General features: G+C 57.7%; 56 protein-coding genes (2 of these 56 cut by a window edge). 44 read left to right on the top strand and 12 right to left on the bottom strand.

What is annotated here, in order from left to right; translation table 11 throughout:
* The 5 genes in view from GV764_RS13100 to mlaA are tightly spaced (at most 29 nt apart) and all read left to right on the top strand, a layout consistent with a single transcriptional unit that may run on beyond the window.
* Window positions 1-1,336, top strand: the 3' portion of a protein-coding gene (locus GV764_RS13100; protein ID WP_161660532.1) for a heme lyase CcmF/NrfE family subunit. The gene continues 614 nt to the left of window position 1, outside the view; only the last 1,336 of its 1,950 coding nucleotides appear in the window; its start codon lies beyond the left edge, outside the window; the stop codon is at window positions 1,334-1,336.
* Window positions 1,336-1,896 carry a thiol:disulfide interchange protein DsbE gene (dsbE, locus tag GV764_RS13095; RefSeq protein ID WP_161660531.1) on the top strand — a complete coding sequence of 187 codons (561 nt, stop codon included), beginning with the start codon at window positions 1,336-1,338 and terminating at the stop codon, window positions 1,894-1,896. The genes GV764_RS13100 and dsbE overlap by 1 nt, the downstream gene beginning before the upstream one ends.
* Entirely contained in the window at window positions 1,893-2,351 is a 459-nt protein-coding gene (locus GV764_RS13090; protein WP_161660530.1) for a cytochrome c-type biogenesis protein, read from the top strand. Before dsbE ends, GV764_RS13090 begins: the two co-directional genes overlap by 4 nt.
* Window positions 2,348-3,544, top strand: coding sequence for a c-type cytochrome biogenesis protein CcmI (ccmI, locus tag GV764_RS13085; RefSeq protein WP_161660529.1), 1,197 nt, complete (start codon window positions 2,348-2,350; stop codon window positions 3,542-3,544). The genes GV764_RS13090 and ccmI overlap by 4 nt, the downstream gene beginning before the upstream one ends.
* 29 nt (window positions 3,545-3,573) lie before the next feature.
* Window positions 3,574-4,326, top strand: coding sequence for a phospholipid-binding lipoprotein MlaA (mlaA, locus tag GV764_RS13080; RefSeq protein WP_161660528.1), 753 nt, complete (start codon window positions 3,574-3,576; stop codon window positions 4,324-4,326).
* Window positions 4,327-4,395: 69 nt separating this feature from the next.
* On the opposite strand, the gene fadL is transcribed toward mlaA, so the two are convergent.
* Window positions 4,396-5,763, bottom strand: coding sequence for a long-chain fatty acid transporter FadL (gene fadL, locus GV764_RS13075; protein ID WP_161660527.1), 1,368 nt, complete (start codon window positions 5,761-5,763; stop codon window positions 4,396-4,398).
* Between the two features lie 369 nt (window positions 5,764-6,132).
* On the opposite strand from fadL, the gene GV764_RS13070 reads away from it, so the two are divergent.
* The 4 genes from GV764_RS13070 to sixA all read left to right on the top strand — a co-directional run bounded on the left by GV764_RS13070 (window position 6,133) and on the right by sixA (window position 10,741).
* Complete coding sequence (locus GV764_RS13070; protein ID WP_125291493.1) at window positions 6,133-6,417, top strand: YfcZ/YiiS family protein; 285 nt, start codon at window positions 6,133-6,135, stop codon at window positions 6,415-6,417.
* Between the two features lie 166 nt (window positions 6,418-6,583).
* Entirely contained in the window at window positions 6,584-7,894 is a 1,311-nt protein-coding gene (gene fadI, locus GV764_RS13065; protein WP_161660526.1) for an acetyl-CoA C-acyltransferase FadI, read from the top strand.
* Window positions 7,894-10,056 carry a fatty acid oxidation complex subunit alpha FadJ gene (fadJ, locus tag GV764_RS13060; RefSeq protein WP_161660525.1) on the top strand — a complete coding sequence of 721 codons (2,163 nt, stop codon included), beginning with the start codon at window positions 7,894-7,896 and terminating at the stop codon, window positions 10,054-10,056. Before fadI ends, fadJ begins: the two co-directional genes overlap by 1 nt.
* 190 nt (window positions 10,057-10,246) lie before the next feature.
* Entirely contained in the window at window positions 10,247-10,741 is a 495-nt protein-coding gene (sixA, locus tag GV764_RS13055; protein ID WP_125291496.1) for a phosphohistidine phosphatase SixA, read from the top strand.
* A 36-nt stretch (window positions 10,742-10,777) separates the two neighbouring features.
* Here the strand turns inward: sixA and smrB are convergent, their stop codons facing one another.
* On the bottom strand, window positions 10,778-11,329 hold the full coding sequence (gene smrB, locus GV764_RS13050; RefSeq protein ID WP_161660524.1) for an endonuclease SmrB: 552 nt from the start codon (window positions 11,327-11,329) through the stop codon (window positions 10,778-10,780).
* 163 nt (window positions 11,330-11,492) lie between these two features.
* Between smrB and prmB the strand changes: the two genes are divergently transcribed.
* The 9 genes from prmB to GV764_RS13005 all read left to right on the top strand — a co-directional run bounded on the left by prmB (window position 11,493) and on the right by GV764_RS13005 (window position 19,849).
* Window positions 11,493-12,425, top strand: coding sequence for a 50S ribosomal protein L3 N(5)-glutamine methyltransferase (gene prmB, locus GV764_RS13045; protein WP_161660523.1), 933 nt, complete (start codon window positions 11,493-11,495; stop codon window positions 12,423-12,425).
* Between the two features lie 61 nt (window positions 12,426-12,486).
* The gene (gene aroC / locus GV764_RS13040) at window positions 12,487-13,572 is read left to right on the top strand and encodes a chorismate synthase (protein WP_161660522.1); all 1,086 of its coding nucleotides are present in this window, start codon (window positions 12,487-12,489) and stop codon (window positions 13,570-13,572) included.
* A gap of 5 nt (window positions 13,573-13,577) precedes the next feature.
* Window positions 13,578-14,402 (top strand): penicillin-insensitive murein endopeptidase, encoded by an 825-nt coding sequence (gene mepA, locus GV764_RS13035; protein WP_161660521.1) that lies wholly within the window; start codon window positions 13,578-13,580, stop codon window positions 14,400-14,402.
* Window positions 14,403-14,424: 22 nt separating this feature from the next.
* Window positions 14,425-15,210 (top strand): sulfite exporter TauE/SafE family protein, encoded by a 786-nt coding sequence (locus GV764_RS13030; protein WP_161660600.1) that lies wholly within the window; start codon window positions 14,425-14,427, stop codon window positions 15,208-15,210.
* Window positions 15,210-15,758, top strand: a complete 549-nt coding sequence (locus tag GV764_RS13025; RefSeq protein WP_161660520.1) for an elongation factor P hydroxylase — start codon at window positions 15,210-15,212, stop codon at window positions 15,756-15,758. The genes GV764_RS13030 and GV764_RS13025 overlap by 1 nt, the downstream gene beginning before the upstream one ends.
* 54 nt (window positions 15,759-15,812) lie before the next feature.
* Entirely contained in the window at window positions 15,813-16,091 is a 279-nt protein-coding gene (locus tag GV764_RS13020) for a YfcL family protein (RefSeq protein ID WP_161660519.1), read from the top strand.
* A 348-nt stretch (window positions 16,092-16,439) separates the two neighbouring features.
* Window positions 16,440-18,545, top strand: a complete 2,106-nt coding sequence (cstA, locus tag GV764_RS13015) for a pyruvate/proton symporter CstA (protein ID WP_161660599.1) — start codon at window positions 16,440-16,442, stop codon at window positions 18,543-18,545.
* Window positions 18,546-18,625: 80 nt separating this feature from the next.
* Window positions 18,626-18,823 (top strand): YbdD/YjiX family protein, encoded by a 198-nt coding sequence (locus GV764_RS13010; RefSeq protein WP_161660518.1) that lies wholly within the window; start codon window positions 18,626-18,628, stop codon window positions 18,821-18,823.
* A gap of 9 nt (window positions 18,824-18,832) precedes the next feature.
* Window positions 18,833-19,849 carry a CobW family GTP-binding protein gene (locus GV764_RS13005; protein ID WP_161660517.1) on the top strand — a complete coding sequence of 339 codons (1,017 nt, stop codon included), beginning with the start codon at window positions 18,833-18,835 and terminating at the stop codon, window positions 19,847-19,849.
* 38 nt (window positions 19,850-19,887) lie between these two features.
* Here GV764_RS13005 and mnmC read toward each other — a convergent pair whose 3' ends face one another.
* A complete protein-coding gene (gene mnmC, locus GV764_RS13000; RefSeq protein WP_161660516.1) occupies window positions 19,888-21,903 on the bottom strand; it encodes a bifunctional tRNA (5-methylaminomethyl-2-thiouridine)(34)-methyltransferase MnmC2/FAD-dependent 5-carboxymethylaminomethyl-2-thiouridine(34) oxidoreductase MnmC1 in 2,016 nt (671 codons plus the stop codon).
* 159 nt (window positions 21,904-22,062) lie between these two features.
* On the opposite strand from mnmC, the gene fabB reads away from it, so the two are divergent.
* Window positions 22,063-23,283, top strand: a complete 1,221-nt coding sequence (gene fabB, locus GV764_RS12995; RefSeq protein ID WP_161660515.1) for a beta-ketoacyl-ACP synthase I — start codon at window positions 22,063-22,065, stop codon at window positions 23,281-23,283.
* A gap of 55 nt (window positions 23,284-23,338) precedes the next feature.
* On the opposite strand, the gene flk is transcribed toward fabB, so the two are convergent.
* Complete coding sequence (gene flk, locus GV764_RS12990) at window positions 23,339-24,343, bottom strand: flagella biosynthesis regulator Flk (RefSeq protein ID WP_161660598.1); 1,005 nt, start codon at window positions 24,341-24,343, stop codon at window positions 23,339-23,341.
* Window positions 24,344-24,443: 100 nt separating this feature from the next.
* Here flk and pdxB point away from each other — a divergent pair, with 100 nt between their 5' ends.
* From pdxB to purF, 9 genes are all read left to right on the top strand, one after another.
* Window positions 24,444-25,580, top strand: a complete 1,137-nt coding sequence (gene pdxB, locus GV764_RS12985) for a 4-phosphoerythronate dehydrogenase PdxB (RefSeq protein ID WP_161660514.1) — start codon at window positions 24,444-24,446, stop codon at window positions 25,578-25,580.
* Between the two features lie 67 nt (window positions 25,581-25,647).
* Window positions 25,648-26,661: an aspartate-semialdehyde dehydrogenase gene (locus tag GV764_RS12980; protein ID WP_161660513.1), complete on the top strand. Its 1,014-nt coding sequence runs from the start codon at window positions 25,648-25,650 to the stop codon at window positions 26,659-26,661.
* Entirely contained in the window at window positions 26,661-27,473 is an 813-nt protein-coding gene (truA, locus tag GV764_RS12975) for a tRNA pseudouridine(38-40) synthase TruA (protein WP_161660512.1), read from the top strand. Before GV764_RS12980 ends, truA begins: the two co-directional genes overlap by 1 nt.
* A 24-nt stretch (window positions 27,474-27,497) precedes the next feature.
* A complete protein-coding gene (locus GV764_RS12970) occupies window positions 27,498-28,157 on the top strand; it encodes a DedA family protein (RefSeq protein WP_161660511.1) in 660 nt (219 codons plus the stop codon).
* 171 nt (window positions 28,158-28,328) lie between these two features.
* Window positions 28,329-29,249, top strand: coding sequence for an acetyl-CoA carboxylase, carboxyltransferase subunit beta (gene accD, locus GV764_RS12965; protein WP_201743168.1), 921 nt, complete (start codon window positions 28,329-28,331; stop codon window positions 29,247-29,249).
* Between the two features lie 70 nt (window positions 29,250-29,319).
* On the top strand, window positions 29,320-30,588 hold the full coding sequence (gene folC, locus GV764_RS12960) for a bifunctional tetrahydrofolate synthase/dihydrofolate synthase (RefSeq protein ID WP_161660510.1): 1,269 nt from the start codon (window positions 29,320-29,322) through the stop codon (window positions 30,586-30,588).
* The gene (gene dedD / locus GV764_RS12955; RefSeq protein WP_161660509.1) at window positions 30,578-31,285 is read left to right on the top strand and encodes a cell division protein DedD; all 708 of its coding nucleotides are present in this window, start codon (window positions 30,578-30,580) and stop codon (window positions 31,283-31,285) included. Before folC ends, dedD begins: the two co-directional genes overlap by 11 nt.
* A 220-nt stretch (window positions 31,286-31,505) precedes the next feature.
* Window positions 31,506-31,991 (top strand): colicin V production protein, encoded by a 486-nt coding sequence (cvpA, locus tag GV764_RS12950; RefSeq protein ID WP_144130246.1) that lies wholly within the window; start codon window positions 31,506-31,508, stop codon window positions 31,989-31,991.
* A 38-nt stretch (window positions 31,992-32,029) separates the two neighbouring features.
* Complete coding sequence (gene purF / locus GV764_RS12945) at window positions 32,030-33,547, top strand: amidophosphoribosyltransferase (RefSeq protein WP_161660508.1); 1,518 nt, start codon at window positions 32,030-32,032, stop codon at window positions 33,545-33,547.
* A 68-nt stretch (window positions 33,548-33,615) separates the two neighbouring features.
* Here the strand turns inward: purF and GV764_RS12940 are convergent, their stop codons facing one another.
* Window positions 33,616-34,542 carry a DUF2167 domain-containing protein gene (locus GV764_RS12940; RefSeq protein ID WP_236651873.1) on the bottom strand — a complete coding sequence of 309 codons (927 nt, stop codon included), beginning with the start codon at window positions 34,540-34,542 and terminating at the stop codon, window positions 33,616-33,618.
* Window positions 34,543-34,751: 209 nt separating this feature from the next.
* On the opposite strand from GV764_RS12940, the gene GV764_RS12935 reads away from it, so the two are divergent.
* The 6 genes from GV764_RS12935 (at window position 34,752) to hisP (ending at window position 39,711) form a co-directional block, all read left to right on the top strand.
* Entirely contained in the window at window positions 34,752-35,321 is a 570-nt protein-coding gene (locus tag GV764_RS12935; RefSeq protein ID WP_161660507.1) for a UbiX family flavin prenyltransferase, read from the top strand.
* Between the two features lie 272 nt (window positions 35,322-35,593).
* On the top strand, window positions 35,594-36,376 hold the full coding sequence (gene argT, locus GV764_RS12930; RefSeq protein WP_161660506.1) for a lysine/arginine/ornithine ABC transporter substrate-binding protein ArgT: 783 nt from the start codon (window positions 35,594-35,596) through the stop codon (window positions 36,374-36,376).
* Window positions 36,377-36,650: 274 nt separating this feature from the next.
* Window positions 36,651-37,433, top strand: a complete 783-nt coding sequence (gene hisJ, locus GV764_RS12925; protein ID WP_161660505.1) for a histidine ABC transporter substrate-binding protein HisJ — start codon at window positions 36,651-36,653, stop codon at window positions 37,431-37,433.
* Window positions 37,434-37,526: 93 nt separating this feature from the next.
* Window positions 37,527-38,213 carry a histidine ABC transporter permease HisQ gene (locus tag GV764_RS12920; protein ID WP_161660504.1) on the top strand — a complete coding sequence of 229 codons (687 nt, stop codon included), beginning with the start codon at window positions 37,527-37,529 and terminating at the stop codon, window positions 38,211-38,213.
* On the top strand, window positions 38,210-38,926 hold the full coding sequence (gene hisM, locus GV764_RS12915) for a histidine ABC transporter permease HisM (protein WP_161660503.1): 717 nt from the start codon (window positions 38,210-38,212) through the stop codon (window positions 38,924-38,926). Before GV764_RS12920 ends, hisM begins: the two co-directional genes overlap by 4 nt.
* An 11-nt stretch (window positions 38,927-38,937) precedes the next feature.
* On the top strand, window positions 38,938-39,711 hold the full coding sequence (gene hisP, locus GV764_RS12910) for a histidine ABC transporter ATP-binding protein HisP (RefSeq protein ID WP_144130250.1): 774 nt from the start codon (window positions 38,938-38,940) through the stop codon (window positions 39,709-39,711).
* Between the two features lie 51 nt (window positions 39,712-39,762).
* On the opposite strand, the gene GV764_RS12905 is transcribed toward hisP, so the two are convergent.
* A complete protein-coding gene (locus GV764_RS12905) occupies window positions 39,763-40,710 on the bottom strand; it encodes a sugar-binding transcriptional regulator (RefSeq protein WP_161660502.1) in 948 nt (315 codons plus the stop codon).
* Between the two features lie 192 nt (window positions 40,711-40,902).
* On the opposite strand from GV764_RS12905, the gene dalD reads away from it, so the two are divergent.
* The 3 genes from dalD (at window position 40,903) to GV764_RS12890 (ending at window position 45,126) form a co-directional block, all read left to right on the top strand.
* Window positions 40,903-42,297, top strand: coding sequence for a D-arabinitol 4-dehydrogenase (gene dalD / locus GV764_RS12900; RefSeq protein WP_161660501.1), 1,395 nt, complete (start codon window positions 40,903-40,905; stop codon window positions 42,295-42,297).
* Between the two features lie 10 nt (window positions 42,298-42,307).
* Window positions 42,308-43,774, top strand: a complete 1,467-nt coding sequence (xylB, locus tag GV764_RS12895) for a xylulokinase (RefSeq protein ID WP_161660500.1) — start codon at window positions 42,308-42,310, stop codon at window positions 43,772-43,774.
* Window positions 43,775-43,845: 71 nt separating this feature from the next.
* Window positions 43,846-45,126, top strand: coding sequence for an MFS transporter (locus GV764_RS12890; protein WP_161660499.1), 1,281 nt, complete (start codon window positions 43,846-43,848; stop codon window positions 45,124-45,126).
* Between the two features lie 31 nt (window positions 45,127-45,157).
* Here the strand turns inward: GV764_RS12890 and GV764_RS12885 are convergent, their stop codons facing one another.
* The 3 genes from GV764_RS12885 to yfcG form a co-directional block, all read right to left on the bottom strand.
* On the bottom strand, window positions 45,158-46,051 hold the full coding sequence (locus GV764_RS12885; protein WP_161660498.1) for a TIGR01777 family oxidoreductase: 894 nt from the start codon (window positions 46,049-46,051) through the stop codon (window positions 45,158-45,160).
* Between the two features lie 18 nt (window positions 46,052-46,069).
* Window positions 46,070-46,432, bottom strand: a complete 363-nt coding sequence (gene folX / locus GV764_RS12880) for a dihydroneopterin triphosphate 2'-epimerase (protein WP_161660497.1) — start codon at window positions 46,430-46,432, stop codon at window positions 46,070-46,072.
* Window positions 46,433-46,509: 77 nt separating this feature from the next.
* Window positions 46,510-47,139, bottom strand: a complete 630-nt coding sequence (gene yfcG, locus GV764_RS12875) for a GSH-dependent disulfide bond oxidoreductase (RefSeq protein ID WP_161660496.1) — start codon at window positions 47,137-47,139, stop codon at window positions 46,510-46,512.
* A gap of 129 nt (window positions 47,140-47,268) precedes the next feature.
* Here yfcG and yfcF point away from each other — a divergent pair, with 129 nt between their 5' ends.
* From yfcF to yfcD, 3 genes are read left to right on the top strand one after another with little or no spacing between them, the layout of a single operon-like run.
* Complete coding sequence (yfcF, locus tag GV764_RS12870) at window positions 47,269-47,913, top strand: glutathione transferase (RefSeq protein WP_144130258.1); 645 nt, start codon at window positions 47,269-47,271, stop codon at window positions 47,911-47,913.
* 58 nt (window positions 47,914-47,971) lie between these two features.
* Window positions 47,972-48,523: a phosphodiesterase gene (gene yfcE, locus GV764_RS12865; RefSeq protein WP_161660595.1), complete on the top strand. Its 552-nt coding sequence runs from the start codon at window positions 47,972-47,974 to the stop codon at window positions 48,521-48,523.
* Between the two features lie 54 nt (window positions 48,524-48,577).
* A complete protein-coding gene (yfcD, locus tag GV764_RS12860) occupies window positions 48,578-49,132 on the top strand; it encodes an NUDIX hydrolase YfcD (RefSeq protein ID WP_125291529.1) in 555 nt (184 codons plus the stop codon).
* 381 nt (window positions 49,133-49,513) lie between these two features.
* Here yfcD and pta read toward each other — a convergent pair whose 3' ends face one another.
* Both pta and ackA read right to left on the bottom strand, forming a co-directional pair.
* A complete protein-coding gene (pta, locus tag GV764_RS12855; protein WP_125291531.1) occupies window positions 49,514-51,655 on the bottom strand; it encodes a phosphate acetyltransferase in 2,142 nt (713 codons plus the stop codon).
* A gap of 80 nt (window positions 51,656-51,735) precedes the next feature.
* Window positions 51,736-52,938, bottom strand: coding sequence for an acetate kinase (gene ackA, locus GV764_RS12850; RefSeq protein WP_161660495.1), 1,203 nt, complete (start codon window positions 52,936-52,938; stop codon window positions 51,736-51,738).
* Between the two features lie 330 nt (window positions 52,939-53,268).
* Between ackA and yfbV the strand changes: the two genes are divergently transcribed.
* The 4 genes from yfbV to GV764_RS12830 all read left to right on the top strand — a co-directional run bounded on the left by yfbV (window position 53,269) and on the right by GV764_RS12830 (window position 56,928).
* Entirely contained in the window at window positions 53,269-53,724 is a 456-nt protein-coding gene (yfbV, locus tag GV764_RS12845; RefSeq protein ID WP_144130262.1) for a terminus macrodomain insulation protein YfbV, read from the top strand.
* 72 nt (window positions 53,725-53,796) lie between these two features.
* A complete protein-coding gene (locus GV764_RS12840) occupies window positions 53,797-54,291 on the top strand; it encodes a YfbU family protein (RefSeq protein ID WP_161660494.1) in 495 nt (164 codons plus the stop codon).
* Between the two features lie 12 nt (window positions 54,292-54,303).
* Window positions 54,304-54,966 carry a sugar phosphatase gene (locus tag GV764_RS12835; protein ID WP_161660493.1) on the top strand — a complete coding sequence of 221 codons (663 nt, stop codon included), beginning with the start codon at window positions 54,304-54,306 and terminating at the stop codon, window positions 54,964-54,966.
* 129 nt (window positions 54,967-55,095) lie between these two features.
* Window positions 55,096-56,928: an SLC13 family permease gene (locus GV764_RS12830; RefSeq protein WP_161660492.1), complete on the top strand. Its 1,833-nt coding sequence runs from the start codon at window positions 55,096-55,098 to the stop codon at window positions 56,926-56,928.
* Window positions 56,929-56,930: 2 nt separating this feature from the next.
* On the opposite strand, the gene yfbR is transcribed toward GV764_RS12830, so the two are convergent.
* Window positions 56,931-57,030 carry the 3' portion of a 5'-deoxynucleotidase gene (gene yfbR / locus GV764_RS12825; protein ID WP_161660491.1) on the bottom strand. Its footprint extends 500 nt past the window's final position, so only the last 100 of its 600 coding nucleotides appear in the window; its start codon lies off the right edge, out of view — the gene reads right to left on this strand; the stop codon is at window positions 56,931-56,933.

The raw sequence follows: 57,030 nt of genomic DNA, 5'->3' as shown, positions 1-57,030 counted from the left end.
GCGTTGGTCGCGTCCGTGGACCCAGGCCGCATGGATTTTCCTGACCCTCGGCATCGTGCTGGGTTCCGCCTGGGCCTACTACGAGCTGGGCTGGGGCGGCTGGTGGTTCTGGGATCCGGTGGAAAACGCCTCCCTGATGCCGTGGCTGGCAGGCACTGCGCTGATGCACTCCCTGGCGGTGACTGAAAAACGCGGCAGCTTTAAGGCCTGGACGGTACTGCTTGCGATCGCCGCGTTTTCGCTGTGCCTGTTGGGCACCTTCCTGGTGCGCTCCGGCGTGCTGGTGTCGGTGCATTCCTTTGCATCCGATCCGGCACGCGGCATGTTTATCCTTGCCCTGCTGGTGATCGCTATCGGCGGTTCGCTGCTGCTGTACGCGGTAAAGGGCAACAAAGTCCGCGCCAGGGTGAAAAACGATCTCTGGTCGCGGGAAACCTTCCTGCTCGGCAACAACATTCTGCTGATGGCCGCCATGCTGGTGGTGCTGCTCGGCACGCTGCTGCCGCTGGTGCATAAACAGTTGGGTCTCGGCAGCATCTCTATCGGCGAGCCGTTCTTCAATATGATGTTTACCGCCATGATGGTGCCGTTCGCGCTGCTGCTGGGCATCGGGCCGCTGGTGCGCTGGCGTCGCGATGAGCCGGGCAAAGTGCTCAAACGGCTGGCCATTGCGCTGGTGATTACCCTGGCGGGCGCGCTGCTGCTGCCGTGGCTGATGCAGGACCGCATTGAAGCCATGACGGTGGTCGGGCTGATGATGGCGATTTGGGTGTTTGTGCTGGCGCTGATGGAACTGCACGAGCGCGCTACCCATCGTCATTCGTTCCTCAAAGGGCTGACCAGACTCTCCCGCAGCCAGTGGGGGATGGTGCTGGGCCACGTGGGTCTGGCGGTAACGGTAGTCGGGATCGCCTTTAGCCAGAGCTACAGCGTCGAGCGCGACGTGCGCATGAAGGCGGGCGATCGCGTCGATATCCACCAGTACCAGTTTATTTTCAAAGAAGTGCGCGAGGTCAGCGGGCCGAACTGGCGCGGCGGCGTGGGCGTGATCGACGTACTGCGCAACGGTAAGCCAGAGGCAACCTTACATGCCGAGAAGCGCTTCTATAACAGCAATATGATGATGATGACCGAAGCGGCCATCGACGGCGGCGTCACCCGCGACCTGTACGCGGCGCTGGGCGAAGAGCTGGACGACGGCAGCTGGGCGGTGCGGCTTTATTACAAACCCTTTGTTCGCTGGATTTGGTACGGCGGGGCGTTAATGGCGCTGGGCGGCTTGCTGAGTATGCTCGATCCTCGCTATCGCCTGCGTAAAGCATTGCAGGAGGCATAATGAAACGTAATGTGTTGTTTATTCCATTAATCCTTTTTTTACTGCTGGCCGCCGCGCTGCTGTGGCAACTGGTGCGCAACGCCAACGGCGACGACCCTACCACCCTGGAATCGGCGCTCATCGGTAAGCCAGTACCGGTGTTTAAGCTCGAATCGCTGGATGAGCCGGGCAAAATCTACGATCAGGCGGCGCTGACCAGCGGCAAACCGGTGCTGTTGAACGTCTGGGCCACCTGGTGCCCCACCTGTCGCGCCGAGCATCAGTACCTTAACCGCCTGTCCGCCCAGGGCGTGCGGGTCGTGGGCATGAACTATAAAGACGATCGCCAGAAAGCCATCGCCTGGTTGAACGAACTGGGCAACCCGTACGCCATGAGCCTGTTTGACGGCAACGGCATGCTGGGCCTTGACCTGGGCGTGTACGGCGCGCCGGAAACCTTCCTGATCGACGGCAAGGGCATTATCCGCTACCGCCACGCCGGGGATCTCAACGAGCAGGTCTGGCAGAGCGAAATCAAACCGCTGTGGGATAAATACACTCATCAGGGGGCGGGAGCATGACCCGTATTCTGACGCTGCTCGCCGCGCTGCTGGTGTCGTTTTCAGTGTTTGCCGCCATCGACACGTATCAGTTTAAAGATGAAGCCCAGGAGCAGCAGTTCCGCGAGCTGACGGCGCAACTGCGCTGCCCGAAATGCCAGAACAACAGCATCGCCGATTCCAACGCCATGATCGCTTCGGATATGCGCCAGAAGGTGTACGAACTCCAGCAGCAGGGCCAGACTCAGCAGCAGATCATCGACTATATGGTGGCGCGCTACGGTAACTTCGTGACCTACGAACCGCCTATCACGCCGGGCACGATTGTGCTGTGGCTGCTGCCGGCGCTGTTTATTCTCGGCGGAATTATCGTGGTGGTGCGCCGCGCCAGAAGAGGGCAGCAGGCTGCCGCCCAACCGCTAAACGATCTGGAACAGCAACGCCTGAAGCAGTTGCTAAGCGAGAAGAAAAAATGACGTTAACGCTGCTGATTAGCGCCATGGTGGCGTTGCTGATTATCACCGCTGGCCTGTTGTTTGTCCCCTGGTCCGGCAATCGCAGCGTCTCGCGCGATGTGCTGAACCGGGCATTTTACCAGTCCCGGCTACGCGAGCTGGAACGCGAAAACAGCGCCGAGCGCGAGGAGATGGTGGCTGAGCTTCAGCATAATCTGCTCGAGGATATTCCTCAGCAAAGTGAAAGCATTCAGAAACCGCTAAGCCGCTGGGTGCTCGCTCCCGGCGTGGTGGCGCTGGTGATAGTCAGCGTCGGGGTGTTCTGGAAAACCGTCGATCTGAAAAAAGTGCTCGAATGGCAGGAAGTCACTCGCCAGACGCCGGAATTGTTGAATCGCGTCATGGACCCGAACGCGCCCGCGCTGACCATGGAAGAGATGGCGCGCCTGGGCCTGGGGCTGCGCACCCGGTTGCAGGACGACCCGAATAATATTGAAGGATGGATGATGCTGGGCCGTATCGGCATGGCGCTGAATAACGCCACCACGGCTACCGATGCGTTTGAACACGCATGGAAACTGGCGCCGGACAACATTGACGCCAAACTCGACTATGCTGAAGTATTGATTCGTTCATCCGATCAGAATGACAACCAGCTGGGCGATAAATTACTGCGTGAAGCGGTGGCGGCGTCGCATACCAATATACGCGCTCTGAGCCTGCTGGCGTTCAGTTCCTTTGAGCAACAGCGTTTTGGCGATGCGATAGCGGCATGGCAGATGATGCTGCGCGTCTTGCCGCAAAACGATAAGCGCCGGGCGGTGATTGAGCGTAGTATCGCTCAGGCGGAAGCCCAGACCAGCGTAGACAATGCGCCGCTGACTGTTAAAATCATGCTTTCGCCGGAAGCTCAGCAGAGCATGGCTGCCAACGGCACCGTTTTTGTTACCGTAGTGGGTGAATCCTCGCCGGTTCCCGTCGCGGTGAAAAAGTTGCCGGTTGGTCAGTTTCCGATGACACTCAATATAGATGACTCAAATACCATGATGCCGGGAGGTTCACTCTCTTCACTGCATCAGGGGTGGATTAAAGTGCATATCTCACAGGATGGCACGCCTGCTGTGCAGTCAGGGGACTGGGTTGGTCAAAGCGCGCTCATTAAATTTGACCCTGCCCATCCGATGGAGGTGACGATTTCATCTCGTCAGCCCTGACAGCAGATATCAATAACAGGGAGACAGAGATGAATTTTCGCCTGACCGGCATTGCGCTGGCGACAACCTTACTGATGGGGTGCGCCAGTTCCGGGGAACAACAGGGTCGCTCGGATCCGTTTGAAGGCTTCAACCGGTCCATGTACAACTTTAACTTTAACGTAGTGGATCCGTATGTTGTTCGTCCGGTCGCCGTGGTCTGGCGGGATTATGTGCCGCAGCCAGCACGTAACGGGATCAGCAATTTCACCAGCAACCTTGAAGAACCGGCTATCATGGTTAACTATTTTCTTCAGGGCGACCCGTACCAGGGGATGGTGCATTTCACGCGCTTCTTCCTGAACACCCTGCTGGGGATGGGCGGCTTTATTGACGTCGCGGGTTTATCGAACCCGAAACTGCAGCGCGTGGAGCCGCATCGTTTCGGCAGCACCCTGGGTCACTATGGCGTGGGCTACGGTCCCTATCTGCAACTGCCGTTCTATGGCAGCTTTACGTTGCGTCAGGAAGGCGGCGATGCGGTGGATACGCTCTATCCGGTGCTTTCCTGGTTAACCTGGCCGATGTCGGTAGGTAAATGGGCTGTTGAAGGCATTGAAACCCGCGCGCAGTTGCTCGATTCCGACGGCCTGCTGCGCCAGTCTTCCGACCCGTATATCCTGGTGCGCGAAGCCTACTTCCAGCGTAACGATTTTATTGCCAACGGCGGCCAGCTGAAGCCGGAAGAAAACCCGAACGCCCAGGCGATTCAGGATGATTTGAAAGAGATCGATTCAGAATAACGCCGCTGAAAAGCGGCAATAAAAAAGGTGAGCCATCGTGGCTCACCTTTTTGCGTTTTGAAGGGAGAATTAGAACGCGTAGTTGAAGTTTGCGCCGTACAGCCAGGCTTTACCTTCGGATTTAAAGGTATACGGGCCTTCGGTAAATTCAACGTGCTGGCCGTGCATATAGGATACGCCGACGTCCACGGACGCGTCTTTGTTAAACGCGTAAGTTGCGCCGGTGCTCAGCCACAGACGGTCCTGATCCGGGATAGAGATGGAACGGCGATCGGCAGGAACCGGGCTGTCATCGAAGGCGATACCGGCACGCAGCGTCCAGTTGTCATCCATAAAGTAGGTGGTCCCTAACGCGATGCGGTAAGAATCACGGAAGCTTTCATCTTTATAGAACAGGGTCTGGCCATCTTTATTGGTGGCTTTCAGCTCCTGGAACTGGCTCCAGCTGGTGTAGGCCAGGCTGTAGTGAATCGCCCACTGCGGCGCCACTTTGTTATAACCTGACAGCTCCCACATTTCTGGCAGGTTCAGCGTCAGATCGCCGCCGATAGTGCGGCCGCCCGTGCCGTAAGGCAGGCCCTGGCTGGAAAGTGCGGCATTAATGGCCGGGTTGTTGCTCAAATCACTTTTGTAATCGCCTTCGAAATCGATTTTAACTTCTGAGCGATAGGTCAGTGAGTAACGGTTATTTTCGTCAATTTCATACATGATACCGGCGTTCCAGCCATAGCCCCACTCGTCGCCTTTCAGGCGCGCAATTTGGGTATCGCTGTCCAGCGAGTTCGCATAGCCCGCCAGTGCGCGAAGCTGTGCGCCCTGCGGCGTATTGCTGGTGAAAGCCGGGTTACGGCGGAGCTGAGCTGCGGTCAACTGGCCGAGATCGCCCGCGTAACGCTCCAGTTTGGCTTTTGCATACACAGCGTTAAAGCCCAGACCAAAGCTGAAGTTATTGTTCAGGCGATAAGCGCCGCTCAGGTTGAGGTTGAGGGTTTCCAGGTCGGTTTTACCGCCCATAGAGCCCGCTGCATACGTATCGTTAAATTCTGTCGCCAGACCGTAGTTGGAGGTCACCGATGCGCCCCAACCAAATTGTTCGTTAATCGGCGCAACGAAATGCAGGTTTGGCACCCACGCGGTTGGCGCGATGTTATCGGCATCCAGGCTGCGGCCTGAAGGCGAACGACCGGACACATTGACGTCCGGGTCAACAAAGATGGCGCCGCCGGAGAACGTCGGGCGATCGAACATCATGATCGCGGCCGGGTTACGGCTGGCGGAACCGGCGTTATCGGCGATAGCGCCTTCCCCTGAATAGGCACGGCCAAGGCCAGAGGAAGAAAACTCGTTTAATTGAAAACCTGCGGACCAGGCTTGAGAAGAGACGATTGCCACTGCGACTGCGAGAAGAGACTTGGTAAACAGGGTTTTCTGGCTCATGACCATAACCTCATCCATTTATTTTTATTTAAATAATGTTACTTACCGTAACAGGAGCGCGAAGTGTAGGGTCTGAGTTACGGCTTACAAATCAGACCAGTGGCGTGAGTATAGGTCCGACCAGAGCGAATGTTGCAAGTATGTTTAATGAAAATTTCCAAATTGATCATCGAAACGAGATCGCCGTGGCAAATTTGGGGTCGGTGTCTCTCGGCAAACAGGGTGATTTTTGTTTCAGATCATTTTTATCGCTGATTTCTAAATCTGTCAGGATTTGTCGAAAATCTCGGGTGGAGCACGTTCCAATCGGGGCGTAAAATAGCGCTATTGCTAACTGCACCCCAGGTGCGATGTACAGAGGAAATCACAATGAGTAAATGCAGTGCTGATGAAACCCCGGTTTGCTGCTGTATTGATGTTGGGACCATTATGGACAACACCGACTGCACCGCGTCCTACAGCCGCGTTTTCCCCGACCGCGCGCAGGCCGAAGAAACCCTGGCTGCGCTGAGCGCCAAAGCCCGCGAAGTAGAATCCGAGCCGTGCCAGATCAACGCTAACTTCACGGAAGAAAGCGACGGCGTGCGTCTGGATATCGATTTCGTTTTTGCCTGCCAGGCAGAAACCATGATTTTCCAGCTGGGCCTGCGTTAATCCTTGCGACGCCTTCCCGTTCAGGGGAGGCGTCATCTGCGCGTAAATTCGTGTAACTCTTCGCACTTTTTCATTTCCCCGGTTGGCTAATTGTAAAAATTTGGTTAAGACTATCGTCAGGTCCGACCACTTTTTCGTTGTGTGTCCATTTTTACAGGGGAGTGTTATGAGTCAGGCGTTACCGCGTCTTGCCCGTCCGGGCGATCGTATTGCCATCATCAGCGGGTTACGAACCCCATTCGCGCGTCAGGCGACCGCTTTTCACGGCATTCCGGCGGTCGATCTCGGCAAAATGGTGGTCAGCGAACTGCTGGCACGCAGCGAAATCCCTCCCGAGGTGATTGAGCAGCTGGTATTTGGCCAGGTGGTGCAAATGCCGGAAGCGCCAAACATCGCGCGCGAAATCGTGCTCGGCACCGGTATGAACGTGCATACCGACGCCTACAGCGTCAGCCGCGCCTGCGCCACCAGCTTTCAGGCGGTCGCCAACGTGGCGGAAAGCCTGATGGCCGGGACCATCCGCGCCGGTATCGCGGGCGGGGCTGATTCCTCTTCCGTGCTGCCGATTGGCGTCAGCAAAAAGCTGGCCCGTGTGCTGGTGGATGTCAACAAAGCCCGCACCACCGGGCAACGCCTGAAGCTTTTCTCGCGTCTGCGCCTGCGCGATTTAATGCCCGTGCCGCCTGCCGTGGCGGAATACTCCACCGGTTTACGCATGGGCGATACCGCCGAGCAGATGGCGAAAACCCATGCTATCACCCGCGAACAGCAGGATGCGCTGGCGCACCGCTCCCATGTGCGGGCCGCACAGGCCTGGCAGGAGGGCAAATTCGCCGATGAAGTCATGACCGCCTTCATCCCGCCCTATCGCGAGCCCTTCAGTGAAGACAACAATATTCGTAAGAACAGTTCTCAGGCGGATTACGCCAAATTGCGTCCTGCCTTTGACCGTAAACACGGCACCGTGACGGCCGCAAACAGCACGCCGCTTACCGATGGCGCCGCCGCGCTGATCATGATGACCGAATCGCGCGCCAAAGAGCTGGGTCTGACGCCGCTCGGCTATCTGCGCAGCTATGCTTTTACCGCTATCGACGTCTGGCAGGACATGCTGCTGGGCCCGGCATGGGCCACGCCGCTGGCGCTGGACCGCGCCGGGATCACCCTCGCGGATTTGACCCTGTTTGACATGCATGAAGCCTTCGCCGCCCAGACGCTGGCCAACCTGAAAATGCTTTCCAGCGAACGGTTTGCCCGCGACGTGCTGGGCCGCGCCCACGCCACCGGCGACGTGGACGACGCCATCTTTAACGTGATGGGCGGTTCAATCGCCTACGGTCACCCGTTCGCCGCTACCGGCGCGCGGATGATCGTCCAGACCCTGAATGAACTGCGCCGTCGCGGCGGCGGATTCGGTCTGGTGACGGCCTGCGCGGCAGGCGGGTTAGGGGCGGCAATGGTACTGGAGGCTGAATAATGGAAGGGCAATCCGCATTTCACATGCACGTTCGTCTGGATAACATCGCCATCGTGACCATCGATGTGCCCGACGAAAAAATGAACACCCTGAAAGCCGAGTTTGGTGGCGAAGTGCGCGCCATCCTGAAACAAATCCACGAAAACAAGCAGCTTCAGGGCGTGGTGTTTATCTCCGGCAAGCCGGACAATTTCATCGCGGGCGCGGATATTAATATGATCGCCCGCTGCCAGACCGCGCAGCAGGCCGAAGCGCTGGCAAAACAGGGCCAGCAGATCATGGCCGATATTCATGCGCTCTCCATCCCGGTGGTGGCGGCGATCCACGGGCCCTGCCTCGGCGGCGGCCTGGAGCTGGCGCTGGCCTGTCATCGCCGGGTCTGTACCGACGACGGCAAAACAGTGCTTGGGCTACCGGAAGTGCAGCTCGGGCTGTTGCCCGGATCTGGCGGCACCCAACGCCTGCCGCGCCTGACTGGCGTCAGCACCGCGCTGGAAATGATGCTGGCGGGTAAACAGCTGCGTCCGCGCCAGGCGCTGAAAGTAGGGTTAGTGGATGACGTGGTGCCGAAATCGATCCTGCTGGACGCGGCGGTGGAACTGGCTAAACAGGGCCGTCCCGCCTCGCGCCGCCTGCCGGTGCGTGAACGCGTACTGGCCGGGCCGCTGGGCCGCTCGATTCTGTTCCGCATGGTTACGAAGCAAACCCTGCAAAAAACCCACGGTAATTACCCGGCGGCGACGCGGATTATCGACGTGGTGCGCATCGGGCTGGAGCAGGGCAGCGCCAGCGGGTACGAAGCGGAAACGAAAGCCTTTGGCGAACTCGCCATGACGCCGCAGTCTGCCGCGCTGCGTCATATTTTCTTTGCCAGTACCGAGCTGAAAAAGGATCAGGGCAGCGAGGTGCCGCCGAAACCGCTGCGCGCCGTGGGCATTCTCGGCGGCGGGCTGATGGGCGGCGGAATTGCTTATGTCACGGCCACCAAAGGCAAACTGCCGGTACGGCTGAAAGACATCAATGATAAAGGCATCAACCACGCGCTGAAATACAGCTGGGAGCTGCTGGATAAAAAAGTGCGCCGCCGTCATTTAAAAGCCGTTGAGCGCGACAGCCAGATGGCGCTGATTAGCGGTTCTACCGATTATCGCGGCTTTCATCAGCGGGATATCGTGGTGGAGGCGGTGTTTGAGGATCTGGATCTTAAGCGCCAGATGGTGGCTGAAATCGAACAATACGCCGCGCCGGACACGATTTTTGCCTCTAACACCTCCTCGTTGCCCATTGGCGATATCGCGCAAAACGCCGCGCGCCCGGAGCAGGTGGTCGGTCTGCACTATTTCAGTCCGGTCGATAAAATGCCGCTGGTCGAGGTTATTCCCCATGCGGGAACCAGCGCGCAAACCATCTCCACTACCGTGGCGCTGGCGAAAAAGCAGGGTAAAACGCCGATCGTGGTGGCGGACCGCGCGGGCTTTTACGTTAACCGCATTCTCGCCCCGTATATCAATGAAGCCATGCGCTGCCTGCTTGAAGGTGAACCGATTGAGCACATTGATGATGCGCTGGTGAAGTTTGGCTTCCCGGTCGGGCCGATCCAACTTTTGGATGAGGTTGGAATAGACGTCGGCACTAAAATTATCCCTGTGCTGGAGCGGGCGTTCGGGGCGCGTTTTAGCGCGCCGAATGAAGCCGTTGCAGCGATTTTGAAGGACGATCGCAAAGGCAGAAAAAACGGTCGCGGTTTCTATCTTTATCCGGCAAAAGGGCGTAAAAGCAAGAAGCAGGTCGACCCTGCAATTTATACGCTTATTGGCGTCAAGCCTGAGCAAAAAATGGCGGCGGACGCGCTGGCGGAGCGCTGTGTCATGATGATGCTGAACGAGGCGGCGCGGGCACTGGATGAAGGCGTGGTGCGCTCAGTCAGAGACGGCGACATCGGCGCAGTCTTCGGCATTGGGTTCCCGCCTTTCCTTGGCGGTCCGTTCCGCTATATGGACAGCCTCGGCGCGGCAGAGGTGGTTGCCCGGCTGCAACGTCTGGAAAGCCGTTACGGCGAGCGCTTTGCCCCCTGCGAGCGGCTGCTGGCAATGGCGCAAACCCAGCAAAAATTCTGGCAAAGTCAGGCGAATGTTGAGCCTGCAACGGTGACCGCTGATTAACCGGTTTTTACCGGTGCGTCGGGGTTGGTTAAATTGTAAACGGCGATTGACTATACTTACGCCATTAAGGTAAAACACAGCGTTTCATTCGCAGTCGGGATAAGGCACAATGCCCGACCGCGATGATCTCCCCACAGGCTTTGGGCCTGTTGGGGATCGTGGCGATTCTGGTTAACAAAAGCGGTGCACTATGCAAGTTTTTATTATGCGTCACGGTGACGCAGCTCTTGATGCCGCCAGTGATGCGGTTCGTCCTTTAACCCTCTGCGGGTGTGACGAATCCCGTCAAATGGCGACCTGGTTAAAAGGTCAAAAGGTGGACATCGAGCGTGTTCTTGTCAGCCCCTATCTGCGTGCCGGGCAGACGCTGGATGTGGTCCGGGAAGTGTTCACACTGCCGGAAAACGTCGATGTTCTGCCGGAGTTGACGCCCTGCGGCGATGTGCGAATGGTCGGTGCCGACCTTCAGACGCTGGCGGACGAAGGCGTTAAATCGGTGTTGGTGATTTCTCACCTCCCGTTAGTTGGCTACCTGGTATCAGAACTTTGCCCGGAAGAAACGCCGCCAATGTTCTCAACGTCTGCCATCGCCAGCGTAACGCTGGATCCGCAAACCGATAAGGGCGTATTTAACTGGCAGATGAGCCCCTGCAACCTGAAGATGGCGAAAGCCAGCAATGGGTAAAACGTCAAAAAGCCGCGTAAAGCGGCTTTTTTGTGTCTAAGGCAGTTCCGGCGGCCTGAACTCTTCCACCTCAATCAGCACCAGCAAAGCGGCATCGCCGCCATACTCTTTCGACGCCTGATGAAAAGCCACAACGTGTGGATGCTGAGCCAGCCACAGCGGGGTTTGCTGCTTCAGAATGTGTTTGCCGTGGCCGTGCATCACGCAGGCGCAAAAGACGTGTTCGCGTCGACAGGCGGCAATCAGCGCGCCTAATTCCTGCTTGGCCTGAAGTTGGGTCAGGCCGTGTAAATCAAGAAACAGCTCCGGCGAGTAGTCGCCGCGGCGTAATTTCTTCAGCTCAAAATGGCTGGTGCCTTCCCGCACGTAACGCACCGGGCCTTCCGCCGCCAGCAGCGGCTGGAACTCATCGGAAAAATAGTGGCTGGCGTCGACTTGCTCCTGGATCAGGCGTTTAACCGGCACGTCATTCGCTTTTTTACGCTGCGGGCGATGGACGATGGTGTCCTGCTTAATTTTACGGGTGCCGCGCATCAGTTCCCGGAACAGCGTCTGGTCCTCCTCGTTAAGCGAATTTTTCTTTTTCATTCTCTTCTCCGTCATTCTTATCGCAGGCAGTGTACCTGACTCCTTCGCCAGCGCTAAATAAAACGCGTTTTCACGCTGGCAGGGAAGGGTGGATGCTGATTTATCGCCACTATCGTGGCAAACTAGCCGCCGTGTTTAACGCGTCACGCGCGCTGGAGGAATAGTGGATAAAATTTTCGTCGATGAAGCAGTCAATGAACTGCATACCATTCAGGACATGCTGCGCTGGTCGGTCAGCCGTTTTAGCGCGGCGGGCATCTGGTATGGTCATGGCACCGATAACCCGTGGGATGAGGCGGTACAACTGGTGCTTCCATCGCTTTATCTGCCGCTGGATATTCCTGAAGATATGCGCACCGCACGCTTAACCTCCAGCGAACGCCACCGCATTGTCGAGCGCGTGATCCGCCGGGTCAACGAGCGTATTCCGGTAGCTTACCTGACCAATAAAGCCTGGTTCTGCGGCCACGAATTTTACGTCGACGAGCGCGTGCTGGTGCCGCGCTCCCCGATTGGCGAACTGATCAACAACCGTTTCGCCGGGCTGTACGACGGCCAGCCTGAACATATTCTGGATATGTGTACCGGCAGCGGCTGTATCGCCATCGCCTGCGCGTATGCCTTCCCGGAAGCCGAAGTCGACGCGGTGGATATCTCCGCCGATGCGCTGGCGGTGACCGAGCACAACATTGAAGAGCACGGCCTGATCCATCACGTCACGCCAATCCGCTCCGACCTGTTCCGCGATCTGCCGAAAGTGCAGTACGACATCATCGTCACCAATCCGCCGTATGTGGATGAGGAAGATATGTCCGATCTGCCGAACGAGTACCGCCACGAGCCGGAGTTGGGGCTGGCGGCGGGCAGCGACGGCCTGAAACTGGCGCGCCGCATTCTGGCCTGCTCCCCGGACTACCTGTCCGACCAGGGGATTCTGATTTGTGAAGTGGGTAACAGCATGGTACATCTGATGGAGCAATATCCGGATGTGCCGTTCACCTGGCTGGAGTTTGATAACGGCGGCGACGGCGTCTTCATGCTGACTAAAGCGCAACTGATCGCGGCGCGCGAGCACTTCAGCATTTATAAAGATTAATCCAACGGGCTGCGGCCCGTTTCACATCGCTCAAAAACACAACAACGACAACGGAGCCGTGATGGCAGGAAACAGTATTGGACAATTCTTCCGTGTGACCACCTTCGGGGAGTCGCATGGCGTGGCGCTGGGTTGCATCGTCGATGGCGTACCGCCCGGCATCCCGCTAACCGAAGCCGATCTTCAGCACGATCTCGACCGCCGCCGTCCCGGCACCTCGCGCTACACTACCCAGCGCCGCGAGCCGGACCAGGTAAAAATCCTCTCCGGCGTGTTTGAGGGCGTCACCACCGGCACCAGTATTGGCCTGCTGATTGAAAACACCGATCAGCGCTCCCAGGATTACAGCGCCATCAAAGACGTGTTCCGTCCGGGGCACGCGGATTACACCTACGAACAGAAATACGGCCTGCGCGACTATCGCGGCGGCGGACGTTCATCCGCCCGTGAAACCGCCATGCGCGTCGCGGCAGGCGCTATCGCCAAAAAATATCTGGCGCAGAAATTCGGCGTGGTGATTCGCGGCTGCCTGACCCAGATGGGCGACATCCCGCTGGAAATCAAAGACTGGGATCAGGTGGAACAGAACCCGTTCTTCTGCCCGGATCCGGATAAAATCGAGGCGCTGGATGAGCTGATGCGCGCGCTGAAAAAAGAGGGCGATTCCATCGGCGCGAAAGTCACCGTGGTGGCCGACAGCGTGCCCGCCGGGCTTGGCGAGCCGGTATTTGACCGCCTGGACGCTGATATCGCCCACGCGCTGATGAGCATTAACGCCGTGAAGGGCGTCGAAATCGGTGACGGTTTCGGTGTGGTGCAGCTGCGCGGCAGCCAGAACCGCGACGAAATCACCACCGCCGGTTTTCAGAGCAACCACGCAGGCGGCGTGCTGGGCGGCATCAGCAGCGGCCAGCAAATCGTGGCGCATATGGCGCTGAAACCGACCTCCAGCATTATGGTGCCGGGGCGTACGGTAAACCGTTTCGGCGAAGAAGTAGAAATGGTCACCCGTGGGCGTCACGATCCCTGCGTCGGGATCCGCGCCGTGCCGATCGCCGAAGCGATGCTGGCGATTGTCTTAATGGATCACCTGCTGCGTCAGCGCGCGCAAAACGCCGACGTCAGCACCACGCTCCCCCGTTGGTAAACCGTATGAAACGTTCCCTTATCGCCCTGGCGGCGCTGCTGGCGAGTTCTGCCACGCTGGCCGCCACGCCGTGGCAGAAAGTACCCAACCCCATCCCCGGCGCGCCGCAGTCTATCGGCGCGTTTTCCAACGGCTGCATCGTGGGGGCGCAGGCGCTGCCGCTGGCCTCCGATCACTATCAGGTGATGCGTACCGATCAGCGCCGCTATTTCGGCCACCCGGAGCTGGTGAATTTCATCCAGCGCTTTAGTTCCCAGGTGAACGACTTAGGGATGGGAACGGTGCTGGTGGGGGATATGGGCATGGCCGCAGGCGGGCGTTTCGCCACCGGCCACGCCAGCCATCAAACCGGGCTGGACGTGGATATCTTCCTGCAACTGCCGAAAACCCGCTGGACGTCAGCGCAACTGCTGCGCCCGCAGGCGCTGGATTTGGTTGCGCCCAACGGCAAAGCGGTGGTCGCGAGCCGCTGGAGCCCGCAGATCTATAACATGATCAAGCTGGCGGCGCTGGATGACGAAGTGACGCGCATTTTCGTCAACCCGGCGATCAAGCAGCAACTGTGTCTGGATGCGGGCACCAACCGCGACTGGCTGAATAAAGTGCGTCCGTGGTTTGCCCATCGCGCCCATATGCATGTGCGCCTGCGCTGCCCGGCGGATAGCCTGGAGTGCATCGAGCAAGCCCCGCCGCCGCCGGGAGACGGCTGTGGCGAAGAGTTGCAAAGCTGGTTCAAACCGGCGAAACCGGGTAGTCAATCAACTGAGAAGAAAACGCCTCCGCCACCACCGCCTTCCTGTCAGGCTCTGCTGGATGAACACGTACTTTAAGGATTAATTCGTGGATCTGTTTATGCTTTCCCCGCTGGTGATGGTGGGCCTGTTCTTCATCGCCATGCTTGCGGGGTTTATCGATGCGCTGGCGGGTGGGGGCGGGTTGCTCACTATCCCGGCGCTGCTGGCGACGGGGATGTCGCCCGCCCAGGCGTTAGCCACCAACAAACTTCAGGCCTGCGGCGGTTCGCTTTCCGCCTCGATCTACTTTATCCGCCGTAAAGTGGTGAACCTGAAAGATCAAAAGCTCAATATCCTGATGACCTTTATCGGATCCACCAGCGGCGCGCTGCTGGTGCAGTTCGTGAAGTCGGACATTTTGCGCCAGATCCTGCCGATCCTGGTGATCGGCATTGGCCTTTACTTTCTGTTAATGCCTAAGCTGGGTGAAGAAGATCGCCAACGCCGTCTGTACGGCCTGCCGTTTGCCCTGGTGGCGGGCGGCTGCGTCGGCTTTTATGACGGTTTCTTCGGTCCGGGCGCAGGCTCGTTTTACGCGCTGGCGTTTGTCACGCTGTGCGGGTTTAATCTGGCGAAATCCACCGCTCATGCCAAAGTGCTCAACGCCACGTCGAACGTCGGCGGGCTGTTGCTGTTTATTATTGGCGGAAAAGTGGTGTGGGCCACCGGGTTTCTGATGATGGCCGGCCAGTTTATAGGGGCGCGGTTAGGTTCACGTCTGGTGCTCAGCAAAGGCCAGCAGCTTATCCGTCCAATGATTGTGATTGTTTCCGCTGTGATGAGCGCCAAACTGCTGTTCGACAGCCACGGCGCGGCGCTTCTTCAGTGGCTTGGGATACATTAATGAGCACTGCACACCATTATCAGCAGCTGGTCGATATTTTCGAGGGCTGCTTTTTTAACGAATTTAATACCCGTCTGATTAAAGGCGACGACGAACCGATCTATCTTCCGGCAGACGCGGATGCCCCGTATCACCGCATTGTGTTCGCCCACGGCTTTTACGCCAGCGCGCTGCATGAGATTTCCCACTGGTGTATCGCCGGGAAAGCGCGCCGCGAGCAGGTGGATTTCGGCTACTGGTATTGCCCGGACGGGCGCGATGCCCAAACCCAGTGCCAGTTTGAAGATGTGGAGATCAAACCTCAGGCGCTGGACTGGCTGTTTTGCGAAGCGGCGGGTTTCCCGTTCAACGTCAGCTGCGACAACCTGGAAGGGGACTTCGAACCGGATCGCATCAAGTTTCAGCGCCGGGTCCACGCCCAGGTGATGACGTGGCTGGAAGAGGGCATCCCGGCGCGTCCGGCCCGGTTTATCGCCGCGCTTCAGGACTATTACCAAACGCCGCCGCTGACGGCGGACCGTTTTCCGTGGCCAGAAGACCTGTCCTGAGCCATGCTTTTTGTAGTTGAACCACATGATATGACGGGTAATTGAGGAAAGACGATGATCGCAGCATTCGAAGCGCGCATTCTGGCGTTGATTGATGACATGGTTGAACATGCCAGTGATGACGAGCTGTTCGCCAGCGGCTACCTGCGCGGGCACCTGACGCTTGCCGTGGCGGAACTGGAAGGGGGGGACGATCACTCTGCCGACGCCCTGCACCACAAAGTGACGGAAAGCCTGCAAAAAGCCATTGGCGCAGGCGAGCTGACACCGCGCGACCAGGCGCTGGTGTCCGGCATGTGGCAAACCCTGTTCGATAAAGCCCGGGCCAACTAATCCGCTTTCGTGATGCTATCCCTTCCCGGAATAGCATCACGCATTCCTCTTTTCCCTGCCTTTTTATCTGCTTAGCGCAGCGCTGCCCATAGCGTGACGTCACCGAGACCCTGCCGGAAAGGTTGCAACAGGTTTGCCTTGTTAAGGTGATCTTGTTAACAAACTGAAACAAAGAGTGATGAGAGGACTGGTTTTCCCCGGTTGTGAGGTTGTTAAATTCAGCAGTTTGTTCTAGAAACAAATTGTAATGTATTGGTCACTCCTCATACCTCTTAGAGACCCTGAAGAGTTTGCGTTTCGCCTCGTGCAGGCAACCCGAACTGTGAAGGACAAAAAATGGAAAACATGATGAATAACTCAGGGAAATACCTCCTCTGGGCAGTGCTCTCTATAGTGGGCGCATTTGCTTTGGGATACATCGCTCTGAACCGGGGAGAGCAGATTAACGCGCTGTGGATTGTGGTAGCCGCAGTCTGTGTTTATCTGATCGCTTACCGTTTCTACGGGCTGTTTATCGCTAAACGGGTGCTGGTCGTGGACTCAACGCGTATGACGCCGGCGGTGCGCCATAACGATGGTCTGGACTATGTGCCTACCGATAAAAAAGTGCTGTTCGGCCACCACTTTGCGGCCATCGCCGGAGCAGGCCCGCTGGTCGGCCCGGTGCTGGCTGCGCAAATGGGTTATCTGCCGGGCATGCTGTGGATCCTCGCGGGCGTGGTTATCGCTGGCGCCGTGCAGGACTTTATGGTGCTGTTTGTCTCTACCCGCCGCGACGGTCGTTCCCTTGGTGAGCTGGTGAAAGAGGAGATGGGCAATACCGCCGGGGTGATCGCGCTGGTCGCCTGTTTCATGATCATGGTGATTATCCTCGCGGTACTGGCGATGATCGTGGTGAAAGCGCTGACCCACAGCCCGTGGGGCACCTACACCGTGGCCTTTACCATTCCGCTGGCGCTGTTTATGGGGGTCTACATTCGCTACCTGCGCCCGGGGCGCATCGGCGAAGTGTCGGTCATTGGTCTGGTGCTGCTGATTTTCGCCATTATTTCCGGCGGTTGGGTGGCAGAAAGCCCGACATGGGCACCGTACTTCGACTTTACCGGCGTACAGCTGACCTGGATGCTGGTGGGCTACGGCTTTGTGGCGGCGGTACTGCCGGTATGGCTGCTGCTCGCGCCGCGTGACTACCTGTCGACCTTCCTGAAAATCGGCACCATCGTCGGGCTGGCTATCGGCATCCTGATTATGCGTCCGACCCTGACCATGCCGTCGATCACCAAATTTATCGACGGGACCGGTCCGGTCTGGTCCGGCGACATGTTCCCGTTCCTGTTTATCACCATCGCCTGTGGCGCGGTGTCGGGTTTCCACGCGCTGATCTCCTCCGGCACCACGCCGAAAATGCTGGCTAACGAAAATCAGGCCTGCCTGATTGGCTACGGCGGCATGCTGATGGAATCTTTCGTGGCGATCATGGCGCTGGTGGCGGCATGCGTTATCGACCCGGGCGTGTACTTCGCCATGAACAGCCCGATGGCGGTGCTGGCTCCGGCGGGCGCCACCGATGTGGTGGCCTCTGCGGCGCAAGTGGTCAGCGGCTGGGGCTTCCAGATCACCCCGGAAACCCTGACGCAAATCGCTAACGAAGTGGGCGAGCAGTCGATCATCTCCCGTGCGGGCGGCGCACCGACCCTGGCGGTCGGGATGGCGTACATTCTGCACGGCGCGCTGGGCGGCCTGATGGATGTTTCCTTCTGGTATCACTTCGCGATCCTGTTTGAAGCGCTGTTCATCCTGACGGCGGTGGACGCCGGTACGCGTGCCGCGCGCTTTATGCTGCAGGACCTGCTGGGCGTGATTTCTCCGGGCCTGAAGCGTACCGACTCGCTGCCGGCCAACATCCTGGCGACGGCGCTGTGCGTTCTGGCGTGGGGTTACTTCCTGCATCAGGGCGTGGTTGATCCGCTGGGCGGCATCAACACCCTGTGGCCGCTGTTTGGTATCGCCAACCAGATGCTGGCAGGCATGGCGCTGATGCTCTGCGCGGTGGTACTGTTCAAGATGAAACGCCAACGCTACGCATGGGTTGCGCTGGTCCCTACCGCATGGCTGCTGATTTGCACCATGACGGCGGGCTGGCAGAAAGCGTTTAGCCCGGATGCCAAAGTGGGCTTCCTGGCTATCGCCAACAAATTCCAGGCGATGATCGACAGCGGCAACATTCCGGCGCAGTACACGCAGGCGCAGCTGGCTCGCCTGGTGTTTAACAACCGTCTGGATGCGGGCCTGACCATCTTCTTTATGGTGGTGGTAGTCGTGATTGCGCTGTTCTCCATCAAGACGGCGCTGGCGGCATTGAAAGTCGATAAGCCCACCGCGAAAGAGGTGCCTTACGAGCCGATGCCGGAAAACTATCAGGATATCGTGACTCAGGCGAAAAGCGCCCACTAACGGTTGAATGAGCGTGAAGTAATCCACTCCCCGGCTTAACGGCTGGGGAGTTTTTGGCTTTAAACACAGAAGGAGACGGTATGTTTGATACCCTTGCCAGAGCCGGTAAATATCTGGGCCAAGCGGCGAAATTAATGGTCGGCGTACCGGATTACGATAACTATGTCCAGCACATCCGGCTTAATCATCCCGATCAAACGCCGATGACCTACGAAGAGTTTTTCCGCGAACGCCAGGATGCACGCTACGGCGGGAAAGGCGGAGCCCGCTGCTGTTAAGGAAACGAGATGAACCAGGTTGTTGCAGTCACGTTGTTAACCGGTTTCCTGGGTGCCGGTAAAACCACCCTGATTAACCATTTTCTCACCCATCACGCCGACGCGTCGGTGGCGATTCTGGAAAACGAATTCGGCGCAGTGAATATTGACGGCGCGCTGCTGCGCGGCGGCGATAACGTCAACGTCGTCGAACTGTCCAACGGCTGCGTCTGTTGCAGCGTGCGCGGCGAATTTACCGCAGCGCTCACTGAACTGCTGGCCCAGCGCCAGCGCGGCGAGCTCACCTTCGATCGCCTGATCGTTGAAACCACCGGCCTCGCCGACCCGGCGCCGATTATCCAGACCTTTTTCGTTGAAGAGGCGCTGCGTGAAGCGCTGCGGCTGGACGCGGTGATTACCCTCGCGGACTGCCACCATATTTCCCGCCAGCTGGATGAACATCCGGTTGCCGCTTCGCAGCTCGGGTTCGCCGATCGTATTTTGCTGACCAAAGCGGATACCTGTGACGAACAGCAGCACAGCGAGGCGCTGGCGCGCATTCACCAGATCAACAGCAAAGCCGAGATCTACCAGATCGAAAATGGCGTCTGCCCGGCAGATCTGTGGCTGGATCTCAACGCCTTTGAGCTGAGCGACGCCAACAGCCTGACCAAAGGGTTTCATGCGATCCGCCCAGCCGATCCCTCCGCGCCGCGCTTCACCCCGTTTAAAGAAACCAAACGCTCCTGGGATGACGCGATTCAGGCGCACGTGTTTGAAGCGGGCTGGATGGATTTGCAGAAGGCCGGGGCGTTTATGGAGCAGTGCGTGGAGCGCTACGGCAATGACATGTTGCGCTACAAAGGCGTGCTGGCGATTGCCGGAAATCCCCAGCGCCTGATTGTCCAGGGCGTGCATAAAGTGGTGGGTTTTGATTACGGCTCACCCTGGAATGAGGGGGAAACGCCCCAGTCGCGGCTGGTGATTATCGGGCGCTACTTGCCGATTGAGGAACTGCGCACAGCTTTCGCTCAGGCTACCGCGTAATAACCGGCGGATGCGTTAGCGCGTATCCGCCGCTGCCTTTATTTAGCAGCACTCACCGCTTTGCCCTTCAGCAGTTTTCGCACCCACAGCCGGTTAGGGTTGAGCGCCGCCAGCGTCGGGCCGTCCATCGGGAGAGGTTCATCGCACATCTGCGCAGCGACGATCTCCGCCGCCAGCGGGGCGCTGCATAGCCCGCGTGAGCCCAGCGCGCCCAGCATAAACAGATTCGGATGCACCGGTGCGGCAGGCACCTTTTCCGGCGTGGCGCTGTGTCGCGATAAGTCATGATACTGGTCAAGCAGGGCCGGGTAATCGGCAACGTTACCCACCATCGGCATATGGTCCCGGGTGGCGCAGCGTACCCCGACACGCGCCTCGCCTGCGCTCACATCCACCTCGCGCGGCCAGGCCTGGTCCGGGAAACAGTCGATCAGCCGCTGGCGGTTATGCTGCTGGTCGTTCTCGCTGTACTGCGCGTTCTCCAACCCGCGATGATAGCTGGCGCCAATGCAGTGATGCCGGTTTTGCGGGTTCATCGGCGTCAGATAGCCGTCATAGCACAGCACCTGGCGCAGCGCCGACAGCTGCGGCGCGGTGGGAATATGGCTCACCTGGCCCGCCACCGGGTAGACCGGTTGCATCGCGGTTTGCGCAAACTGATTCAGCCTGCTGCCGTTGGCTAATACCACCGCGTCATGCATAACCTGCTGCCCGTCGGCAAAGTCCAGCAGCCAGCGTCCGGCGTGATGGAGTTGCCGTACCGAACGCCGGTAATGCACCGTTAATCCCTGCTGTTGGGCCAGGGCAATTGCGCCCGCCGTTAACTGCGCCGGGCACAGCCAGCCGCCGAGCGGGTATTCAATCCCCCCGCAGTCAGTGTTAACGCCGCTGCGGGCTAACACCGCTTGCGCATCCACGCCGCGCGCCACGTTTTCCGGCAGATCCAGCGCCAGCATTTCATGGATTTTCGCGGCGCTTTTTTCATCCCAGCCCAGTTGGGTAACGCCGCACCAGTCATGATCGAACGCAACCGGCAGCGCGTCATACAGGCGACGGGCGAAGGTAAACGCAGCGGGGAAAAAGCGCGTCAGCGCCGGATTGCTGTGGCTGATCAGCGGGTACAGCGCCCCCTGGCGGTTGCCGGACGCGCCCTGCGCCGGGGCATCGTCCTCGCAATACAGCGTCACGCGCTTGCCGCGTCGCAGCAATGCTAACGCCAGTAAAGCGCTGGCGATGCCGCCGCCGACTATCGCCACATCATCCCCTTGCGCGGCCTGGCGTTGATACCAGGGCGTCAGCGAACGCGTGGGCAGGGCGCTTTCCAGCACGCCGGTAAGCATTTCGCGTTTACGACCAAAGCCTTTACTTTTCTGCACAGTAAACCCGGCGTCCTGCAAGCCCCGGCGTACAAAGCCCGCAGAGGTAAAGGTCGCCAGCGTTGCGCCGGGCCGCGCCAGCCGCGCCATGGCGTTAAACAGCTGCGGCGTCCACATGTCCGGGTTTTTGGCCGGGGCAAAACCATCAAGAAACCACGCGTCCACCTGGCCCTGTAGCGCGTCATCTAAATCGGGGAGCAATTCATTGACGTCGCCCAGCCACAAATCCAGCGTTACGCGGCCGTTATCGAATAACAGGCGCTGGCAGCCCGCCAGCAGCGGCGGCCACTGGCGATGCAGCTTTTCCGCCCAGGGCGCGAGTTCCGGCCATGTGGCGTGAGCTCGCGCGAAATCCTCCGCCTGAAGCGGGAATTTTTCGAAGCTGACGAAGTGCAGCCGGTTCAGCGTCGCGTCAGGATGAGCCGCGCAAAACGCGTCAAACGCCTGCCAGAGCGTCAGAAAATTAAGCCCGGTGCCAAAGCCGGTTTCCGCCACGGTAAACAGCGTGCGCGAGTGCTGCGCAAAGCGCGCCGGCAGCTGATTGCCTCCCAAAAAGACGTAGCGCGTCTCTTCCAGACCGTTGTCATTGGAAAAGTAAACGTCGTCAAAATCTCGGGAAACAGGTGTACCCTCATTATTGAAGTCAAGGGTGGCAGGTTTGATGGTGGAATGTTTCACGTAAGTTACTCGTCTGACAGGCAGTGGCACGATCTTAGCGATGTGGGGCGGGCGGCGCAAATTTACCGGCAAATCGTCTGATCGGACTTGTTCGGCGTACAACTGTACGCTATTGTGCCACTCGACTCTTATTATTAGTGCGACTGACAGAGGTATTAGATGAAACGTGCCGTGATTACTGGCCTGGGTATCGTATCCAGCATCGGTAATAACCAGCAGGAAGTCCTGGCATCCCTTCGTGAAGGGCGCTCAGGTATTACTTTCTCTCAAGAGCTGAAAGATTCCGGTATGCGTAGCCACGTTTGGGGCAATGTAAAACTGGACACCACCGGTCTGATCGACCGCAAAGTGGTGCGCTTTATGAGCGATGCGTCGATTTATGCATACCTCTCGATGGAGCAGGCTATTCAGGATGCCGGTCTTTCTGACGAAGCCTACCAGAACAACCCGCGCGTGGGTCTGATCGCCGGTTCCGGCGGCGGCTCCCCGCGTTACCAGGTGTTCGGCGCTGACGCGATGCGCAGCCCGCGCGGCCTGAAGGCGGTTGGTCCGTATGTGGTGACTAAGTCTATGGCATCCGGCGTGTCCGCCTGTCTGGCGACCCCGTTCAAAATTCACGGCGTGAACTACTCCATCAGCTCCGCCTGCGCCACTTCCGCGCACTGTATCGGTAACGCGGTTGAGCAGATCCAGTTGGGCAAACAGGACATCGTGTTTGCTGGCGGCGGCGAAGAGCTGTGCTGGGAAATGGCCTGTGAATTCGACGCCATGGGCGCGCTGTCGACCAAATACAACGAAACGCCGGACAAAGCTTCCCGCACCTATGACACAGACCGCGACGGTTTCGTGATCGCAGGCGGCGGCGGTATGGTCGTGGTGGAAGAGCTGGAACATGCTCTGGCGCGCGGCGCGCATATCTATGCGGAAATCGTCGGTTATGGCGCAACCTCCGATGGCGCAGACATGGTGGCGCCGTCTGGCGAAGGCGCAGTGCGCTGCATGCAGATGGCGATGCACGGTGTTGATACCCCGATCGATTATCTGAATACCCACGGGACGTCCACGCCGGTTGGCGATGTGAAAGAACTGGGCGCCATCCGCGAAGTGTTCGGCGATAAATCCCCGGCGCTGTCCGCCACCAAAGCCATGACCGGTCACTCTCTGGGTGCGGCAGGCGTGCAGGAAGCCATTTACTCCCTGCTGATGCTGGAACACGGCTTTATCGCCCCGAGCATCAACATTGAGAATCTGGATCCCCAGGCGGAAGGGCTGAACGTCATTACCGAAACCACCGAGCGTGAACTCACTACCGTGATGTCCAACAGCTTCGGCTTCGGCGGCACCAACGCCACGCTGGTAATGCGCAAATATCAGGCGTAAGCCGCGCACCATAAAAAAGGGCCTTTACGGCCCTTTTTGCATTTCTGAATGGCGATTATAGCACCATCAACATCACCACAATCGCCACCACCAGCGCGAACAGTACCAGCCCGGGACGAGCGGAAAGCTGGCGCAGCGGCTCCATCAACGACGGGATCAGCGGGCTGTAAATCGGCTGGATGTCGCGGGTTTCCAGCGGCGACGCGTTACCGGCAACGCGCAGGGCAAACACCTGATTCAGCACATCCTGAATTTGCGCCGTGGTGAGCACCGTCTGGGGCGTGGCCTGCCAGCGCTGCTGGGTATAATCGACAATCTCCTGCCATTCGTGCGACGCCATCGGCTGGCGCAGGGCGGTTTGCAGGGAGATCAGCGTCGGGGCTGCCTGCTGAACCAGCGTCTGGCGCGCCTGTAACCAGGTATTCAACGGGGCGAAATGCTTAGCCGGGATCAACTCGCCGGTTTTGACGCCCGCCAGCTCCAGCATTGACTGCCAGATCAGCTTTGGCGATTCGCCGGTGGCGGCGGCCAGTTTAATGACCTGCTGATTCAGCGTGTTGTGCTCGGCGGGCAGCAGCGGGCGCTCGGTCGCCGGACGCTGCTGCGGCTGCGGGATGGCCATCTGGCCGTTTTGCAGCAGCACCAGCACGCTCTTTAACTGCTCGGGCGACAGCTGGCTCAGCGCGGTCTGACCAAACTGCTGGCGAATATAATCGCTGGCCGCCTGGCGGTTGTTGCCGACGTTCAGCAGCTCGGTCAGTTGCGACAGCAGCTGCCGCCCGGAATGGGTGCTTTCCGCGCTGGTCAGGCGTTGATTCAGATTTTGCTCGGCGGCGGGAAAATGGCGCGACTGCAACGGCATCTCTTGTTTCAGCCCCAGGTCGTGGCGCAGGCTGGCCCAGACTTCGCTGCTCTGCTGTTGCGTCAGCGCGATGATGCGGGTAATCAGCCGCTCAAGCTGGGTGCGCTGTTGGGATGAGAGCGGAAGTTCGCCGGCTGTGGTCTGCGGGGAGGAAGGTTCTCCCGGAGGGCGGGCGGGTGCGCCCTGGACTGGTTGCATCATAGTAAATCCTGACTTCGCCTTCGGTCTCGTGTATGACTAAGGGCGAGATTATGGCACACTTAGCGCCCATCTCCCGCACATTAACAGGTACTGTAACGTGAAAATTCTCGTTGATGAAAATATGCCTTATGCCCGCGAACTGTTTGCCCGTCTGGGTGAGGTAAAAGCGGTGCCGGGGCGGCCGATTCCGGTGGCCGAACTGGATGATGCCGATGCGTTGATGGTGCGTTCGGTGACCAAAGTCAATGGCCCGTTGCTGGACGGAAAAGGCGTCCGCTTCGTCGGCACCGCGACGGCTGGCACCGATCACGTAGATCAGGATTATTTACACCAGGCGGGGATCGCGTTTTCCGCAGCGCCCGGCTGTAATGCCATCGCCGTGGTGGAATACGTGTTTTCCGCGCTGTTGATGCTGGCGGAGCGCGACGGATTCGAACTGACCGACCGCACCGTGGGCATTGTCGGCGTCGGCAACGTCGGCGGGCGGTTGCAGAAGCGTCTGGAAGCGCTGGGCGTGCGCACGCTGCTGTGCGATCCGCCGCGCGCCGATAACGGCGAGCCGGGCGATTTCCAGCCGCTGGATAAGCTGGTCGAGGAAGCCGATATCCTCACCTTCCACACCCCATTGTACAAAGACGGCCCGTACAAAACATGGCATCTGGCGGATGAGGCGCTGATCTCGCGCCTCAAGCCGGGCGCGATTTTGATCAACGCCTGCCGTGGCGCGGTGGTGGATAACGCCGCGCTGCTGAAATGCCTCGACGCAGGCCAGAAGCTCAGCACCGTACTGGACGTCTGGGAGCCGGAGCCGGATCTCAACGTGGCGCTGCTGGATAAAGTCGATATCGGCACCGCGCATATCGCCGGTTACACTCTTGAAGGCAAAGCGCGCGGCACCACCCAGGTGTTTGAGGCCTATAGCGCCTTTATCGGCAAGCCGCAGCAGATCGCCCTCGACTCGCTGCTGCCCGCGCCGGAATTTGGCCGCATCACCCTGCATGGCCCATTAGATCAGCCAACGCTGAAAAGGCTGGTGCATCTGGTGTATGATGTGCGCCGCGATGACGCGCCGCTGCGTAAAGTGGCTGGCGTGGCGGGGGAATTCGATAAGCTGCGTAAGCATTATCTTGAGCGCCGCGAATGGTCGTCCCTGTTTATTCAGTGCGATGACGCCGCGGCGGCGAAGCTGCTCTCTGCGCTCGGGTTTAACGCCGTACACCATTCGGCGCGTTAATCATCTTCTTTTTCGTTCCCTGCCTTTTGGGGCAGGGACGCTGTTTTATTTTCTGGAGTAAACCACCATGTCTGAAGGCTGGAACATTGCCGTACTGGGCGCGACGGGCGCCGTGGGCGAAGCCCTGCTTGAGCAACTTGCGGAACGTCAATTCCCGGTGGGTGAACTGTATGCCCTGGCGCGCAGTGAAAGCGCGGGCGAAACTTTGCGTTTCGCGGGGAAAAGCGTGATGGTGCAGGATGCCGCCGAATTTGACTGGACCCAGGCGCAGCTTGCGTTTTTTGTGGCCGGTCAGGACGCCACTGCGCAGTACGCGGACGATGCCGCAAACGCGGGCTGCCTGGTGATTGACGCCAGCGGTCTGTACGCGCTGGAGCCGGATGTGCCGCTGGTCGTGCCGGAGGTGAACCCGTTCGTGCTGGCGGATTACCGCAACCGTAATCTGGTGGCCATTCCCGATAGCCTGACCAGCCAGCTGCTGGTGGCGTTAAAGCCGCTGATCGACGAAGGCGGCCTGGCGCGCATTCAGGTAACCAGTCTGCTGTCCGCATCGGCGAAAGGCAAAGTGGCGGTTGACGCCCTGGCGGGCCAGAGCGCCAAACTGCTTAACGGTATCCCGGTTGATGAAGACGATTTCTTCGGCCGTCAGCTGGCGTTTAACATCCTGCCAATGCTGCCAGACAGCGAAGGCAGCGTGCGCGAAGAGCGCCGCATCGTCGATGAAGTCCGTAAAATCCTCCAGGACGAGATGCTGATGATCTCTGCCACCTGCGTCCAGTCGCCGGTATTTTACGGCCATGCCCAGATGGTCAATTTTGAAGCCATGCGCCCGCTGTCGTTTGAAGAAGCGCGCGATGCCTTTGGCCGCGGCGAAGAAGTGGTGTTATCCCCCGCTAATGAATTCCCGACTCAGGTGGGCGACGCCTCCGGCAACGCCCAGCTTTCTGTCGGCTGCGTACGTAACGATTACGGAATGCCGGAGCAGATCCAGTTCTGGTCAGTGGCGGACAACGTACGTTTCGGCGGCGCGCTGATGGCGGTGAAAGTGGCGGAGAAACTGGTGCAGGAGTATTTGTACTGATGTCTGAGCTTCAGGATGTGCCGGTGCGCAAAATCGCGCTCGGCATTGAGTACGACGGCAGTAAATATTACGGCTGGCAGCGCCAGAATGAAGTGCGCAGCGTGCAGGAAAAACTCGAAAAGGCGCTGACCCAGGTGGCGAATGCGCCGGTTAACGTGTTTTGTGCCGGGCGCACCGATGCGGGCGTTCATGCCACCGGCCAGGTGGTGCACTTTGAAACCCAGGCGATCCGCAAAGACGCCGCCTGGACGCTGGGCGTAAATGCGAATTTACCTGGTGACATCGCGGTGCGCTGGGTCAAAGATGTGCCAGACGATTTTCATGCCCGATTTAGCGCCACGGCTCGCCGTTACCGCTATGTCATCTACAATCATCGTCTGCGTCCTGCGGTTTTGCAGCAGGGCGTCACCCATTATCACCAGCCGCTGGATGCGGAACGCATGCATCGCGCGGCCCAGTGCTTGATCGGTGAAAATGATTTTACCTCGTTTCGCGCCGTGCAGTGTCAGTCGCGCACCCCGTGGCGTAATCTGATGCACATTAACGTCGCGCGATTCGGGGCGTATGTGGTGGTCGATATCAAAGCGAATGCCTTTGTACATCATATGGTCAGGAATATTGTTGGCAGCCTGATGGAAGTAGGGTGCGGCAACCAGCCGGAGAGCTGGATTGAGGAGTTGCTGGCGGTGAAGGATCGCACGCTTGCGGCAGCGACGGCGAAAGCGGAAGGGCTCTATCTGGTCAGCGTGGATTATCCTGACCGTTTCGAGCTGCCGACGACGCCGATGGGCCCACTTTTTTTAGCTGACTAAAGGCTGTTGAGGACGTAACGCTGTATGGACATTATTCGCTTTGTGATCGATTTCATTCTGCACATTGACGTGCATCTGGCGGAATTGGTCGCCGATTACGGGATTTGGGTTTACGCCATCCTGTTTTTGATTCTGTTTTGTGAAACCGGGCTGGTGGTTACGCCCTTCCTGCCGGGTGATTCGCTGCTGTTTGTCGCCGGGGCGATCTCCGCGCTGCCCACCAACGATCTGAATGTTCACCTGATGGTGGCATTGATGATCGTAGCGGCGATTATCGGCGATGCGGTGAATTATACGATTGGCAGGCTGTTCGGCGAAAAGCTGTTCAGTAACCCGAACTCGAAAATTTTCCGCCGCAGCTATCTGGATAAAACCCATGCGTTTTACGAGCGTCACGGCGGAAAGACCATCATTCTGGCGCGCTTTGTGCCGATCGTACGCACCTTCGCGCCGTTCGTCGCCGGCATGGGCCATATGTCCTATCGCCACTTCGCGGCTTATAACGTGATCGGCGCGCTGCTGTGGGTGCTGCTGTTTACCTACGCGGGTTACCTGTTCGGCGATTTGCCGATCGTGCAGGAAAACTTAAAGCTGCTGATTGTGGCGATCATCGTCCTGTCGGTATTGCCGGGCGTCGTGGAAATTATCCGCCACAAGCGAGCCGCGGCGCGCAGCGGAAGATAACCCTCACGTTCATGAAACAAGAGCAGGATCGCGCGGTTAGACCACTTTTTTATCCCAACTCGCGGTTTGTTATGTTTTAATGAGCACCATTTATGGTCTGTCGGCGGTCAGAGTTTATCCGCTGCCGGCAGAAAAACTGGTATCGACCAGGTTCAGGCAGAAAGGTCATCAATGAGCTGGATTGAACGAATTCTCAATAAGAGCAATATCACCCCCACCCGTAAGGCGAGCATCCCTGAAGGGGTGTGGACCAAGTGCGACAGCTGCGGTCAGGTTCTCTACCGCGCCGAGCTGGAGCGTAATCTGGGGGTTTGCCCGAAGTGCGATCATCATATGCGTATGGCGGCGCGCGACCGTCTGCACAGCCTGTTAGACGAAGGCTCCATGGTCGAACTGGGCAGCGAGCTTGAGCCGAAAGACGTGCTGAAGTTCAAAGACTCCAAAAAGTATAAAGATCGTCTGGCGAGCGCCCAGAAAGAAACCGGCGAAAAAGACGCGCTGGTGGTGATGAAAGGCACCCTGCACGATATGCCAGTGGTTGCGGCGGCGTTTGAGTTCTCCTTTATGGGCGGCTCCATGGGCTCCGTGGTTGGCGCGCGTTTTGTGCGTGCCGTTGAGCAGGCGCTGGAAGACAACTGCCCGCTGATCTGCTTCTCCGCATCCGGCGGCGCGCGTATGCAGGAAGCGCTGATGTCGCTGATGCAGATGGCGAAAACCAGCGCCGCGCTGGCGAAAATGCAGGAGCGCGGCTTGCCGTATATCTCCGTGCTGACCGACCCGACCATGGGCGGCGTCTCCGCCAGTTTCGCGATGCTGGGCGATCTGAACATCGCCGAGCCGAAAGCGCTGATTGGCTTTGCCGGCCCGCGCGTTATCGAACAGACCGTGCGCGAAAAACTGCCTGCGGGCTTCCAGCGCAGCGAGTTCTTAATCGAGAAAGGGGCGATCGATATGATTATCCGCCGTCCTGAACTGCGCCTGAAGCTGGCCAGCCTGCTGGCGAAAATGATGAACCTCCCGGCACCAGGCCCGGATGCGCCGCAGGAATCCATCGTGGTTCCGCCAGCGCCAGACCAGGAACACGAGGCCTGATCGTCACGAAGGGCAGGGCCATAGCGGCGCTGCCCTTTTTGTTTATCTATCGTTAACACGTACGGGCATCATGGAAAAAGACTGCATTCCCCACGCCACGTCGCCCCTGGCTACGTGGCTTTCTTATCTGGAAAACCTGCACAGTAAAACCATCGATATGGGGCTGGAGCGCGTATCGCGCGTCGCCGCGACCCTTGAGGTTCAAAAGCCCGCGCCGTTTGTGTTTACCGTGGCCGGCACCAACGGCAAAGGCACCACCTGCCGCACGCTTGAAGCTATTCTGATGGCGGCCGGGTTGCGGGTGGGCGTCTACAGTTCGCCGCATCTGGTGCGCTATACCGAGCGGGTGCGCATTCAGGGCGCGGAGCTTTCGGAATCCGACCATACCGCATCGTTCAGCGCGATTGAACGCGCGCGCGGCGACACGTCACTGACCTATTTCGAGTACGGCACGCTATCGGCGCTGTGGTTGTTTACGCAGGCGGCGCTGGACGTGGTGATTCTGGAAGTCGGCCTCGGCGGGCGTCTGGACGCCACCAATCTGGTGGACTGCGATGTGGCAGTTATCACCAGTATTGCCCTTGACCATACCGACTGGCTGGGGCCGGATCGCGAAAGCATCGGCCGCGAAAAAGCGGGCGTGTTCCGCGCCGGGAAACCGGCCATCGTCGGCGAGCCGGATATGCCCGCCTCTATCGCGGCGGTGGCGCAGGAAAAAGGCGCGCTGCTGGCGCGGCGCGGCGTGGACTGGGATTACCAGGCGAGCGAGACCGGCTGGCATTTCCGCGATGCCCAGGGTGAACTGCGCGATCTGCCGCTGCCTCACGTCCCGCAGCCAAACGCCGCGACGGCGCTGGCGGCCATTCGCGCCAGCCAGCTGGCGGTGAGCGACGCCGCAATCCGCGAGGGTATTGCGCAGGCGCTGCTGCCGGGGCGCTTCCAGTGCGTCAGCGAATCACCGCGCGTGATTCTGGATGTGGCGCACAACCCGCATGCGGCGGCATATCTGGCGAGCCAGATGCAGCGTTTACCTGCGGGCGGGAAAGTGCTTGCGGTAATCGGCATGCTGCACGATAAAGATATTGCGGGCACGCTGGCCTGTCTGGAGCCGGTAGTGGATAGCTGGTATTGTGCCCCACTGGAGGGCCCGCGCGGCGCCACGGCTGAGCAACTGACGGCGCATCTGAAGCAGGGCGAACGCTACCAGAGCGTTGTGCAGGCCTGGGATGCCGCCATGGCGCAGGCTCAACCGGAAGATACTGTGCTGGTGTGCGGTTCGTTTCATACCGTAGCGCATGTAATGGAAGTGATGGAGGCGAGGAGGCGAGGTGGCGAGTAAATTTCAAAACCGATTAGTGGGAACGATTGTGCTGGTGGCCCTGGGCGTGATTTTGCTGCCCGGGCTGCTGGACGGCCAGAAAAAGCATTATCAGGACGAGTTTGCGGCGATCCCGCTGGTGCCGAAGCCCGGCGATACTGACGAACCCGATATGCTGCCTGCCGCCACGCAGGCGCTACCCGCGCAGCCGCCCGAAGGCGCGGCTGAAGAGGTGAGGGCGGCGAACGCGGCGGCGTCTGCGATAGATACCGGGCGTGTGGCAAATAATGCCAGTAATCTCGATCCGTTACCGGAACCGGAGCCTGTGCCGCCGGGCAAACCGAAAGCGCAGGACACGCCGAAAAAACCGCAGACCAAACCGCAAAAAGATAAAACCGACGAGCAGTTGGCGATGTTGAGCGAAGAAGAGCCGCCGAAAAAAGCGGAACCGACAAAACCCGACGCGCCGCCGACCGGCAAAGCTTATGTGGTGCAGTTAGGCGCGCTCAAAAATGCCGACAAAGTGAATGAAATTGTTGGTAAACTGCGCGGCGCGGGTTACCGGGTTTATACGTCGCCGTCAACGCCGGTACAGGGTAAAATCACCCGCATTCTGGTTGGGCCGGATGCCTCGCGCGATAAATTAAAAGGATCGCTGGGCGAGCTTAACCAGCTTTCCGGGTTGAACGGGGTCGTGATGAATTATTCCGTGAACTGATGATCGGGGGGCGCAGGCTTATCTGTTGATTATTAACGGATATAAAACCGCGCGCTTCCGGAAACGCAGCGGAAACCGGGAAAAAAAGCACGGCGTTGAAGATTTTTTCAACGCCTTTTTTATTGAGCCAGGGAAAGGAAATCCCTACGCAAACGTTTTCTTTTTCTGTTAGAATGCGCCCCGAACTGGACGTCAGGGCGATTTATCACAGGACACATTCATGGTCTGGATAGATTACGCCATCATCGCGGTTATCGGCTTTTCCTGTCTGGTAAGCGTTATCCGCGGGTTTGTGCGTGAAGCGTTATCGCTGGTTACCTGGGGCTGTGCCTTCTTTGTCGCCAGCCACTACTACACTTACCTGGCAGTTTGGTTCACTGGCTTTGAAGACGAACTGGTACGTAATGGGATAGCGATCGCAGTGCTGTTTGTTGCGACGCTGATTGTCGGCGCGATCGTCAATTATGTGATTGGCGCGCTGGTGGAGAAAACCGGCCTGTCGGGTACAGACAGGGTGTTGGGGATCTGTTTTGGCGCACTGCGTGGCGCGCTTATCGTCTCCGCCATTCTGTTCTTTCTTGATACCTTTACCGGCTTCTCCAAAAGCGACGACTGGCAAAAATCGCAGCTTATCCCGCAATTCAGTTTCATCATCAGATGGTTTTTTGACTATCTGCAAAGCTCGTCAAGTTTCTTACCCCGGTAATTGTGCCGGGGGCAGTCTCTTAATGAGGAAAAGACAACATGTGCGGTATTGTCGGTATCGCCGGTGTTATGCCGGTAAACCAGTCGATTTATGACGCGTTAACGGTGCTTCAACACCGTGGGCAGGATGCCGCAGGCATCATCACCATTGATGCAAATAACGGCTTTCGCCTGCGCAAAGCCAACGGCCTGGTGAGTGATGTATTCGAAGCCCGCCATATGCAGCGTCTGCAGGGCAATATGGGTATCGGCCATGTGCGTTATCCGACAGCAGGCAGCTCCAGCGCCTCCGAAGCACAACCCTTTTATGTGAACTCCCCGTACGGGATCACCCTGGCGCACAACGGCAACCTGACTAATGCGCACGAGCTGCGCCGGATGCTGTTTGAAGAGAAGCGCCGCCATATCAACACCACTTCGGATTCTGAAGTTCTGCTGAACGTCTTCGCCAGCGAACTGGATAACTTCCGCCACTATCCGCTGGAAGCCGACAATATTTTTGCCGCCATTGCCGCCACCAACCGCCTGATCCGCGGCGCATACGCCTGCGTGGCGATGATTATCGGCCACGGCATGGTCGCCTTCCGCGATCCGAACGGTATTCGTCCGCTGGTGCTGGGCAAGCGTGATATCGGCGATGGCCGCACCGAGTATATGGTGGCCTCTGAGAGCGTGGCGCTTGATACCCTGGGCTTCGAATTCTTACGCGATGTCGCGCCCGGTGAAGCCATTTACATCACTGAAAAGGGCCAGCTGTTTACCCGCCAGTGCGCCGATAATCCGGTCAGCAACCCATGCCTGTTCGAATACGTCTATTTTGCGCGTCCGGACTCGTTTATTGACAAGATTTCCGTCTACAGCGCCCGCGTTGGCATGGGCAAAAAGCTCGGCGAGAAGATTGCCCGCGAATGGGAAGATCTGGATATCGACGTTGTCATTCCCATCCCGGAAACCTCCTGCGATATCGCGCTGGAGATCGCCCATATCCTGAATAAGCCGTATCGTCAGGGTTTTGTGAAAAACCGCTACGTGGGCCGCACTTTTATCATGCCAGGCCAGCATCTGCGCCGTAAATCGGTGCGCCGCAAGCTTAACGCCAACCGCGCCGAGTTCCGCGACAAGAACGTGCTGCTGGTGGATGACTCCATCGTGCGCGGCACCACCTCTGAGCAGATTATCGAGATGGCCCGTGAAGCGGGCGCGAAGAAGGTTTATCTGGCGTCCGCCGCGCCGGAAATTCGCTTCCCGAACGTTTACGGCATCGATATGCCCAGTGCCAATGAACTGATTGCCCACGGGCGTGAAGTGGACGAAATCCGCCAGATCATCGGCGCAGACGGGCTGATTTTCCAGGATCTCCACGATCTGATTGAAGCGGTGCGCGCCGAGAATCCGGATATCCAGCAGTTTGAATGCTCGGTATTCAACGGCGTGTACGTCACTAAAGACGTCGATCAGCAATACCTTGAGTATCTCGAATCCCTGCGTAATGACGATGCCAAAGCAGTGCAACGTCAAAACGAAGTGGAGAATTTAGAGATGCATAACGAAGGGTGATGTTCATATTCTGGTAATCAATAACGGCGGAAATATCCGCCGTTATTTATTTGACGCGGTTAAGAAAATTAATCCTGTGATGAATTATCTTTCTTTTTGTTGCCAAAAAAGAACTGCTTAATGCCAACGCCGCAGGCCACTAACGCAATAATAACTATTTTCCCGAATTTCGCGAGAAGCACGCCTAATGTCGCAAGTAAGCCTATTTTTTTTGCAGCAATACCGCCCACTAACGCCGCCAAACCATATTCCGCTATATGGTCGGTTTTAGGATCAAAATCTTCATAGCGTCGGGTTGCGTTAAATTCAACGGCATTGAGTAATTGCCTGGCAAGCGGTTTTTCTTTCTCTACGGCACTGCGGGAGGTGACTAAGTCCAGCGAGATATAACCGTTTCTGCCCAGTAGATAGGTATTGTAGTTAATACCCTGTTCTGCTTCCGGCGTAGAGGAACCCATGTCCTGCAAGGAGGCAGACCAGACCAGACGGTGTGTTTTGGCATTATACGTGGGCTTTTCAACCCAGCCGAGCACCTCGAACGGTGTAATCCCTTTTTTGACGCGCTCTTTATTTTGCTCTTTGGTGCCTTCTTTCAAATTATCGAGGAGCTCATCGGCATCCCAGTCTTTAGCGTCATCATCTTTAATGTAGCCTTCCGGAAAATATTCGATGGTAACAAATCCATCAATATTCTCATGATAAATCAATCCATAAAAATCATCAGCGACGTTGTTGCCCACCGCCGTCATATAATTTTTGGCTTCTTTGGGCGGGATCCAGATAAAGCCTTGCGGAAGTTTCAGCACGGCTTCATTACCCAGCTTAACAGTGTAAGGCCCTTCAACGCTGGCTTTTTCCATAGCCTGTAACGTTTTTTGATATTCCGTTTTGGCGTCAGGGCTATTATCAGCATGGGAAATGCCCGTTAAACAACATATTAAGGCAGCGCATGTGACGCAGCTTTTTGTTAATGACTTTAAAAATCCCTTTATCATATTTGTTCCTGTTACCTAAAAAACAAAAGAGGCAACAAGTACATAGAAAATTTATTTGTAATAAAATGATGAGCATCAGACATACTCAATAACGGCGTCTGTTGAATAACTTTTAGGATTTTTTCAAATTTATCAGGCAGGGCAGAGGGATGTTGCAACTCTCAGCACAATCCGGCAAAGTCACCTCAGTTTGTAACAGGGGCAGATATATGAAACGACTCATCGTGGGCATTTCCGGGGCAAGCGGGGCGATTTATGGGGTTCGGCTGTTGCAGGTATTGCAAGCGATGCCTGACGTCGAAACCCATTTGATCATGAGCCAGGCCGCGCGCCAGACGCTGGCGCTGGAAACCTCGCTGTCGCTGCGCGATGTGCAGGCGCTGGCCGATGTGGTGCACGACGCACGAGATATCGCCGCCAGCATTTCATCGGGGTCGTTTCGCACCTCCGGCATGGTGATCCTGCCATGCTCCATCAAAACCCTCTCCGGTATCGTGCACAGCTACACCGATGGGCTGCTGACCCGCGCCGCCGATGTGGTGCTGAAAGAGCGCCGACCTTTGGTGTTGTGCGTCCGGGAAACGCCGCTGCATGTCGGACATCTGCGCCTGATGACGCAGGCTGCGGAGCTGGGCGCGGTGATCATGCCGCCGATGCCCGCGTTTTATCATAAACCCGCCACCCTGAATGACGTGATTAACCAGACGGTGAACCGGGTGCTGGACCAGCTGGATATTGCGCTGCCGGAAGATCTTTTTCATCGCTGGCAGGGGGCCTGACGCAGTGTTTTGGTGCGTCGAGACCTGAGCGCCTCATTTTGGGGCATTTTTGTAACCGCGATCAAATCCTGAAAATATAATCTCCATTCACGCATTTCCGCTAAAGACATTCCCCTTCGTAATGCTATCTTTCACTACATCTACTTTATTGTAACTTTTGCTTAACATATGCCGGGGTTCGCCCGTTCCGCGAAAACTGGCACAGGAAGTGCAATGCAAAGTAGCAACACAACAATATACACAACATAAAAAAGACCACTTGAGGGTAATGTATGAAGAAGAAGGCTATTGCTCTGTCATTGCTGCTGGGGCTTTCCGCGGCCACCAGCGCGTTCGCCGCGCTGCCGCAGACGGTACGTATTGGTACGGATGCCACCTACGCTCCCTTCTCGTCTAAAGACGCCAAAGGTGAATTCGTGGGTTTCGATATCGATCTCGGTAATGAGATGTGCAAGCGCATGTCGGTGAAATGTACCTGGGTAGGCAGTGATTTCGATTCGCTGATCCCGTCGCTGAAGGCCAAGAAAATCGACGCGATTATCTCTTCGCTGTCAATTACCGAAAAACGCCAGCAGGAAATCGCCTTCTCGGAAAAACTGTACGCGGCAGACTCCCGCCTGATCGCCGCGAAAGGCTCGCCGATCCAGCCGACCATCGAGTCGCTGAAAGGCAAGCACGTCGGCGTTTTACAGGGTTCTACCCAGGAAGGCTTTGCCAACGACAACTGGCGCAATAAAGGCGTCGATGTGGTGGCGTATCAGAACCAGGATCTGATCTATTCCGACCTGGCGGCGGGCCGTCTCGATGCCGCCTTCCAGGATGAAGTCGCCGCCAGCGAAGGCTTCCTGAAACAGCCGGCAGGGAAAGAGTTCGCCTTTGCCGGTCCGTCGGTGAAAGATAAAAAATATTTTGGCGACGGCATCGGCATCGGTCTGCGCCAGAGCGACACCGAGCTGAAAGCGGCCTTTGATAAAGCCTTTGATGAGCTGCGTAAAGACGGCACCTACGACAAAATGGCGAAGAAATACTTCGACTTTAACGTCTACGGTGACTAACAGATGCCGCGCCCGGCCAGCCTGGGCGCGGCTTTGTTGAACGGCCATTCCCTGACGCCTCACTTTTTTGGTGCAATTTACCGGCAATGTTGCGTTATGGTGCATGGAGCGCACTGTTTTAGCGCGTCGAGTGAATAATTAAGCATCGTAAGCGAAAAAAATCCGCGCGGGCGGCCATATTCTTTTGCCTAAATGCGCATAACAGTGGCACGATACGTGCTGTCTCGATGTTTAGAGCACTACAACACAAAAAGACAACTCACCGAGGATTGCTATGAAAAAGTTGGTGTTATCCCTTTCTCTGGTACTGGCGTTTTCCAGTGTTTCTACCGCGTTCGCCGCGATTCCGCAAAATCTCCGTATCGGCACCGATCCCACTTATGCTCCCTTTGAATCGAAGAATGCGCAGGGGGAATTGGTGGGTTTTGATATCGATTTGGCGAAAGAGCTGTGCAAACGCATCCAGACCAAATGTACCTTCGTTGAAAACCCGCTGGACGCGCTGATCCCATCTCTGAAAGCGAAAAAAATCGACGCCATCATGTCATCGCTTTCCATCACCGAAAAACGCCAGCAGGAAATCGCGTTCACGGACAAACTCTACGCGGCGGACTCTCGTCTGGTGGTCGCCAAAGATTCCGATATCGAACCAAATCTTGAGAAGCTGAAAGGCAAACGCGTCGGCGTATTGCAGGGCACCACTCAGGAAACCTACGGCAACGAACACTGGGCTCCGAAAGGCGTGGAAATCGTCTCCTACCAGGGCCAGGACAATATCTACTCTGACCTGACCGCAGGCCGTATCCAGGCGGCGTTCCAGGATGAGGTCGCGGCCAGCGAAGGTTTCCTGAAGCAGCCTGTCGGTAAAGACTACAAGTTCGGCGGCCCGTCCATCAAAGACGAGAAGCTGTTCGGCGTCGGCACCGGCATGGGCATTCGTAAAGAAGATAACGAACTGCGCGAAGCGCTGAACAAAGCGTTTGCTGAAATGCGCGCTGACGGCACCTACGAAAAACTGGCTAAAAAGTACTTCGACTTTGACGTATACGGCGGTTAATCGCCAACACAGAGTTGCCGCGCCCCGGCTTGCCGGGGCGTTATAAGGGTTAACCCGTCAGGCACTCCAGACATTGATCACAGGATAAGCACCATGCTGTATGGGTTTTCACAAGTTATCTTACAAGGGGCTATCGTCACGCTTGAACTGGCGCTGAGCTCCGTTGTCCTGGCGGTTATCATTGGCCTGGTCGGCGCGGCGGGAAAGTTGTCGCGCAACCGCGCGCTGGGGCTGCTGTTTGAAGCCTATACCACCCTGATCCGCGGCGTTCCCGACCTCGTTTTGATGTTGCTTATCTTCTACGGGCTGCAAATCGCGCTGAATACCGTGACCGACGCGCTGGGTCTGGCGCAGTTTGATATCGACCCGATGGTTGCGGGTATCATCACGCTGGGCTTTATCTACGGCGCTTACTTCACCGAAACTTTTCGCGGCGCGTTTATGGCGGTGCCGAAAGGGCATATCGAAGCCGCTACCGCGTTTGGGTTTACCAACGCGCAGACTTTCCGCCGCATTCTGTTCCCCGCGATGATGCGCTTTGCGCTGCCGGGGATTGGCAATAACTGGCAGGTGATCCTTAAAGCCACCGCGCTGGTCTCGCTGCTGGGCCTGGAAGATGTGGTCAAAGCTACCCAGCTCGCCGGGAAAAGTACCTGGGAGCCGTTCTATTTCGCCGTGGTCTGCGGTGTGATTTATTTAGTGTTTACCACCGTGTCCAACGGCGTTCTGCTGCTGCTGGAGCGTCGTTATACCGTGGGCGTGAAGAGGGCTGACCTGTGATCGAAATTATTCAGGAATACTGGAAATCCCTGCTGTGGACCGACGGTTATCGTTTTACCGGGGTAGCGATCACCCTGTGGCTGCTGATTTCGTCGGTGGTGATGGGCGGCATTCTGGCAGTGTTTCTCGCCATCGGCCGCGTCTCCAGTAATAAATTCATCCAGTTTCCCATCTGGCTGTTTACCTATGTGTTCCGCGGCACGCCGCTGTACGTGCAGCTGCTGGTGTTTTACTCCGGGATGTATACCCTGGAAGTGGTGAAGGGCACCGAACTGCTGAACGCGTTTTTCCGCAGCGGCCTGAACTGTACCGTGCTGGCGCTGACGCTCAACACCTGCGCCTATACCACCGAGATTTTCGCCGGGGCGATCCGCTCGGTTCCCCACGGTGAAATCGAAGCGGCGCGCGCCTATGGTTTTTCGCGCGTTAAGATGTACCGCTGCATTATTCTGCCCTCGGCGCTGCGTATCGCGCTGCCGGCATACAGCAACGAAGTGATTTTGATGCTGCACTCCACGGCGCTGGCGTTTACCGCCACCGTACCGGATCTGCTGAAAATCGCCCGCGATATCAACTCGGCGACCTACCAGCCGTTTACCGCCTTCGGCATCGCGGCGGTGCTGTACCTGATTATCTCCTATGTTCTGATTAGCCTGTTCCGCCGCGCGGAGCGGCGCTGGTTAGGGCATGTTAAACCTGCTTCTACGCACTGAGTGGCCCTCCAATGTCTGATAATAAATTAAACGTTACCGACCTGCACAAACGCTACGGCGAACATGAAGTGCTTAAAGGGGTCTCGCTTAAGGCCAATGCCGGGGATGTGATCAGCATCATCGGTTCCTCAGGCTCGGGTAAAAGTACTTTTTTACGCTGCATCAACTTCCTCGAAAAACCGAGCGAAGGCACCATCGTGGTAAATAACCAGAATATCGGTCTGGTGCGCGATAAAGACGGTCAGTTGAAGGTCGCGGATAAAAACCAGCTGCGCCTGCTGCGTACCCGTCTGACTATGGTGTTCCAGCACTTCAACCTGTGGAGCCACATGACGGTGCTGGAAAACGTCATGGAAGCGCCGGTGCAGGTGCTGGGGCTGAGCAAGCAGGAAGCTCGCGAACGCGCGGTAAAATACCTTGAGAAAGTGGGCATCGACGCCCGCGCCCAGGGGAAATATCCGGTGCATCTTTCCGGCGGCCAGCAGCAGCGCGTATCTATCGCCCGTGCGTTGGCCATGGAGCCGGAAGTGCTGCTGTTCGATGAGCCGACCTCCGCGCTGGATCCGGAGCTGGTGGGCGAAGTCTTGCGCATCATGCAGAAGCTGGCGGAAGAGGGTAAAACCATGGTGGTGGTGACCCACGAAATGGAGTTTGCCCGCCACGTCTCCAGCCATGTGATTTTCCTGCATCAGGGGAAAATCGAAGAAGAGGGCGCGCCGGACGAGCTGTTTAACAACCCGAAAAGCCAGCGCCTGCAGCAGTTCCTGAAAGGCTCGCTGAAGTAACTCTGTTCACTCAACGGGAAAGCCCGCATCCGGCGCTTTCCCGTTCACGCGCTATTCGTCCAGCAGCCTGAGCGCGCTGGCTTCGTCGGTCACTAATCCGCAAACCCAGCCGCCGCGCAGCGCCGCCCGGATGGCGGGATATTTCTTCTCTCCACCCGCAAAGCCAATGATCGGACGCGGGGTATGGCTTTCCAGCGGCACGCTGGTTAACAGTTCATCCAGTTCACCAATGATGCGCTCGCCATTATGATCGAAAAAATGGCCCAGCATTTCTCCCGCCACGCCGCGTTTTTCAAGACTGCGCACCTGCTCGTCGGTGATAAATCCTTCCGCATTCAGCGGGCAGCCAATTGACACATCCCCGATGCCTAAAAAAGCGACGTGCGCATTCAGCGCGCGGGCGGCGACTCGCTGGTAGACCTGATGCTGGCACCACATCGCTTTGTCCTCCGGGCTGTCCGCGTACAGCGGCGCGGGGACGAAAAAGTATTTGCCCTGCATTTTTTCCGCCATCCGCAGCGGCACATCATAACGGGTACCCGAATCATCGCGGGCGATGGCCCCGATCATCGACACGCAGTGGTGCTGCGGGCGTTCGGTCCAGGGCAGGGCATCGATAATCGAGCGTAAGGTTTTCCCGGAACCCACGCCAAAGACTTGCGGCTGCTCTTCGGCGATGTACTGTGACATCACTTCCGCGCCTTCCACCGCCAGCATCTGCTGAATAGCCTCGTTGTCCAGCGAGGCGGACGGCACCACCCGGCACAGCGACAGCGCGTATTTTTCCTGTAGCGCCGCCGCCAGCTTCAGGCAGTGGGTAACCGGATGGGCGATTTTCACGCTTACCATGCCCTGTTCGCGCGCCGAGGAAATTAAGCGCTGCGCCACTTGCCGGGATAACCCGAGCGTTTTGGCGATTTCCTGTTGGGTCAGCCCTGCCACGTAATACATCCATGCAGCCCGCGCAGCCTGTTCCTGTTTTTTCTCTTCTCTGCTCATAGCGTAATCCCTTATTCAACTGCCAGTAGTGTATCGCGCCTCGAGAAATATCAAAAATGGGCATTTGCCAACTAAAAGGGCAAAAGATTGGTTTTGTGACGCGACTCCCGGAAAGGATCGGCGGCTGGCGACTAACATACCTGAAACGGGCAAATGCTCATTTAATTGGCAAATACTCAGTGTGGGGTGTGTATGAATAATCAAAGCGTGTGGATGCATATTGGCGCCGGTTCTTTCCATCGGGCTCATCAGGCGTGGTATTTACACAAACTGCGCGAGCAGGGCGACGACAGCTGGCATATTGCGCTGGGAAATATTCGCGATGACGCCAACGCCTTGCTTACGCAACTGGACAAGCAGCAGGGCGCTTATGTGCTGGAAACCGTTTCACCGGAGGGCGAGCGTCATTACGAGCACATTTCCTCTGTCAAAAAAATCCTGCCGTGGGACGCACAAATCAGCGCGCTGGTGGAGCAGGGCGCAAATCCCCAAACCCGCGTTATCGCCTTTACCGTCACCGAAAGCGGCTATTACCTCACGCCAGAACACGAACTGGATCTGACTCAGGCGGATGTGAAGGCGGATTTAGCGGGCGGTATTCGCACCCTTTACGGCGCGCTCACCCGCATCCTGAAACGCCGCGTTGAGTTGGGCGGCGCGCCAGTTACCTTGCTGAACTGCGATAACTTACGCCATAACGGCGAGCGCTTTCGTCACGGCTTTCTCTCGTTCCTGAAAGCGAAGCAGGAAACGGCGCTGTATGACTGGGTGAGCGCCAGTACCACTTCGCCGAATACCATGGTTGACCGCATCACGCCGCGCCCGACGCCGGACGTGGCGGAACGCGTCAGGGCGGCAACGGGGAGTCAGGACGCTGTGCCGGTGATGGGCGAGTCGTTTATTCAGTGGGTGATTGAAGATGATTTCATCGCCGGACGCCCGGCGCTGGAGAAGGTCGGCGTAGAGCTGGTGGATTCGGTGCTGCCCTGGGAAGAAGCCAAAATCCGCATTCTTAACGCCACTCACAGTTGCATCGCCTGGGCGGGAACGCTGATCGGGCTTTCTTACATCGACGACAGCACCCGTCATCCGGTGATCCGCCAGCTGGCCTGGGAATACGTGTCACAGGACGTGATCCCGTCTCTGACCCCGAGTCCGCTGGATTTAGGCGACTATCGCGATGTAGTGCTGGCGCGTTTTAGCAATCCGCATATCAAAGATACCAACCAGCGCGTCGCCGCCGACGGGCTGTCAAAAATCCCCGGCATGGTGACGCCGACCTTAATCCAGTGCTATGCGCGCGGCAGCGAGCCGCAGGCCAGCGCGGTGCTTCCGGCGCTGTTTTACCTGTTCCTCCAGCGCTGGGCGCAGGGGGATCTGCCGTATGAATATCAGGATGGCGTTATGCAGCCCGACACTGTCCGCGCGCTGTTTGCCGGTTCCGATCCGCTGAAAGCCTTTACCTCGGATGAGGCGTTGTTCGCGGAGCTGGCGGGTAACGATGCGTTTCATGCGCTGATGGTGCGTACTGTCGCCCGGATGGAAGCCTGGGTGAACGAAACCGCCGCACAACCGCTGACTGCGTAACGGGGGCGCTATGTATCTGGGAATCGATATCGGCACATCAGAACTGAAAGCGCTGGTGATTAATGAGCAGGGCGAGATTATCGCTGCGCAACATGCCGCCCTGACCGTACAGCGCCCGCAACCCCTCTGGGCGGAACAGGACCCGCAGGCCTGGTGGCAGGCCACCTGTCAGGTTGTGGCGGCGTTGCGCCAGCAGGCGCCGGAAGCCTGGGCGGCGATCCGCGCCATCGGCCTGTCCGGCCAGATGCACGGCGCGGTACTGCTGGATAAACAGGGCGAGGTGCTGCGCCCCTGCATCCTGTGGAACGACACGCGAAGCCACCGGGAGTGCGACGACCTGCGCGAGCGCCATCCAGAAATCATGACCCTCAGCGCCAATATGATCATGCCGGGTTTTACTGCGCCGAAGCTGGCCTGGGTGGCGCGTCATGAACCGGACATTTTTAAACAGATCGATAAAGTGCTGCTGCCAAAAGATTATCTGCGCTGGCGCTTAACCGGCGAGTTCGTGAGCGATCCCTCCGACGCGGCAGGCACACTGTGGCTTGACGTGGCAAAACGCGACTGGTCCGACGCCTTGCTGGCGGCCACGGATTTGCGCCGCGAGCAGATGCCGCGCCTGGTGGAAGGCAGCGACGTTAGCGCCACGCTGGATGCGGCGCTGGCGACCGAATGGGGCTTAAGCGCAGACGTGGTGATTGCCGGCGGCGGCGGCGACAACGCCACCTCGGCGGTGGGCGTCGGCGCGGTAAATCCCGGCGATGCGCTGATCTCGCTCGGCACCTCCGGGGTGATATTTGTGGTCAATGACGCGCTCCAGGCCGATCCGTCCTCCGGCGTGCACGCGTTCTGCCACGCGCTGCCCGGGCGCTGGCATCAGATGAGCGTGATGCTCAGCGCCGCCAGCTGCCTGCGCTGGGTATGTAATCTGCTCGGCGTAACGGAAAGCCAGCTTATGGAAGAGATGGCGCTGTTAACCGACGAGGAGAAACAGCGCGCGCCGCTGTTCTTACCGTACCTGAGCGGCGAGCGTACGCCGCACAACGATCCCGAGGCCAGCGGCAGTTTCTTCAACCTGCGCCATGAAACTCGCCGCGCGCTGCTGGGCTATGCGGTGATTGAAGGCGTGGCGTTCGGCCTGGCGGACGGCATGGACGTGCTGGGCGACGCCCGGCAAACCATCACCCGTTGCAGTCTGACCGGCGGCGGCGCGCGCAGCACGCTGTGGGCGCAGTTGATTGCCGATGTTCTCGACGTCAGCGTTGTCACCCATCCGGCCAGCTCTTCGGGAGCGTTAGGCGCGGCGCGGTTAGCCTGGCTGGCCTGCGGTGCCGATGAGCAAACGGTTTGCCGTAAGCCGCCCGTTCAGCAAACGTTCGAACCCGGCAGCGCGCGCCAGGGCTGGCTGGAAAAACGCCTCGCGCTGTTCCGTCTGCTGTATCAGCAACAGCGCCAGGCCCGCGCGCTCTTACCCTGACTGATGATGATAAATGCCAGGCGCGGACACCGACGCCTGGCCCCCTGTACCCTGTGAAGAGGAAGATTGTGATGCAATCGCAACAATACTGGTTTGGGTTACCCAAACATCTGCTGTGGGGTTTTATCGCTATCGCCATTTTTATGAGCGGCGATGGTTTCGAGATGGCGTTCCTGTCAAAACACATTACCGACATGGGATTCAGTCCGGCGCAGTCGGCAATGGTCTTTGCCGTTTACGGTTTTGCCGCCGCGCTGGCGGCCTGGGCCTCCGGCGTCGTGGCGGAACTGATCACCCCGCAAAAAGCCATGGCAATCGGCTTTGTGCTGTGGTGCGTGATGCACGCGCTGTTTATGGCGCTGGGGCTCGGGATGCGCAATTATCCGCTGATGCTGCTGTTTTACGGTATTCGCGGCCTGGCTTATCCGCTGTTTATCTACTCGTTCATGATGATGCTGGTGCAGGTGTTACCGCGTGAGAAACTGGCGGCGGCGACCGGCTGGTTCTGGGCAATGTACTCTGTGGGCATCGGCGTGGTCGGCAGCTATCTGCCGAGCTTTACCATTCCGATGATGGGCGAGACCGGCACCCTGTGGATGGCGATTGGCTGGGTAGCCGTGGGCGGCGTGACGGCGCTGATCAGCCTGCGCAACGTGCCGGTGGATCGCTCTCGGGTGAATCTGCCGATGAAAGAGAAAATGACCGAGCTTTCCCGGGCGGTGACGATCCTGTTTACCAACCGGGACGTGTTCTACGCATGTCTTATCCGCATTATCAACACGCTGTCGCTGTTCGGTTTCGCGATTGTTATGCCGCTGCTGTTTGTCGATCGACTTGGTTTTACCATTTCGGAATGGCTGCAAATCTGGGCGGTGTTCTTTTTTATCACCATCTTCACCAATATCTTTTGGGGAATTATGGGCGAGTATATCGGCTGGATCCGTCAGGTACGCTGGTTCGGCTGCCTGGGCATGGCGATCGCCAGCCTGTCGTTTTACTATCTGCCGATGTGGGCGGGCCACAATTTTGCCATAGCGCTGATCCCGGCGGTGCTGCTGGGGATTTTCGTCGCCGCCTTTGTGCCGATGACGGCGGTGTTTCCTACGCTTGAGCCGCATCATAAAGGCGCTGCGGTTTCAATTTATAATCTGTCGGCTGGCATGAGTAACTTTGTCGCGCCCGCCATCGCATCGCTGATCCTGCCGTTTTTCGATATTGTCGGCGTGGTGTGGGCGTACACCGGTTTGTATCTGTTCGCTGGCGTGCTGACTTTTATCATCAAGGTGCCGCAGCCTAAACGGGTCGCGAAAGCGGTGGAGGCTTCGGACGGCTATTCACAACAGCGTATTTAACATTCAGGGCCGCAATAGCGGCCCTTGTTATTTACCGCACCACGTCATGCAGCGCTTCTTCCAGATCGAACCAGCGGAAGCCAAACCCCGACTCTTCAAGGCGCTTCGGCAGCGCCCGTTGCCCGCCGAGCACCAGCACGGCGGACTCCCCCATCATCAGCTTAATGGCGGTCGCCGGAGCGCGGATGATTGCCGGACGGCTTAAGACATGGCCCAGGGTATGCGCGAACTGCTCGTTGCGGACCGGGTAAGGCGACACCATATTGAACGGCCCGCGCAGATCGTTATTCAGCAACCAGAGAATGCCGTTGACCATATCGTCGACGTGGATCCAGGCCAGATACTGACGCCCGTTGCCCATCGGCCCGCCCAAACCGGTACGGAACAGCGGCACGATTTTCCCCAACATGCCGCCTTCCGGGGCGAACACCGCGCCGGTGCGCAGCAGACAAACGCGGATTTTGTCGCTTTGCGCCTGGCAGGCGATCTGCTCCCATTTGGCGCACAGCTTATGGGTAAATTCGTTATGCGGGGGCTCGTCTTCCGTCACCACCACTTCGCCGAGATCGCCGTAATAACCGGTGGCTGACCCGGAAATCAGCACCGACGGCGGGTTATCGCTGGCTTTAATCAGCGTGACCAGACGCTGGGTGATTTGCCAGCGGCTCTGGCACAGCCGCTGTTTTTGCGCCGCCGTCCAGCGCTTGTCGGCGATAGGCTCGCCCGCCAGGTTAATCACGGCGTCGAACTCATCCAGATCCTGGGCGTCGGACAGGCCTTTCCAGACGTTGATACGCTGATCGAGCCGGGTGCGCGCTTTTTCCGGATCGCGCGTCACGACCGTCACGTTATTCCCCAGCGCCAACAGCCGTGGCACCAGATGGCGGCCAATCAGGCCGGTGCCGCCGGTAACCAGAATATTCATGCAACCTCCCGGTTGCGCTTAGCCCCGCCAGCTCATGGTCATCGACACCGAGTCGGCATAGCGTAGCGCGTGAAGTTTATCGATCTCCACTTCAGCACAGGTGACCCAGTGATGTTCCCGTACGATATTGAGCACATCCTGAGTTAATTTTTCGAGCAAAGAGAATCGGTTATTCTCGACGTGCTGAATGATAGCTTTGGTTATGGTGCGATAATTTAACGCGTCCTCAATGTCTTCACTGGTGCGCGCCTTATCGGCGGGGTAGTGGATCGCTGCATTGATGACGATATCCTGCCGGTTGGCGATCTCTTCTTCCTTGATGCCGATAAAGGCGCGCAGGCGTAAGTTTTTGATGCGGATGATGGCGTCCGGCTGTGACATGAAACTTTCTCCATATTGATTCTGCCTCGCTATCATACCTTGCCGCCGCCGTCTCGCCCACGCGCGCTGCGCCAGAGTTAGACCACCTCCGCCTTTTTCCATGCCGCCAGCGTCGCGGGACGGTTACGGATGCGCTCGAACCAGTTGCTCACCGCCGGATAGTTTTCCAGCGGGATGCGCTGGCGCTCGTGCGACGCCACCCACGGATAAGTCGCGATATCGGCGATGCTGTAGTGGTGGCCGCCCAGCCACGGGGAATTTTCCAGCCGCTTGTTCAGTACGCCATACAGACGCTGGGTTTCGACCTGGTAGCGCTCAATCGCGTAAGGCACCGGCTGCGGCGCAAAATGGTTGAAGTGGTGATTCTGGCCGAGCATCGGGCCAAACCCGGCGACCTGCCAGAACAGCCACTGTAGTGTGGTTTCCCGTTCGCGCAGTTCCCCGCTCAGCAATTTGCCGGTTTTTTCGGCGAGGTACAGCAAAATCGCGCCGGACTCGAACAGGCTGAGCGGCGCGCCGCCGTCCGCCGGATCGTGGTCGACAATGGCCGGGATTTTATTGTTCGGCGAGATCGCCAGAAACGCCGGGCGAAACTGCTCGCCCTTGCCGATATCCACCCGATGCAGCTGATATTCCAGGCCCGCTTCCTCAAGAAAAAGGGTAATTTTGTGGCCGTTTGGCGTTGGGGCATAAAACAGATCGATCATAACCGCTCCCGAAATGACGTCATGAATGGCTCAACTAAAAAGTATAGTGAGAGCAGGCATTTTCATCAGATGACAGACGGAGATTTCCAGGATAGTTTTTTGTTAAACGTCCTGAAGATGCGAGGAAATATGAGCCAGCCCGTGATAACACTTTGGTCCGATGCCAATTATTTCAGCCCCTACGTGATGTCGGTGTATGTCGCCCTGAAGGAAAAAGGGCTCAACTTCTCCCTGAAAACCATCGATCTGGATAGCGGACAGCACCAGCAGGCCGACTGGCAGGGGTTTAATCTGACCCGCCGGGTGCCGCTGCTGGAGATTGACGGCTTCCTGCTCAGCGAATCTTCCGCCATTGATGAATATCTCGAAGAGCGCTTCGCGCCGCCGGTGTGGGAGCGTATTTACCCGCACGATTTGGAAAAACGCGCTCAGGCGCGCCAGGTGCAGGCGTGGCTGCGCAGCGACCTGATGCCGATCCGCGAAGAGCGCGCCACCGATGTGGTGTTCGCCGGGGCGAAACGTCCGCCGTTAAGCCCGGCGGGGCAGGCGGCGGCGCAGAAGCTGTTTGCCATCGCGGGTTCCCTGCTGCGCGACGGCCAGCAAAATCTGTTCGGCGAGTGGTGCATCGCCGATGCCGATCTGGCGCTGATGCTCAACCGGCTGGTGCTGAACGGCGACGCGGTGCCGGAAGCGCTGGCGGACTACGCCACATTCCAGTGGCAGCGGGCTTCGGTGCAGCGTTATGTGGCACTCTCTGCTAAGCGCGCAGGCTGATAAGCGTGGCGGGATCGGCTATGATGCTGATACAGAAATTTTGCTGATGAGGTGAATGATGAAACTGATGTTCGCATCAGATATTCATGGTTCTCTACCCGCCACGGAACGGGTGCTGGCGCTGTTTGAACAGAGCGGCGCACGCTGGTTGATTTTACTGGGCGACCTGCTGAATCACGGCCCGCGCAACGCATTGCCCGACGGTTACGCGCCCGCGCTGGTCGCGGAAAAACTCAACGCCTATGCGTCACGGATTATCGCGGTGCGCGGCAACTGCGACAGCGAAGTGGATCAGATGCTGCTCCATTTCCCGATTACCGCGCCATGGCAGCAGGTGCTGCTGGCGCAGCAGCGGCTTTTTTTAACCCACGGGCACCTCTGGCATCCGGAAAATCTGCCACCTTTAAGTGAACGTGATGTGTTTGTGTATGGTCATACTCATATCCCGGTGGCGCAACAGGGCGAAAGCTGTCTGTTGTTCAATCCGGGGTCGGTGAGCATACCCAAAGGGGGCTTTGCCCCCAGCTATGGCATGCTGGATGATGGCGTTCTGAGCGTTCAGACGCTGGATGATTGCCGGGTTATTGCGCAGATGACAATTACCCCGTAATTTACCCACTTACTCAATATGCGCCGCGAGAGCGCTTCTCGAAAAGGTTTTCTAATGGTTGAGCAGAATCATTTGGCGGGGACGGAATGGGTCGATATTGTCAGTGAAGACAATGAAGTTATCGCCCAGTGCAGTCGTGAGCAGATGCGTGCTGAACGTCTGAGACATCGTGCCACTTATATCGTGGTGCATGACGGGATGGGCAAAATTCTGGTGCAGCGCCGTACGGAAAACAAAGATTTTCTGCCCGGCATGCTGGATGCCACCGCAGGCGGCGTGGTGCAGTCAGAAGAGGCAATGCTGGATTCCGCGCGTCGCGAGGCCGAAGAGGAGTTAGGCATTGCGGGCGTGCCGTTTGCCGAGCACGGTATGTTCTATTTTGAAGATGAGCATTGCCGGGTGTGGGGCGGTTTATTTAGCTGCGTCTCCCATGGACCGTTTGCGCTTCAGGAAGAAGAAGTCAGCGAAGTAAGCTGGATGGAGCCGGAAGAGATCACCGCGCGCTGCGATGAGTTTACGCCGGACTCCCTGAAAGCGCTGGCGCTGTGGATGACCCGTAACGCCAAAAATGAATCGGCCAAAAAAGAGAAGCAGGAAGAGACCGAATAACCCCCTCGCATGACGCCCTCGCCTGGCCTGGCGAGGGCCATCCCACTTGACTAAAGCCTGTCATCTGCGTCGCCATCAACCACATGCCGGATGTAAAAAAACCGCAGCCCCATGAGCAGTGCGCCGCCTGAATCCCGCTGTAGGATCTACCCACTCTATCTATCTTTCTGGCAGGCTGAGACTGCGTCCCGGTGACCGTAGACACAAGATCTTTACCCCGTTGCAGGGTAAGGCAATGACAATGCAAGCAGGCGACTCGCTATGGATGGCGGGCGAAGAGGGTAACAGCAAATCGGGTTTTATTTACGGCGCATCCCTGAGATAAAAAAATCCGGAAACAGCAACTGTTTCCGGATTTAAGCGGCTCAGGCCAGCGGCAAATTACTGCTGTTGAGCAGACTGGATCGCGGTCAGCGCGATGGTGTAAACAATATCGTCTACCAGCGCGCCACGGGACAGGTCGTTAACCGGTTTGCGCATACCCTGCAGCATCGGCCCGATGGAGATCAGGTCGGCAGAACGCTGTACCGCTTTGTAAGTGGTGTTACCGGTGTTCAGATCCGGGAAGATGAACACGGTCGCGCGACCGGCCACCGGGGAGTTCGGCGCTTTGGATTTCGCAACGTCAGCCATGACTGCGGCGTCATACTGCAGCGGACCGTCGATCACCAGATCCGGACGTTTTTCCTGTGCGATACGGGTCGCTTCGCGAACTTTCTCTACATCGCTGCCCGCGCCGGAGGTGCCGGTGGAGTAGGAGAGCATCGCAACGCGCGGGTCGATACCAAACGCGGCGGCGGAATCTGCGGACTGGATAGCGATCTCAGCCAGCTGTTCTGCAGTCGGATCCGGGTTGATGGCGCAGTCGCCGTACACGTAAACCTGTTCCGGCAGCAGCATAAAGAACACGGAAGAAACCAGCGAACTGCCCGGCGCGGTTTTAATCAGCTGCAACGGCGGACGGATGGTGTTGGCGGTGGTGTGAACCGCGCCGGATACCAGGCCGTCAACTTCATCCTGCTCAAGCATCAGCGTGCCCAGCACCACGTTGTCTTCCAACTGTTCGCGAGCAACCGCTTCGGTCATGCCCTTGCTCTTACGCAATTCAACCAGACGGGCAACATAGCTTTCGCGAACCACTTCCGGATCGACGATTTCAATGCCAGCGCCCAGTTCAACGCCCTGAGCCGCCGCAACGCGGGTGATTTCATCCGGGTTGCCTAACAGCACGCAGGTCGCAATGCCGCGCTCGGCGCAGATAGCCGCCGCTTTCACGGTACGCGGCTCGTCGCCTTCCGGCAGCACCACGCGCTTGCCCGCTTTACGCGCCAGTTCGGTCAGCTGGTAGCGGAACGCTGGCGGAGACAGACGACGGCTGCGCTCGGAGCTGGCGGTCAGGGATTCGATCCAGTCAGCGTTAATGTGGCTGGCCACATATTCCTGCACTTTCTCGATACGCTCATGGTCATCAACCGGCACTTCGAGGTTGAAGCTCTGGAGGCTCAGGGAGGTCTGCCAGGTGTTGGTGTTCACCATGAATAACGGCAGGCCGGTAGCGAAAGCGCGCTCGCACAGTTTGCTGATGCGGGCGTCCATTTCGTACCCGCCGGTCAGCAGAATAGCGCCGATTTCCACGCCGTTCATGGCAGCCAGACAGGCGGCAACCAGCACGTCAGGACGGTCGGCAGAGGTCACCAGCAGAGAGCCTGCGCGGAAGTGTTCCAGCATGTGCGGGATGCTGCGCGCGCAGAAGGTCACGGATTTCACGCGGCGGGTTTTAATGTCGCCTTCGTTGATCACGGTCGCTTTCAGGTGACGAGCCATATCGATCGCGCGGGTGGCGATCAGATCGAAGCTCCACGGCACCGCGCCCAGCACCGGCAGCGGGCTTACCGCTTGCAGCTGTTGCGCATCGATGTTGATCACTTTGGCTTTGTTGGAATCGTCAAAGATTTCAGACAGGTCAGGGCGGGTGCGGCCTTGCTCGTCAACCGGGGCGTTCAGCTTGTTGATGATCACGCCGGTGATGTTGGTGTTTTTCACGCCGCCAAAGCTGCTGCGGGTCAGCTCGATACGCTCTTTCAGCTGTTCCGGGGTATCGGTGCCCTGAGACATCACGAACACGATTTCCGCGTTCAGGGTCTTGGCAATTTCGAAGTTCAGCGACTGCGCGAACTGATGTTTACGGGTCGGCACCAGGCCTTCAACCAGCACCACTTCCGCGTCTTTGGTGTTCTCGTGGTAGCGCGCGATGATCTCTTCCATCAGCACATCTTTCTGATTGCTGGAGAGCAGAGACTCAACGTGGCTCATCTTCAGCGGCTCAGCGGCCGGAAGATTGGAATTGGTACGCACGATGGTGGTGGTCTGGTCCGGCGCATCGCCGCCAGCGCGCGGCTGCGCGATCGGTTTGAAGACGCTCAGACGAACGCCTTTACGTTCCATAGCGCGGATCACGCCGAGGCTGACGCTGGTCAGGCCGACGCTGGTTCCGGTTGGAATAAGCATAATTGTACGGGACACGGTTTATCCTCTTATACACGGCGGCCAGAAATTCTCTGGCACAAAAAACAACACCGCCAGCAGAGGCTGGCGGCGGGGGATTAAGCGGTCAGGCGGCTCGCATCCTGAGCGATCACCAGTTCTTCGTTGGTCGGGATGACCATCGCGGCGCGGGTGCCTTCTTTGTTGATGAAGCCAGATTTGCCGAAGCGGGCAGCCAGGTTGCGTTCGTGATCGACTTCAAAGCCCAGCACGCCCAGTTTGCCCAGAGACAGTTCGCGAACCATCGCGGCGTTTTCACCGATACCGCCGGTGAACACCACGCCGTCCAGACGACCGTCCATCAGCGCAGTGTAAGAGCCGATGTATTTCGCCAGGCGGTGGCAGTAAACGTCCATCGCACGCTTAGCGTCTTCTTTGGATTCGTAATTGTCTTCAACATAACGGCAGTCGCTGGTGACTTCAGTCAGGCCCAGCAGGCCAGATTCTTTCGTCAGCATTTTGTTGATCTGGTCAACGCTCATGCCCAGGTTATCGTGCAGGAAGAAAATGATCGCCGGATCGATATCGCCGGTACGGGTGCCCATCACCAGGCCTTCCAGCGGGGTCAGACCCATAGAGGTGTCCACGCACTCGCCGTTGCGGATTGCAGAAACGGAACCGCCGTTGCCCAGGTGGCAAGTGATGATGTTCACTTCTTCCACCGGCTTGTTCAGCATTTTCGCGGCTTCCTGAGTCACATAGTAGTGGCTGGTGCCGTGGAAACCGTAGCGGCGAACGCCGTGCTCTTTGTACAGGTTGTACGGCAGGGCATACAGGTAAGACTCTTCCGGCATGGTCTGATGGAACGCGGTGTCGAACACGGCAACGTTCTTATCTTTCAGCTGCGGGAAGGATTTCAGCGCTTCTGCGATACCGATCAGGTGAGCCGGGTTGTGCAGCGGTGCGAAGGACGCGGAATCTTTGATGCCCTGGATGACGGATTCGTCGATAACCACAGAGCTGGTGTACTTTTCGCCGCCGTGTACGATACGATGGCCAATCGCGGTGAGCTGTGCGGACAGCTCTGGTTTTTGTGCCAGAATAGTATTAACGATAAAGTTCAGTGCTTCGCTGTGAGCGGCGCCTGCACCCAAAGCCGCTTCTTGTTTACCGCCATCCATTTTCCATTTGATACGGGCTTCAGGAAGATGGAAACATTCGGCTAAACCAGAGAGGTACTCTTCACCATTTGCCGCGTCGATGATCGCGAATTTCAGTGAGGAGCTACCGCAGTTCAGAACCAGTACTAACTTACTCGACATGGAAGTACCTATATTGATACGTGGCTAAAAAAACGTCAGTGAGTCTATCAGCGTAGCGCATGATGACGCTGACATTTATGATTAACGTCATGGCAGGGATAAAATTCGCCATCACGAAGGAAATTCTTAGCATTATCGCCTGGTTGATGGCTGGAAGCCAAAGCGAGGCGAATCAATGTTGACAGGGTGTACCCTAAGGTCTACGCCATCAAAAGCTGGCACAGGATACCTGATAGCGCGGGTTTTTGAAAAAGATTTTGAATGGTGATATGAACTGTTGTTATCTTGCACGAAATTTTGATTCTTTATATGTGAAGTTGAGGTAAAGCCATGTCCACTCCCGAGAATTCCCCCGTTAGCTTTTTTAGCTTATTTCGCCGGGGACAGCACTACGCCAAGACGTGGCCTATGGAAAAACGCCTCGCCCCGATGTTTGTGGAAAATCGCGTTATCCGCGCCACCCGCTTCGCCATTCGCTTTATGCCGCCGATTGCGGTGTTTACCTTAACCTGGCAAATCGCGCTCGGCGGCCAGCTCGGCCCGGCAGTCGCCACCGCGCTGTTTGCCATCAGCCTGCCGATGCAGGGCCTGTGGTGGCTGGGTAAACGTTCGGTCACGCCGCTGCCGCCATCCATCCTGCACTGGTTCTATGAAGTGCGCTCTAAACTGGAAGAGGCGGGCCAGAGCCTGGCGCCGGTGCAGGGCAAGCCCGATTACCAGGCGTTAGCTGATACGTTAAAGCGCGCGTTTCGCCAGCTGGACAAAACTTTCCTGGATGATTTGTAATTTGCCCCCTGTTGCGCATATAAAGAGGGCATCTGAGTTGCTTAACGCGCCTATGCGTAACAGGAGTCAAAAATGGAAATGACCAACGCTCAACGACTGATCCTCTCGAATCAGTACAAAATGATGACCATGCTCGATCCGGATAATGCCGAGCGCTATCGCCGCCTGCAAACCATTATCGAACGCGGCTACGGCCTGCAAATGCGCGAGGTGGACCGTGAATTCGGTGAGCTGAAAGAAGAAACCTGCCGCATTATCATTGACATCATGGAGATGTACCACGCGTTGAGCGTCTCCTGGACCAACCTGAAAGATAACCCCGGCATTGATGAGCGCCGCGTCACTTTCTTAGGCTTCGATGCCGCCACGGAAGCTCGCTACCTCGGTTATGTACGCTTTATGGTCAATATCGAAGGGCGTTACACCCATTTTGACGCCGGCACCCACGGTTTTAACGCCCAGACCCCAATGTGGGAAAAATACCAGCGGATGCTGAAAGTGTGGCATTCCTGCCCGCGCCAGTATCACCTGAGCCCGAACGAAATCACCCAAATCGTTAACGCCTGACGGGAGCGCGCTGTGATTAAAGGATTTTTGTTCGATCTTGACGGAACGCTGGTGGATTCGCTGCCGGTAGTGGAACGCGCCTGGTGCGGCTGGGCCGACCGTTTTGGCATTGCCCATGACGAGGTGCTGAATTTTATCCACGGTAAGCAGGCGATCACCTCGCTGCGTCATTTTATGGCTGGCCGCAGCGAAGAGGAGATCCAGGCGGAATTCCTGCGTCTGGAACAGATCGAAGCCACCGATACCGAAGGCGTGACCGCGCTGCCCGGCGCGGTGGCGCTGTTAAACCATCTTAATGAGCAGGGGATCCCGTGGGCGATTGTCACCTCCGGTTCTATCCCCGTCGCCTCGGCGCGGCGCGCCACCGCCGGCTTGCCGGAGCCGAAAGTGTTTGTCACGGCAGAACGCGTGGCGCGCGGTAAGCCTGAGCCGGATGCCTATCTGCTCGGCGCTCAGTTGCTGGGGCTTAAGCCTGAGGAGTGCGTGGTGGTGGAAGATGCGCCCGCAGGCATACTTTCCGGGCTGGCCGCAGGCAGCGAAGTTATTGCCGTTAATGCGCCTGACACCACGCCGCGTCTTAACGAAGTGGATCTACGGCTGGATGCGCTGACCGATCTGACAGTCGAAAAACAGCCCGACGGTGCGATCCGCTACGCAAAACGCTCGCTTTCATGATGTAACCCCACCACGCTTTACTCAAAAAGCGTTAGTATGTTCCCACTTCCAGATTGACGAAGCATTTCAAATGCTTCGTCAATTTTTGCATCACTTACCCGAGGCCTGCGTCAACGACAAGGAAAGCGAGTGAACAGCGAACTGATATGGGTTCTGACTTTATTGGCTGTGGCGGTACTGTTGTTTGCCACCGGCAAAATCCGCATGGATGCGGTGGCGTTAATGGTTATTGTGGCCTTTGTGTTAAGCGGTACGCTCACCCTAAGCGAAGCCTTTTCTGGCTTTAGCGATCCCAACGTGATCCTGATCGCCGCGCTGTTTGTGATAGGCGACGGGCTGGTGCGTACCGGTGTGGCCACCCAGATGGGGTCGTGGCTGGTACAGATGTCGGGCAGCAGCGAAACGCGCATGCTGGTATTGCTGATGTTGACCGTGGCGGGCCTCGGCGCGTTTATGAGTTCCACCGGCGTGGTGGCGATTTTTATTCCGGTGGTGCTCAGCGTGTCGATGCGCATGAAAACCTCGCCGTCGCGGCTGATGATGCCGCTCAGTTTCGCCGGCTTGATCAGCGGCATGATGACGCTGGTCGCCACGCCGCCTAACCTGGTGATCAACAGTGAACTGTTGCGCGAAGGGCTGGCGGGGTTTCACTTCTTCAGCGTCACCCCGCTGGGGCTGGTGATTTTGCTGCTGGGCATCGTCTATATGCTGGTAATGCGCGGCGCGCTAACCGGCAGCAGCAAGGAGGAGGGCGCGGATACCTGGCGGCGGCGTACGTTTCGCGAGCTGATCAAAGAATACCGTCTGGCGGGCAGGGCGCGGCGTCTGGCGATCCGTCCCGGGTCGCCAATGATTGGTCAGCGTCTTGACGATTTAAAACTGCGCGAGCGCTATGGCGCGAATGTCATTGGTCTGGAGCGCTGGCGGCGTTTTCGCCGGGTGATCGTCAACGTGCATGGCGTGACCGAATTTCGCGCGCGGGACGTATTGCTGATCGATATGTCCGCGTCCGACGTCGATTTGCGTCAGTTTTGCAGCGAGCAACTGCTGGAGCCGATGATTTTGCGTGGGGAATACTTCTCCGATCAGGCGCTGGACGTGGGGATGGCGGAGGTGTCCCTGATCCCGGATTCGGAAATCGTCGGAAAAACGGTGCGGGAAATTGGTTTTCGTACCCGTTATGGCTTAAACGTGGTGGGCCTGCGCCGCAACGGCGAGCCGCTGGAAGAGGGGATTGTCAACGAGCCGCTGGAGCTGGGTGATATTTTGCTGGTGGTGGGCGACTGGAAGCTCATCGCCCATCTGAGCCAGAAAAAACGCGACTTCCTGGTGCTGAACCTGCCGGTAGAAGAGGGGGATGCGTCGCCAGCACACAGCCAGGCGCCCCATGCGATTTTCTGCCTGGCGTTGATGGTGGCGTTGATGCTCACCGATGAAATCCCCAATCCTGTCGCCGCGATTATCGCCTGTTTGTTAATGGGTAAATTTCGCTGTATCGATGCCGAAAGCGCCTGGAAAGCAATTCACTGGCCGAGCATTATTTTGATCGTCGGGATGATGCCGTTCGCACTGGCGCTTCAGAAAACCGGCGGCGTTGAGCTTATCGTTGAGGGGTTAATGCGCCTCGGCGGCGGCTACGGGCCATATTTGATGCTGATCTGCCTGTTTGTGATGTGCGCCACTATTGGGCTATTTATCTCCAATACCGCGACGGCGGTGCTGATGGCGCCTATTGCGCTAGCGGCGGCCAAATCGATGGGTGTGTCGCCGTATCCGTTTGCCATGATGGTGGCGATGGCGGCATCGGCGGCGTTTATGACGCCGGTTTCATCGCCAGTAAATACCCTGGTGCTTGGCCCAGGGAATTATCGGTTCAGCGACTTCGTGAAGATTGGGGTGCCGTTTACGCTGATAGTGATGGTGGTGTGCGTGATTCTGATCCCGCTGCTGTTCCCGTTTTAAGGTTACAGCGGCGAATCCTGACTGATTTCATCCAGCGAGAGGTGGAAACTCGGGACAAACATCTGCACGAAATAATCCATCTCTTCGCTGCGCCGCGCCTCA

Origin of the sequence: Atlantibacter hermannii (assembly GCF_009907385.1) — a bacterium.
GTDB classification, from domain to species: Bacteria; Pseudomonadota; Gammaproteobacteria; order Enterobacterales; family Enterobacteriaceae; genus Atlantibacter; species Atlantibacter hermannii_A.
Note: the sequence above shows the minus strand (reverse complement) of the source record. Positions and strands in the feature narration are given on the sequence as shown.

Coding starts and splice junctions, on each gene's coding strand:
- GV764_RS13010 (WP_161660518.1), top strand. CDS start 18,626: ATGTTTGATACCCTTGCCAGAGCCGGTAAATATCTGGGCCAAGCGGCG.
- GV764_RS13090 (WP_161660530.1), top strand. CDS start 1,893: ATGACCCGTATTCTGACGCTGCTCGCCGCGCTGCTGGTGTCGTTTTCA.
- hisP (WP_144130250.1), top strand. CDS start 38,938: ATGTCTGATAATAAATTAAACGTTACCGACCTGCACAAACGCTACGGC.
- GV764_RS13070 (WP_125291493.1), top strand. CDS start 6,133: ATGAGTAAATGCAGTGCTGATGAAACCCCGGTTTGCTGCTGTATTGAT.
- yfcD (WP_125291529.1), top strand. CDS start 48,578: ATGGTTGAGCAGAATCATTTGGCGGGGACGGAATGGGTCGATATTGTC.
- GV764_RS12935 (WP_161660507.1), top strand. CDS start 34,752: ATGAAACGACTCATCGTGGGCATTTCCGGGGCAAGCGGGGCGATTTAT.
- cvpA (WP_144130246.1), top strand. CDS start 31,506: ATGGTCTGGATAGATTACGCCATCATCGCGGTTATCGGCTTTTCCTGT.
- purF (WP_161660508.1), top strand. CDS start 32,030: ATGTGCGGTATTGTCGGTATCGCCGGTGTTATGCCGGTAAACCAGTCG.
- GV764_RS13005 (WP_161660517.1), top strand. CDS start 18,833: ATGAACCAGGTTGTTGCAGTCACGTTGTTAACCGGTTTCCTGGGTGCC.
- GV764_RS12980 (WP_161660513.1), top strand. CDS start 25,648: ATGTCTGAAGGCTGGAACATTGCCGTACTGGGCGCGACGGGCGCCGTG.
- argT (WP_161660506.1), top strand. CDS start 35,594: ATGAAGAAGAAGGCTATTGCTCTGTCATTGCTGCTGGGGCTTTCCGCG.
- dalD (WP_161660501.1), top strand. CDS start 40,903: ATGAATAATCAAAGCGTGTGGATGCATATTGGCGCCGGTTCTTTCCAT.
- smrB (WP_161660524.1), bottom strand. CDS start 11,329: ATGAAAAAGAAAAATTCGCTTAACGAGGAGGACCAGACGCTGTTCCGG.
- truA (WP_161660512.1), top strand. CDS start 26,661: ATGTCTGAGCTTCAGGATGTGCCGGTGCGCAAAATCGCGCTCGGCATT.
- ackA (WP_161660495.1), bottom strand. CDS start 52,938: ATGTCGAGTAAGTTAGTACTGGTTCTGAACTGCGGTAGCTCCTCACTG.
- aroC (WP_161660522.1), top strand. CDS start 12,487: ATGGCAGGAAACAGTATTGGACAATTCTTCCGTGTGACCACCTTCGGG.
- folC (WP_161660510.1), top strand. CDS start 29,320: ATGGAAAAAGACTGCATTCCCCACGCCACGTCGCCCCTGGCTACGTGG.
- fabB (WP_161660515.1), top strand. CDS start 22,063: ATGAAACGTGCCGTGATTACTGGCCTGGGTATCGTATCCAGCATCGGT.
- flk (WP_161660598.1), bottom strand. CDS start 24,343: ATGCAACCAGTCCAGGGCGCACCCGCCCGCCCTCCGGGAGAACCTTCC.
- fadL (WP_161660527.1), bottom strand. CDS start 5,763: ATGAGCCAGAAAACCCTGTTTACCAAGTCTCTTCTCGCAGTCGCAGTG.
- GV764_RS12885 (WP_161660498.1), bottom strand. CDS start 46,051: ATGAATATTCTGGTTACCGGCGGCACCGGCCTGATTGGCCGCCATCTG.
- sixA (WP_125291496.1), top strand. CDS start 10,247: ATGCAAGTTTTTATTATGCGTCACGGTGACGCAGCTCTTGATGCCGCC.
- GV764_RS12905 (WP_161660502.1), bottom strand. CDS start 40,710: ATGAGCAGAGAAGAGAAAAAACAGGAACAGGCTGCGCGGGCTGCATGG.
- yfcF (WP_144130258.1), top strand. CDS start 47,269: ATGAGCCAGCCCGTGATAACACTTTGGTCCGATGCCAATTATTTCAGC.
- yfcE (WP_161660595.1), top strand. CDS start 47,972: ATGAAACTGATGTTCGCATCAGATATTCATGGTTCTCTACCCGCCACG.
- GV764_RS13020 (WP_161660519.1), top strand. CDS start 15,813: ATGATCGCAGCATTCGAAGCGCGCATTCTGGCGTTGATTGATGACATG.
- GV764_RS13030 (WP_161660600.1), top strand. CDS start 14,425: ATGCTTTCCCCGCTGGTGATGGTGGGCCTGTTCTTCATCGCCATGCTT.
- ccmI (WP_161660529.1), top strand. CDS start 2,348: ATGACGTTAACGCTGCTGATTAGCGCCATGGTGGCGTTGCTGATTATC.
- GV764_RS12890 (WP_161660499.1), top strand. CDS start 43,846: ATGCAATCGCAACAATACTGGTTTGGGTTACCCAAACATCTGCTGTGG.
- GV764_RS13025 (WP_161660520.1), top strand. CDS start 15,210: ATGAGCACTGCACACCATTATCAGCAGCTGGTCGATATTTTCGAGGGC.
- GV764_RS12970 (WP_161660511.1), top strand. CDS start 27,498: ATGGACATTATTCGCTTTGTGATCGATTTCATTCTGCACATTGACGTG.
- hisJ (WP_161660505.1), top strand. CDS start 36,651: ATGAAAAAGTTGGTGTTATCCCTTTCTCTGGTACTGGCGTTTTCCAGT.
- GV764_RS12920 (WP_161660504.1), top strand. CDS start 37,527: ATGCTGTATGGGTTTTCACAAGTTATCTTACAAGGGGCTATCGTCACG.
- GV764_RS12940 (WP_236651873.1), bottom strand. CDS start 34,542: ATGATAAAGGGATTTTTAAAGTCATTAACAAAAAGCTGCGTCACATGC.
- xylB (WP_161660500.1), top strand. CDS start 42,308: ATGTATCTGGGAATCGATATCGGCACATCAGAACTGAAAGCGCTGGTG.
- folX (WP_161660497.1), bottom strand. CDS start 46,432: ATGTCACAGCCGGACGCCATCATCCGCATCAAAAACTTACGCCTGCGC.
- cstA (WP_161660599.1), top strand. CDS start 16,440: ATGAATAACTCAGGGAAATACCTCCTCTGGGCAGTGCTCTCTATAGTG.
- yfbV (WP_144130262.1), top strand. CDS start 53,269: ATGTCCACTCCCGAGAATTCCCCCGTTAGCTTTTTTAGCTTATTTCGC.
- fadI (WP_161660526.1), top strand. CDS start 6,584: ATGAGTCAGGCGTTACCGCGTCTTGCCCGTCCGGGCGATCGTATTGCC.
- mlaA (WP_161660528.1), top strand. CDS start 3,574: ATGAATTTTCGCCTGACCGGCATTGCGCTGGCGACAACCTTACTGATG.
- mepA (WP_161660521.1), top strand. CDS start 13,578: ATGAAACGTTCCCTTATCGCCCTGGCGGCGCTGCTGGCGAGTTCTGCC.
- GV764_RS12840 (WP_161660494.1), top strand. CDS start 53,797: ATGGAAATGACCAACGCTCAACGACTGATCCTCTCGAATCAGTACAAA.
- dsbE (WP_161660531.1), top strand. CDS start 1,336: ATGAAACGTAATGTGTTGTTTATTCCATTAATCCTTTTTTTACTGCTG.
- accD (WP_201743168.1), top strand. CDS start 28,329: ATGAGCTGGATTGAACGAATTCTCAATAAGAGCAATATCACCCCCACC.
- fadJ (WP_161660525.1), top strand. CDS start 7,894: ATGGAAGGGCAATCCGCATTTCACATGCACGTTCGTCTGGATAACATC.
- yfcG (WP_161660496.1), bottom strand. CDS start 47,139: ATGATCGATCTGTTTTATGCCCCAACGCCAAACGGCCACAAAATTACC.